This is a genomic window from Bacillus thermozeamaize, from assembly GCA_002159075.1.
GTDB classification, from domain to species: domain Bacteria; phylum Bacillota; class Bacilli; order ZCTH02-B2; family ZCTH02-B2; genus Bacillus_BB; species Bacillus_BB thermozeamaize.
Genome location: LZRT01000019.1, coordinates 1 through 57,671, shown reverse-complemented (window position 1 = coordinate 57,671; position 57,671 = coordinate 1). Strand labels below are relative to the sequence as shown.

Annotated in this window: 47 protein-coding genes, 3 tRNA genes, 3 pseudogenes and 3 other annotated features (1 of these 56 running past the window's edge); of the genes and pseudogenes, 40 read left to right on the top strand and 13 right to left on the bottom strand. The window is 54.7% G+C overall.

The annotated features are described in order from the left end of the window. The 18 genes from BAA01_15985 to BAA01_15900 all read left to right on the top strand — a co-directional run. Window positions 1-652 carry the 3' portion of a hypothetical protein gene (locus BAA01_15985; GenBank protein OUM90345.1) on the top strand. The gene continues 677 nt to the left of window position 1, outside the view, so the window shows 652 of its 1,329 coding nt (coding positions 678-1,329); its start codon lies beyond the left edge, outside the window; the stop codon is at window positions 650-652. A gap of 243 nt (window positions 653-895) precedes the next feature. Continuing rightward, entirely contained in the window at window positions 896-3,613 is a 2,718-nt protein-coding gene (locus BAA01_15980) for an aconitate hydratase 1 (protein OUM90344.1), read from the top strand. A gap of 105 nt (window positions 3,614-3,718) precedes the next feature. After that, window positions 3,719-4,351 (top strand): hypothetical protein, encoded by a 633-nt coding sequence (locus tag BAA01_15975; GenBank protein ID OUM90343.1) that lies wholly within the window; start codon window positions 3,719-3,721, stop codon window positions 4,349-4,351. Between the two features lie 81 nt (window positions 4,352-4,432). After that, window positions 4,433-5,812, top strand: coding sequence for an aspartate ammonia-lyase (aspA, locus tag BAA01_15970; protein ID OUM90342.1), 1,380 nt, complete (start codon window positions 4,433-4,435; stop codon window positions 5,810-5,812). 199 nt (window positions 5,813-6,011) lie between these two features. Then, a complete protein-coding gene (locus tag BAA01_15965; GenBank protein OUM90341.1) occupies window positions 6,012-6,971 on the top strand; it encodes a thioredoxin-disulfide reductase in 960 nt (319 codons plus the stop codon). Between the two features lie 221 nt (window positions 6,972-7,192). After that, window positions 7,193-8,002, top strand: coding sequence for an MBL fold metallo-hydrolase (locus BAA01_15960; GenBank protein ID OUM90340.1), 810 nt, complete (start codon window positions 7,193-7,195; stop codon window positions 8,000-8,002). A 329-nt stretch (window positions 8,003-8,331) separates the two neighbouring features. Continuing rightward, window positions 8,332-8,982 (top strand): hypothetical protein, encoded by a 651-nt coding sequence (locus BAA01_15955; protein OUM90339.1) that lies wholly within the window; start codon window positions 8,332-8,334, stop codon window positions 8,980-8,982. 177 nt (window positions 8,983-9,159) lie between these two features. After that, a complete protein-coding gene (locus BAA01_15950; GenBank protein OUM90338.1) occupies window positions 9,160-9,999 on the top strand; it encodes a hypothetical protein in 840 nt (279 codons plus the stop codon). Further along, window positions 9,996-10,232 carry a hypothetical protein gene (locus BAA01_15945; protein ID OUM90337.1) on the top strand — a complete coding sequence of 79 codons (237 nt, stop codon included), beginning with the start codon at window positions 9,996-9,998 and terminating at the stop codon, window positions 10,230-10,232. The genes BAA01_15950 and BAA01_15945 overlap by 4 nt, the downstream gene beginning before the upstream one ends. Continuing rightward, on the top strand, window positions 10,225-11,598 hold the full coding sequence (locus BAA01_15940) for an arsenic transporter (protein OUM90336.1): 1,374 nt from the start codon (window positions 10,225-10,227) through the stop codon (window positions 11,596-11,598). Before BAA01_15945 ends, BAA01_15940 begins: the two co-directional genes overlap by 8 nt. Before the next feature lie 25 nt (window positions 11,599-11,623). Further along, window positions 11,624-12,295: a DUF2642 domain-containing protein gene (locus tag BAA01_15935; protein ID OUM90335.1), complete on the top strand. Its 672-nt coding sequence runs from the start codon at window positions 11,624-11,626 to the stop codon at window positions 12,293-12,295. A 133-nt stretch (window positions 12,296-12,428) separates the two neighbouring features. Beyond that, entirely contained in the window at window positions 12,429-12,875 is a 447-nt protein-coding gene (locus BAA01_15930; GenBank protein OUM90334.1) for a holo-[acyl-carrier-protein] synthase, read from the top strand. A gap of 79 nt (window positions 12,876-12,954) precedes the next feature. After that, window positions 12,955-14,523, top strand: a complete 1,569-nt coding sequence (locus BAA01_15925; GenBank protein OUM90333.1) for a hypothetical protein — start codon at window positions 12,955-12,957, stop codon at window positions 14,521-14,523. 98 nt (window positions 14,524-14,621) lie between these two features. Further along, entirely contained in the window at window positions 14,622-15,638 is a 1,017-nt protein-coding gene (locus tag BAA01_15920) for a hypothetical protein (GenBank protein ID OUM90332.1), read from the top strand. A gap of 155 nt (window positions 15,639-15,793) precedes the next feature. Then, a complete protein-coding gene (locus BAA01_15915) occupies window positions 15,794-16,951 on the top strand; it encodes an alanine racemase (GenBank protein ID OUM90331.1) in 1,158 nt (385 codons plus the stop codon). 132 nt (window positions 16,952-17,083) lie between these two features. Next, window positions 17,084-17,365, top strand: a complete 282-nt coding sequence (locus tag BAA01_15910; protein ID OUM90408.1) for an antitoxin — start codon at window positions 17,084-17,086, stop codon at window positions 17,363-17,365. A gap of 3 nt (window positions 17,366-17,368) precedes the next feature. Then, window positions 17,369-17,728 carry a PemK family transcriptional regulator gene (locus BAA01_15905; GenBank protein ID OUM90330.1) on the top strand — a complete coding sequence of 120 codons (360 nt, stop codon included), beginning with the start codon at window positions 17,369-17,371 and terminating at the stop codon, window positions 17,726-17,728. A 139-nt stretch (window positions 17,729-17,867) separates the two neighbouring features. Next, window positions 17,868-17,959 (top strand) — tRNA-Ser (locus tag BAA01_15900). An 86-nt stretch (window positions 17,960-18,045) separates the two neighbouring features. Here the strand turns inward: BAA01_15900 and BAA01_15895 are convergent. The 9 genes from BAA01_15895 to BAA01_15855 form a co-directional block, all read right to left on the bottom strand. Then, window positions 18,046-19,203, bottom strand: a complete 1,158-nt coding sequence (locus BAA01_15895; GenBank protein OUM90329.1) for a hypothetical protein — start codon at window positions 19,201-19,203, stop codon at window positions 18,046-18,048. After that, window positions 19,200-20,363: a hypothetical protein gene (locus BAA01_15890; GenBank protein OUM90328.1), complete on the bottom strand. Its 1,164-nt coding sequence runs from the start codon at window positions 20,361-20,363 to the stop codon at window positions 19,200-19,202. The genes BAA01_15895 and BAA01_15890 overlap by 4 nt, the downstream gene beginning before the upstream one ends. Continuing rightward, window positions 20,360-21,859 (bottom strand): hypothetical protein, encoded by a 1,500-nt coding sequence (locus tag BAA01_15885; protein OUM90407.1) that lies wholly within the window; start codon window positions 21,857-21,859, stop codon window positions 20,360-20,362. The genes BAA01_15890 and BAA01_15885 overlap by 4 nt, the downstream gene beginning before the upstream one ends. A 170-nt stretch (window positions 21,860-22,029) precedes the next feature. Next, complete coding sequence (locus BAA01_15880; protein OUM90327.1) at window positions 22,030-23,463, bottom strand: hypothetical protein; 1,434 nt, start codon at window positions 23,461-23,463, stop codon at window positions 22,030-22,032. 162 nt (window positions 23,464-23,625) lie between these two features. Continuing rightward, window positions 23,626-23,826: an iron-binding protein gene (locus BAA01_15875; GenBank protein ID OUM90326.1), complete on the bottom strand. Its 201-nt coding sequence runs from the start codon at window positions 23,824-23,826 to the stop codon at window positions 23,626-23,628. Window positions 23,827-23,938: 112 nt separating this feature from the next. Further along, entirely contained in the window at window positions 23,939-25,027 is a 1,089-nt protein-coding gene (locus tag BAA01_15870) for a hypothetical protein (protein ID OUM90406.1), read from the bottom strand. A gap of 97 nt (window positions 25,028-25,124) precedes the next feature. Next, window positions 25,125-26,282, bottom strand: a complete 1,158-nt coding sequence (locus BAA01_15865; protein ID OUM90405.1) for a hypothetical protein — start codon at window positions 26,280-26,282, stop codon at window positions 25,125-25,127. 65 nt (window positions 26,283-26,347) lie between these two features. Continuing rightward, entirely contained in the window at window positions 26,348-27,937 is a 1,590-nt protein-coding gene (locus BAA01_15860) for a spore gernimation protein (protein ID OUM90325.1), read from the bottom strand. A 95-nt stretch (window positions 27,938-28,032) separates the two neighbouring features. Beyond that, the gene (locus BAA01_15855; GenBank protein ID OUM90324.1) at window positions 28,033-28,770 is read right to left on the bottom strand and encodes a hypothetical protein; all 738 of its coding nucleotides are present in this window, start codon (window positions 28,768-28,770) and stop codon (window positions 28,033-28,035) included. Between the two features lie 362 nt (window positions 28,771-29,132). Between BAA01_15855 and BAA01_15850 the strand changes: the two genes are divergently transcribed. The 19 genes and pseudogenes from BAA01_15850 (at window position 29,133) to BAA01_15760 (ending at window position 50,415) form a co-directional block, all read left to right on the top strand. Next, on the top strand, window positions 29,133-31,802 hold the full coding sequence (locus BAA01_15850) for a hypothetical protein (protein ID OUM90323.1): 2,670 nt from the start codon (window positions 29,133-29,135) through the stop codon (window positions 31,800-31,802). A gap of 156 nt (window positions 31,803-31,958) precedes the next feature. Next, window positions 31,959-32,034 (top strand) — tRNA-Lys (locus tag BAA01_15845). A gap of 7 nt (window positions 32,035-32,041) precedes the next feature. Further along, window positions 32,042-32,129: transfer RNA gene (locus BAA01_15840), tRNA-Leu, on the top strand. Between the two features lie 268 nt (window positions 32,130-32,397). After that, window positions 32,398-33,491 (top strand): annotated as a pseudogene (locus BAA01_15835) (transposase). Between the two features lie 159 nt (window positions 33,492-33,650). After that, window positions 33,651-33,841, top strand: a binding site (cobalamin riboswitch). 213 nt (window positions 33,842-34,054) lie between these two features. Continuing rightward, window positions 34,055-34,249 (top strand) — a binding site (cobalamin riboswitch). A 236-nt stretch (window positions 34,250-34,485) separates the two neighbouring features. Then, entirely contained in the window at window positions 34,486-36,159 is a 1,674-nt protein-coding gene (locus BAA01_15830) for a precorrin-3B C(17)-methyltransferase (GenBank protein OUM90404.1), read from the top strand. Window positions 36,160-36,181: 22 nt separating this feature from the next. Beyond that, window positions 36,182-37,060: a sirohydrochlorin cobaltochelatase gene (locus BAA01_15825; protein OUM90322.1), complete on the top strand. Its 879-nt coding sequence runs from the start codon at window positions 36,182-36,184 to the stop codon at window positions 37,058-37,060. Between the two features lie 60 nt (window positions 37,061-37,120). Further along, window positions 37,121-37,900: a precorrin-6x reductase gene (locus tag BAA01_15820; protein OUM90321.1), complete on the top strand. Its 780-nt coding sequence runs from the start codon at window positions 37,121-37,123 to the stop codon at window positions 37,898-37,900. A 79-nt stretch (window positions 37,901-37,979) separates the two neighbouring features. After that, window positions 37,980-38,633, top strand: a complete 654-nt coding sequence (locus tag BAA01_15815; protein ID OUM90403.1) for a precorrin-8X methylmutase — start codon at window positions 37,980-37,982, stop codon at window positions 38,631-38,633. Further along, window positions 38,596-39,726 (top strand): cobalt-precorrin-5B (C(1))-methyltransferase, encoded by a 1,131-nt coding sequence (locus BAA01_15810; protein ID OUM90320.1) that lies wholly within the window; start codon window positions 38,596-38,598, stop codon window positions 39,724-39,726. Before BAA01_15815 ends, BAA01_15810 begins: the two co-directional genes overlap by 38 nt. Then, window positions 39,710-40,924, top strand: a complete 1,215-nt coding sequence (locus BAA01_15805; GenBank protein ID OUM90319.1) for a cobalamin biosynthesis protein CbiE — start codon at window positions 39,710-39,712, stop codon at window positions 40,922-40,924. The genes BAA01_15810 and BAA01_15805 overlap by 17 nt, the downstream gene beginning before the upstream one ends. Further along, complete coding sequence (locus BAA01_15800) at window positions 40,921-41,631, top strand: precorrin-2 C(20)-methyltransferase (protein OUM90318.1); 711 nt, start codon at window positions 40,921-40,923, stop codon at window positions 41,629-41,631. Before BAA01_15805 ends, BAA01_15800 begins: the two co-directional genes overlap by 4 nt. An 8-nt stretch (window positions 41,632-41,639) precedes the next feature. Beyond that, window positions 41,640-42,407: a precorrin-4 C(11)-methyltransferase gene (locus BAA01_15795; protein OUM90317.1), complete on the top strand. Its 768-nt coding sequence runs from the start codon at window positions 41,640-41,642 to the stop codon at window positions 42,405-42,407. Window positions 42,408-42,421: 14 nt separating this feature from the next. Further along, window positions 42,422-43,543, top strand: a complete 1,122-nt coding sequence (locus BAA01_15790) for a cobalamin biosynthesis protein CbiG (protein ID OUM90402.1) — start codon at window positions 42,422-42,424, stop codon at window positions 43,541-43,543. A 40-nt stretch (window positions 43,544-43,583) separates the two neighbouring features. Further along, on the top strand, window positions 43,584-44,957 hold the full coding sequence (locus BAA01_15785; protein ID OUM90316.1) for a cobyrinic acid a,c-diamide synthase: 1,374 nt from the start codon (window positions 43,584-43,586) through the stop codon (window positions 44,955-44,957). A 75-nt stretch (window positions 44,958-45,032) separates the two neighbouring features. After that, window positions 45,033-45,875, top strand: coding sequence for a uroporphyrinogen-III C-methyltransferase (locus BAA01_15780; protein OUM90315.1), 843 nt, complete (start codon window positions 45,033-45,035; stop codon window positions 45,873-45,875). 191 nt (window positions 45,876-46,066) lie between these two features. Further along, window positions 46,067-46,155: a binding site (cyclic di-GMP riboswitch class I), on the top strand. 89 nt (window positions 46,156-46,244) lie between these two features. Then, on the top strand, window positions 46,245-47,558 hold the full coding sequence (locus tag BAA01_15775; protein OUM90314.1) for a hypothetical protein: 1,314 nt from the start codon (window positions 46,245-46,247) through the stop codon (window positions 47,556-47,558). A gap of 704 nt (window positions 47,559-48,262) precedes the next feature. Next, window positions 48,263-49,147: pseudogene (locus BAA01_15770) on the top strand (ABC transporter substrate-binding protein). A gap of 4 nt (window positions 49,148-49,151) precedes the next feature. Next, entirely contained in the window at window positions 49,152-49,553 is a 402-nt protein-coding gene (locus BAA01_15765; GenBank protein ID OUM90313.1) for a hypothetical protein, read from the top strand. Further along, entirely contained in the window at window positions 49,534-50,415 is an 882-nt protein-coding gene (locus BAA01_15760) for a hypothetical protein (protein OUM90312.1), read from the top strand. The genes BAA01_15765 and BAA01_15760 overlap by 20 nt, the downstream gene beginning before the upstream one ends. 390 nt (window positions 50,416-50,805) lie before the next feature. Here BAA01_15760 and BAA01_15755 read toward each other — a convergent pair whose 3' ends face one another. The 3 genes from BAA01_15755 to BAA01_15745 form a co-directional block, all read right to left on the bottom strand. Beyond that, the gene (locus BAA01_15755) at window positions 50,806-51,870 is read right to left on the bottom strand and encodes an aliphatic sulfonate ABC transporter substrate-binding protein (GenBank protein ID OUM90311.1); all 1,065 of its coding nucleotides are present in this window, start codon (window positions 51,868-51,870) and stop codon (window positions 50,806-50,808) included. 4 nt (window positions 51,871-51,874) lie between these two features. Then, window positions 51,875-52,870, bottom strand: coding sequence for a hypothetical protein (locus BAA01_15750; protein ID OUM90310.1), 996 nt, complete (start codon window positions 52,868-52,870; stop codon window positions 51,875-51,877). 77 nt (window positions 52,871-52,947) lie between these two features. Beyond that, window positions 52,948-53,514 (bottom strand): osmotically inducible protein OsmC, encoded by a 567-nt coding sequence (locus tag BAA01_15745; protein OUM90309.1) that lies wholly within the window; start codon window positions 53,512-53,514, stop codon window positions 52,948-52,950. A 423-nt stretch (window positions 53,515-53,937) separates the two neighbouring features. Between BAA01_15745 and BAA01_15740 the strand changes: the two genes are divergently transcribed. The 3 genes and pseudogenes from BAA01_15740 (at window position 53,938) to BAA01_15730 (ending at window position 56,440) form a co-directional block, all read left to right on the top strand. Then, entirely contained in the window at window positions 53,938-54,216 is a 279-nt protein-coding gene (locus BAA01_15740; protein OUM90401.1) for a PadR family transcriptional regulator, read from the top strand. Beyond that, window positions 54,213-54,911 (top strand): hypothetical protein, encoded by a 699-nt coding sequence (locus BAA01_15735; protein ID OUM90308.1) that lies wholly within the window; start codon window positions 54,213-54,215, stop codon window positions 54,909-54,911. Before BAA01_15740 ends, BAA01_15735 begins: the two co-directional genes overlap by 4 nt. Window positions 54,912-55,105: 194 nt before the next feature. After that, window positions 55,106-56,440: pseudogene (locus BAA01_15730) on the top strand (transposase). A gap of 627 nt (window positions 56,441-57,067) precedes the next feature. Here the strand turns inward: BAA01_15730 and BAA01_15725 are convergent. Continuing rightward, the gene (locus tag BAA01_15725; GenBank protein OUM90307.1) at window positions 57,068-57,430 is read right to left on the bottom strand and encodes a hypothetical protein; all 363 of its coding nucleotides are present in this window, start codon (window positions 57,428-57,430) and stop codon (window positions 57,068-57,070) included. Window positions 57,431-57,671 lie beyond the last annotated feature (241 nt).

Here is a 57,671-nt window from a genome sequence, read left to right as displayed (position 1 = left end):
AGTTTCACCGGATACGCCTGTGCAACATGACGTTTCAGCTCCCTTGCCGCCGACGGAAGAGGCATACCCCGCCCAGTCGGTTCGGGTGTTGGATCAGCGTGAGGAGGATCAGGAGTTTTCTTCCTATTTTAAGACGCTGCAAAAAGCGGTCAAGGAACGGGACGTGTCTGCCCTGAAAAAGGCCATGTCACCAGAGATTTACCTCAGTTTTGGCGGGCAAAAGGGGTATCGCGATCTGGAAGAGATGTGGAAGCTGAAAACCAATCCGGAAGCCTCCCCGATTTGGAGTGAACTGGAAAAGGCGCTGAAATACGGGGCAAAAAAGGACGGCGAATATTTCCGGGCGCCTGCGATAGAACTGCCGGCCGGCACGGACGAATACCGCGCCAGGGCGATTGTCGGCAGCAACGTGAATGTGCGGAGTGCCCCGTCGATGGATGGAAAAGTGATCGAGCAGGTCAGCAATCTCTTGGTGCGGATGCCAAAGGACTTGACGAAATACGACAAGCCCGGCTGGAAAGCGGTCATCCTCCCCTCCGGGAAGCCGGGATTTGTCGCGGCGGAGTACGTGGTGGAACCGTTGGGGTATCGGGCCGTGTTTGGCAAGGTGGACGGAAAATGGACGATGATCACCTGGATTGCGGGTGATTAGCCCGGTGGCATATGGCAGGCATATGGAAAAGGATTCCTCGGTTGGGGGAGTCTTTTTTTTTTTTGGCGCTACCCGTCAGGTGTTCCGTACAATGAAACGCCGTTCTAAAAAACTTGACGCCAATTCAATTTGTGATAAACTTAGCTGTGGTAATCCATCTTAAAAGCAGTACGATCAATCCCAAGTACGATCAATCCAAAGACAGAAAAAGCAAGCGAATCGTCAATGAAGGAGGGCCGGACCATGGCAAAACAGGATCGGTTTGGCGCACGTGCCCGCCTCCAGACGCCGGGTGGTTCTGCAATCATCTACCGTTTGAACCGGTTGGCGGAGGAGAATATTGCGGACGTCAGCCGCCTGCCTTTTTCGATCAAGGTGTTGCTTGAAAGTTTGCTGCGCCAGGTAGACGGTTTTCAGATTACGGAAGATGATGTGGTCGCACTGGCCAAGTGGAATGCGGCCAATCCGGCAAACCGGGAGGTGCCGTTTAAGCCGGCACGCGTCATTTTACAGGATTTTACAGGTGTTCCGGCAGTGGTCGATCTGGCTGCGCTGCGGGACGCAATGGCCCGGATGGGCGGGGATCCAAAGCGGATCAATCCCTTGATTCCGGTGGATCTGGTCATCGACCACTCCGTCCAGGTCGATTTCTATGGCTCGGGCCGCTCGCTGGTGGACAACATGGAACTGGAATTCAAGCGCAACCGCGAGCGTTACGAGTTTCTGCGCTGGGCGCAGAGCGCCTTTGAAAACTTCCGTGTCGTTCCGCCCGCGACCGGGATTGTGCACCAGGTGAACCTGGAATTTTTGGCGAAAGTGGTTCAGGACCGCAAAGTGGACGGCGAGACGGTGCTGTTCCCTGATTCGCTGGTCGGGACCGACTCCCATACGACCATGATCAACGGTTTGGGTGTCCTGGGCTGGGGTGTTGGCGGCATCGAGGCGGAAGCCGGCATGCTGGGGCAACCGCTGTATATGCTTACGCCGCAAGTCATCGGATTCAAACTGACGGGAGAGCTGCCGGAAGGCGCTACGGCCACCGACTTGGCGCTGACCATCACGCAGATGCTGCGTGAGAAGGGTGTCGTCGGGAAGTTTGTCGAATTCTACGGAACGGGCCTCAGCAACATCAGCCTTGCGGACCGGGCGACGATTGCCAACATGGCGCCGGAGTATGGCGCGACGATGGGCTTCTTCCCGGTCGATGAAGAGACCCTGCGTTACCTGCGGGAGACGGGACGCAGCGAGGAACTGGTTCAGACCGTGGAGCGCTACACGAAGGAACAAGGGCTGTTCCGCACGGACGAAACGCCGGATCCGGTCTTTACCGACACACTGGAACTGGATCTCTCAACTGTAGAGCCCAGCCTGGCCGGACCAAAACGTCCTCAAGACCGAGTTCGCCTGTCGGAGATGAAGCAATCGTTCCGGGTGGCTTTGACCGCTCCCATCAATCAGCGCGGCTTTTCCCTGGAAGAAAAGGATCTCGCACGCACCTCTTCCCTGAAGGTCAAGGAGAAGACTGCCACGCTCAAGCACGGTTCGGTGGTGATTGCCGCGATTACCAGCTGCACCAACACGTCCAACCCCTCCGTGCTGATTGGTGCCGGTCTTTTGGCGAAAAAAGCGGTCGAGCGCGGGCTGGAGGTGGCTCCTTATGTGAAAACCAGCCTGGCGCCGGGGTCCCGGGTGGTCAGCGATTACCTGGACAAGGCTGGCCTGACGCCTTATCTGGAAAAGCTGGGCTTTTACACCGTAGGATATGGCTGCACCACATGTATTGGCAACAGCGGCCCGCTTGATCCGGAGGTGGAGCAGGCGATTGCCGAGGGGGATCTGGTGGTGGCTTCCGTGCTCAGCGGAAACCGCAACTTCGAAGGACGGATTCACCCGGCAGTCAAGGCCAATTACCTGGCTTCCCCGCCGCTGGTGGTGGCCTATGCGCTGGCCGGCACGGTGGATATCGATTTGCTGAACGAGCCGATCGGGCAAGGCAAGGATGGACAGCCGGTGTACCTGCGCGACATCTGGCCCAGCCAGAAAGAGGTCCAGGAGACGATTGCCAGCGTCCTGACGCCGGAGTTGTTCAAGGAACGCTATGGACGGGTCTTTGACGGCAACGAAGCCTGGAACGCCATTCCGGTAACCGGCGGCCAAATGTACGAGTGGAACGAAGCATCCACCTACATCCAGCGCGTGCCGTTCTTCGACAATCTGACGCCGGAGCCGGCGCCGCTGGCTGAAATTCGCGGCGCCCGTGCCCTGGCGGTGCTGGGTGACTCGGTGACGACGGACCATATCTCCCCGGCGGGCAGCATCCAGAAAGACAGCCCCGCAGGGAAATACCTGCAGTCCCGTGGCGTGGAGCCCCGTGACTTCAACTCGTACGGTTCGCGTCGCGGCAACCACGAAGTGATGATGCGGGGCACCTTTGCCAACATCCGGATCAAGAACCAGCTTGTGCCCGGCGTAGAGGGCGGCTATACCCGCTACCTGCCGACCGGCGAACAACTGCCGATCTACGATGCGGCGATGAAGTATATGGCCGACGGCACGCCGCTGGTGGTTCTGGCCGGTAAGGAGTACGGAACGGGCAGCTCCCGCGACTGGGCGGCCAAAGGCACCTACCTGTTGGGCGTCAAGGCGGTGATTGCGGAGAGCTTCGAACGGATTCATCGCAGCAACCTGGTCGGTATGGGTGTGTTGCCGCTGCAATTCGTGAACGGGGAGAGCTGGCAATCGCTCGGCCTGACAGGTGAAGAGCAGTTTGACATTCTGGGGATCGATGACAATCTGCAACCGCAGCAGAAGTTGACGGTGAAGGCCACCCGTCCGGACGGAAGCCAGATCACCTTTGAAGTGCTGGCCCGTCTTGACACGCCGGTCGAAGTGGAATATTACCGCAACGGCGGGATTTTGCAGACCGTCCTGCGCAACCTGGCCAATGAGAAAAGCGCATAAACAAATGGCATGGATTGGTGCACTGCCTGGTTTGCCAGGCAGTTTTTTTCTACGCCAGGCATTTTTTTCTGCGAAAGAAAGAGGTGATTTATCCTGGTTCAACGGTTGAAACAATACTTGCAGGAGCAGCGATTGGTTTTGGCGGCCGGATTCGGCGCCTTTGCGCTGGGCATGCTGCTGGGGGTCATCTATTTTGAGCAGCTGCATCAGTGGATGCACCAGTTTTTTGAACAGATTCAGCGGAAAGTGGGTCCGGTGGAGCATGGCCCGGAACTGTTTGTCCGGATTTTCGTCAACAATGCGCTGGCTTCGCTGGTGTTGATCCTCTCCGGATTGCTTTTTGGGGTGTACCCGGTGTACGGGTTGCTGCTCAATGGCATGGCGATCGGCTATTTGTTGCAATCGCTGGCCGTCGCCGGGCAATCGCCTTGGAAAATGTTCCTATTGGGCATCCTGCCGCATGGCATTTTTGAAATACCGGCCATTTTGCTGGCCGCCGCATTTGGCATGCGGTTGGGTCTTTTGGTCTGGCAGTCATTCTTGCGCCTCCTGCGCCCCGCTGCCCGGCGGAAACCGCAGCAGCTGACCTGGCGCGGGCTGTTTGCGCAGCTTCCTTTGACGATCAATCTGGTGCTCGGTTTGTTGCTCCTGGCGGCCGCCATTGAAAGCACCGTATCGCTTTACCTGGTGACGCAATATGTCCCGCTGGCGCCTGCCGGAGAGGATGGCGCGATGTAAAAACGATGAGAACGAGGAAGATGGCACATACTAGGCGTGAAAAACAACCCCTCAAGCTGAATTCTTTGCGGAGGTGCCAGTATGGGCTATCGGACGATGCGGGACACATTGGGAGAGGTGCGCGTGCCGGAGGGGGTTTATTACGGGCCGCAGACGCAGCGGGCGCGGGAGAATTTTCCCATCAGCGGCCTCAAGCTTCCGCGGGTGTTTATCCGTGCCCAAGGGATCATCAAAGCGGCTGCCGCTTATGCCAATCGGCAGGTGGGCATGCTGGACGAGAAGAGGGCAGTAGCGATTATCCGGGCCGCCGAAGAAGTGATCGAGGGCCGTTGGGATGAGCATTTTGTCGTGGATGTATATCAGGCGGGTGCGGGAACATCCCAGAACATGAACGCCAACGAAGTGATAGCGAACCGGGCCGCCGAACTGCTCGGCGGCCAGGTGGGGGACACCCGGCTGGTTCACCCCAATGATCACGTCAACATGGCCCAGTCCACCAACGACACGATACATGTGGCCATCAACATCGCGGCGGCAGAGCAGATGCTCCACCGGCTGCTGCCTTCCCTGAAGCGGTTGTATGAAGCGTTGGCGCAAAAAGCGGAGGCGTTTCAGCCGATTGTCAAGGCAGGCCGCACTCATTTGCAAGATGCGGTGCCCATTCGCCTCGGTCAGGAGTTCAGCGGCTATGCCGTTACGGTGAAACGCAATATCGCGCAACTGGAACAGGTCCTGAAAGAGTTGTACCCGATTGGGCTCGGCGGCAATGCCGTCGGAACCGGGGTGAACGCCCATCCCGATTATCCGAAGCTGGCCGTCCAGCAGGTGGCCGAACGGACGGGGCTTCCTTTTTGCCTGCCCGAGAACCGGTTTTATTTCATGCAGAACACGCATGGCGCGATTCGAGTGAGCGGTGCTTTAAAACATTTGGCGATTGACCTGATCAAGATTTCCAGCGATTTGCGCCTTCTTTCCTCCGGGCCGCGCACCGGCCTGGCGGAGATCCGCTTGCCCGCCGTTCAGCCCGGTTCCTCGATCATGCCCGGCAAAGTGAATCCGGTGATGGCGGAGATGTTGTACATGGTCTGCAGCCAGGTCATCGGATGCGATACGGTCGTTGCCGCGGCAGGAATGGGCAGCCAGCTGGAGATCAATGTCATGATGCCGGTGATCGCCTTTAACCTGTTGCACGCGTTGGAGATTCTGGCCAATGGCATCGATGCCTTTACGGAGCGTTGCGTCAAGGGGATTGAAGCGAACGCAGAGCAATGCCGCTATTGGCTGGAGCGTTCGGCGGCCATTGCCACGGTGCTGAACCCAGTGATTGGATATGAGCGGGCCGCCGCGTTGGCCAAGCGGGCTTTGGAAGAAAACCGGACGGTGAGAGAATTGGTCCGGGAGTCAGGTATTCTTCCGCCGGAAGAGCTGGAGGAGCTGTTTCGATACGAACGCCTGACCTAGCCGCAGCTGCCCAACCCTATGCATGGTGTTGACAAGTATCCTTAACATTTGTCATTTCATCCTCGGTTCGGATAGAATAGATGTATCGAAAAGGATAGGGATAGTGGTATTTGCGGAATAATGAGCATTCGCCGTAAAGTGGTGCAAAGTTGACGAAGGACAAGATCGTCTTGCATGAGGTTGATGAGGAGGATGCCTAATGGCAGAGCTCTATGATCTGATCATCTTGGGGGGCGGTCCGGCAGGCTTGTCTGCCGGGGTGTACGCAGGACGCGCCGGATTGAAGACGGTGATTGTAGAAAAAGGCCTCTATGGCGGTCAAATGCAGAATACGGAAGAGGTGGAGAACTACCCGGGTATCCGCCATACGACTGGCCCCGAGTTATCGGAGGTGATGGGTGCCCACCCGGATGACTTCGGGGTGGAAAAAAAGTACGGAGAGATTCGCTCCGTCCAGCTGGACGGACCCGTCAAAGTGGTTGATCTCGGAGAGGAGCAATTGCAGGCACGCGCCATCATCATTGCCACCGGCGCAGAGGCCAAAAAGCTGGGCGTCAAGGGGGAAGAGGAGTATGCGGGCCGTGGCGTCTCCTATTGCGCCATTTGTGACGGGGCCTTTTTCAGCGAGAAGCGTCCGGGAATGGACAAGGGGATTGTGGTCGTCGGCGGCGGTGATTCAGCGGTTGAAGAAGGGACCTTTTTGACCCGTTTTAACAAGGTGACGTTGATTCACCGCCGCGACAAGCTCCGGGCGCAGCCGATTCTGCAGAAACGCGCCTTTGAGAATGAACGGATGAACTTCATCTGGAACAGCGTTGTAGAAGAAATTGTCGGGGACGGGAAACTGGTGACAGGTGTGCGCATTCGCAACCGGGTAACGGGTGAGGAGACCTTTCTTCCGGCCAACGCGGTGTTTATCTACGTCGGCATGAAGCCGAACACCCAGTTCTTGCCAGAAGATGCGCCGTTCCTCACGGAGACCGGGTACATTCGGACCGATGAGCAGATGCGGACCGGGATACCGGGGGTATTCGCCGCCGGTGACGTGCGTGACAAGACGCTGCGCCAAATCATCACCGCCGCTTCGGATGGCGCCATTGCGGCGATGGAAGCCTATCATTACATCGAATCGTTGGCCGACCAGCCGCAGGAGGCTTGAGTTTCGGCCGCCTGGATGCTGCAGCAAGGAATAGTGATGGGTTCCTCATGATATATGAGGGACCCTTTTTTATTATTTGGTTGAAAGAGTTGGTTGAAAGAGGTTTTTTAATTATTCCAATATATGAAATATCATGGTAAAATTTTCATGAACCCGGCAGAGAATGCCCACGGGCTTCAGCCGTGTGAGGATATGCCAGATAAAGAAAAGGGGAATGTGATGTGATCGACGTCGCCACGCACAATGGTGTTGCATGTGTGCAAGGGACGCATGCTGCTTACGGGATGCCTTGGAGCGTCTACCTGTTTTTCTTCGATGGCATGGTGGTGGATGCCTCGGCAAAAGTATTTGAAAAAGCGTTGATTCCGTTTTATCAGTCGAATCCGATTGAAATGGTCGTGTTGACACATACCCATGACGATCATATCGGTACGGCCGGATGGCTGGAAAACAATAAGCGTGTTCCGATATATGTGCATCCCGGTGCGGTTGCTTTTTGTTCAGAGCCGTGTGATTATGCGGGAACCTTTCGGGAGGCCTTGTGGGGGAAGCGAGATCCGTTTACAGCGCTCCCGTTGGGTGAGGCCATTGATTCCCTTCACTACACATGGCGGGTCATTGAGACCCCGGGTCATGCGCCCGATCACGTCGTGTTGCTGAACGAGGAGTTGGGGATCCTGTTTTCAGGAGACTTGTTCATTACTCCCAAACCAAAGGTGATCATGAGCCATGAGTCTGTTCCTCAGATGATGCGTTCCCTTCGGAAAGTGCTTGCTTACGATTTTCAATCGGTTTATTGCTGCCATGCAGGCTACCTCTCCGAGGGAAAGAAGATGTTGCAAATGAAATTGGATTATTTGGAAGAGATGGTTGGGAAAGTATCATCCCTTTTTCAGCAAGGCTATGCCATCGCCGAAATTGACCAGCAACTTTTCCCGGACAAATTCCCAATTACTTCAATATCCGATGGCCGGTTCGACTCCGTCCATATGGTGCGATCCATTGTGGAAGAACTGGCCGGGATGAAGTAGAAGGCCGGTGCCCATCGGGTACCGGCTTTTTTGCCAGCGATTTTTCAAAGACATTGGTTCAAAGAATGCCAGGTGGTTCGGACTTTTTCACCGGATTTTTCGAAAGATGGTTATTTGTATCAAGATATGCGTTTATTCCATGGTTGAGCGGAAGACATACATTGGATCAAGAAATCAGGTTAGGGGGTGATGATTATGCCAGGAAAAGGAAAGGGTTATGGTTGAAAAGATGGACATGAAGCCGTGCAGCGCATCATCCTAACCACCAGGAAAAAGGTTGTGATGGAAAATAAGGCATGATGAATTCATAAAAGAAAGGAATGAACCATGTGGATCAGACCGGTTTAAATTTGGTGATAGGTCAGTCGGTTCGCGTCGACCGGGGCGGGCCTGAGGCCAGAATAGGGAAACTGGTGGCGGTAAAGAAGGACCATGTTGTGGTCTATCACGAAGAAGAAGGCATGCTCTATTACAAAAGCGATCATATTAAAAGTTTGAGTTTGGACTCCAGGGAAAATCCGGAAGATCTTCTTATGGAGAATCCGGATGAAACACCATTGGTATTACCAAAATATATCGATGCGGAAGATTTTTTATCGGTCATGAAAAATATGAAATACCGTTGGGTGCAGGTTAACCGCGGGGGACCGGAAAAAATCGAAGGTGTGCTTGTCGATGCCAATGACGCGGAAGTGACATTGGTTGTCGGAAATGAAGTGATACGGGTCATGACCTTCCATATACGAAATATCAGCTACGGAATCAAGAAAAAGGAACAAGAGAACAAGAACAGTGAAGAGAATGAGAACAATCAAGAAAAGGATAATCAAAATAAAGAAAAAGATAAGGATCATTCCAAGGAAAAGGATGATCGCAAAGAAAAGAGTGATCACAAAGAAAAGGATAACCACAAGGAAAAGGAACAGCATAAGGAAAAGGGTGAGCGCAAAGAAAAGGGGAATCATAGCAAGCACAAGTAAGAGTAAGTTGAACAGAGCAAACATGACCATTGTCCCTCTTAACCACCTACCAAAACCGGGGTGGATTTTTTTTGGGAGGGAATGCATGAAGGGGCGGTTTCATCAAGCAGCATCATGATTGGATGAATAGTTATGTAGTAAAAATATACTTCCATGATAAGTGGAGGGAGGGTATCCATGCATGGTCTTATCGCGGAAAAGCTCAGAGGGTTGAACAATCAAATGGTACGTGTCAATCGCGGCGGGTCTGATTCGCATTATGGAAGGCTAATTACCGTCAATGATGACCATCTGGTTCTGATGACCGACGATCAGGAAATATACTGCCAAACGCACCATGTGAAAAGTATTGCAACGGACAGCTTTTCGAGCGCCTGTTCACGGGATCGAGTTGAAAGCCAAGCTCCATCATCGCAACACGAAATGACGTTCAGGGATGTCCTGAACAAGATGATGTATCGGCGCGTCCAGATTAACGGAGGCGGACCGGAAAACATCGGCGGGGTTCTGGTTCATTTGCACGACCAAGATGTTGTCATCGTTGATGATCATGAAGTGATATTTGTACCCATATTTCACATCAAAACGATTCGTTGCGATCTGAACAAGGTGGCGGAAGCTCCGAACAACATCTCGGACAGCGAAAAAGGCAGCGAGGAAACAGGAGGCGCCATGACGGAATTGGCGGAAGGCGAAGCGATCACCTCCGCAGCAGGGTCCCCAGCGGGTGCGAAAGCAGAAACAGAGCAGACACGCTATCATTCAGAATATTACAATAAAATTTCAGAAAAAGTTAAAAAAATGAATCACTTCAGCAAACGAACCGTTGTCAGAATACAAAGCAAAAGGAAATATTTGGGTTATCGCTCGTCAAGAGGAAAAACGAAACAGAGAAGCATCGTTTGGCGTTCCAGAACCTATCAAACGGGACATTCAAAAACGGGTTATCCGATGGTATGGATTGCGCCAGGCATATACGGCAATGCAAAAGGCCCTGAAAGGAGGTGGGCCATGTGATGATGATGTTCATACTATTCATCGGCGGCATGCTGTTGTATGTACTTTTAAGGCCGCTGACAACGACCAACCCGAAAACCAGCGAGGCGTTGACAGCCGACCTGGAGCCTGTGCTTCCATCCCAGTTTCAATTCATGAATTATAAACCAAGATTTCAACAGACCAATCCGGTTATCATCCGATACCATTTTATGAACAAATCGGTAAGAAGTATGGAGAATGCACATGAATAATATAGAAACTTTGATGATGTTCAGCCTCTTTGCACTTACGGTGCTTTTTATCATGTGGAGGCCGTTTGGCATCAATGAAGCGGTTCCTTCGACCATTGCAGCTTGCGTCATCTTTCTGTTCGGCATTGTACCTCTGGCAGATATATTCAATATATTCACAATTGTAAGCGGAGCTTCCATCACCATCTTGTCCACCATTGTTATGTCCATCGTCCTGGAAAGCATCGGATTTTTTCGCTGGGCGGCAATGAACTTGGCGATAAAGGCAAAAGGATCTGGGATCTTGCTTTTTTGGTACATCAATTTGCTTTGCTTTTTGATGACCCTTTTTTTTAACAATGATGGCAGTATCCTCATTACAACGCCGATCATCATTCAGACGCTTACGTTGCTCAAGTTGAAGCCGCATCAGCAAATTCCTTATCTGTTATCGGGTGCATTGGTCGCGACAGCAGCCAGCGCACCCATTGGCGTAAGCAATTTGGCGAACCTGATCGCATTGAAAATAGTCGGGCTGGATTTAAATTCTTATGCAACGATGATGTTTGTCCCTTCGATGATTGGCATTGCATCGATTGCCATATTTCTATATGTCTTTTTCAAAGAGGATATGCCAGTCAAAATAAAAGACCATTTCAACATGTTCCATCTGAAGTCGCAAATGTCGGATTATCCTTCGAAAAAATATCCCCATCCATTGTCGCCTAAATCGCAGGAACATGGACCAGTTGACTGGAAAATGTTTCGAATTTGTATTGGCGTCGTGGTATTCACCCGCATCAGCTTTTTTGTTCTTGCTCCGTTCGGTGTTCCCACGGAGTGGCCGGCTGTCATCGGCGCGATGTTGCTGATTGCCATCAGATGGCACAGGAAAAAAGTCGGCGCGATGGATGTGTTGAAGAAAAGCCCCTGGCATATCCTGTTGTTCGCATTCAGCATGTACGTGATCATTTACGGGCTCCATAATGTGGGAATGACGGCGTTCATTGTTGACACCATTGGGGAAAAAGTGAGAGAAAACCATTTGTATGCCGTATTTATCATGGGGCTGCTGGTTTCCGTCATGTCCAATTTATTGAATAATCTGCCTACGATTATGATCGGAACCATGTCCATCACCGAAATGGGCTTGGACCACCAAACCTTACAAGTCGCCTATTTGGCGAATGTCATCGGCGCGGATATCGGCTCACTGATGTTGCCCATGGGAACCCTGGCTACGTTGCTGTGGTTTCATACATTAAGGCAATACAAAATCCCAATGACCTGGGGAAAATATTTGCAAGTGACCATCTACGTGATTCCGATCGGCTTGCTCCTGAGCTTGTTATCCCTTTATTTGTGGACAACGTACGTTATTTTTTAAAATCAATAGAAAGAGGTAACCTGTCATGAATTATTTGCGTTCAATGATTGGGAAAACGGTTGAGTTAGAAATTTCGGGAAACATTGAGCGTGTCGGGATCTTGATTGACTACGGCCTGGATATCGTCGTCGTTTACGACGGGGTTAATTATGTGTACATTCCATTTGGACATATTCAAAACGTCAGGCTTGTCGCAAATAAGTCCCAACAAATATCCGAACCCGATTATAACCGCTTGGAAGATGAAAACGACTTGTCTTACCGGAAAGTTTTGCAGGCATCAAAAGGGATGTTCGTCGAGATTTTTGTCGCCGGCAACCAGTCCATTCACGGTTATGTCACAAGTGTGCAAACCGATTATTTTGTCTTCTTTTCCCCCGTTCATAACACGTTGTTTATTCCGATGTTTCATCTCAAATGGCTCATTCCTTATCCCGAAAACCAATCGCCGTATACAATGGATAAAAAGGATTTGCCGGTTCATCCGACACAGGTCAAATTGTACAGAACATTTGAAGAGCAGTTGAAAAGTATGGAAGGGAAAATTGCCGTTTTCGATCTGGGAAGCAATCCTGATAAAATCGGACTGCTGAAAAGCACGAATCACCATTTAGCCGAACTGGTCGTTGCTGATCAAACGGCCATTTATTGGAACATTCATCATATCAAGATGGTGAATTTTCCGCATCTAAATTGAAGTGTCGGAAAGAAGCGGACGTTACCCGAAGAAAGGGTGACGTTGTTTTTTTTGTGGCAGGAAATGTATGATGGGGATAAGAAACGGGACGCGGATGGATGAAGTTGGCTGGTTGATGAAAGAGGTGTGAGGCATGATACTCGGCACTGGCATCGATCTGGTGGACATCCGTCGGATCGAAGCGGTTCTGTCCCGTCAAGGGGAACGCTTTGTCCGGCGGATTCTCACCCCCGCAGAAAGGGATACGTATCAAACTTACACGGGGCAGCGGCAGTTGCAGTACCTCGCCGGGCGGTTTGCCATCAAGGAGGCGGTGGCCAAGGCGATTGGCACCGGAATTGGCGCTTGGCTCGGCTGGCAGGATCTTGAGACTTCCCAGGAAGGGGGACGGCCGACTGTTTTCCTGTCGGAAGCGGCGAAAAGGCGATTGAATGGTTTTTTGTCCGCGCAAAAAGGGACGGGGGGAATCGGAGATGATGCGCCTGGAATGTGGGAGAGGCTCAGCATCCACGTCTCCCTTTCGCATGAACGGAATTACCTGGTTGCGCAAGCGGTGGCGGAGGCTTGTTCGGATGTCTGAGATTGCGCACATGCCGGGGCTTGTTCGCATATCTCAGGGGGCATGGACATATAGATGATAACGGCAAGGAGGGAAGATTGTGTATCTGGTGAGTGCGCAGGAGATGCGTCAGATGGATCGCCTGACGATGGAGGAACTGGGAATCCCTCCCGCCGTCTTGATGGAAAATGCGGGTGCTGCGCTGGCGCGTGAGATCCGGAGGCACTACCCGGATGTCCGCCGTGTGCTGGTGCTGGCCGGCGCGGGGAACAATGGCGGGGATGGCTTTGTGGCGGCCCGCTGGCTCGCCAACCAGGGTGTCAGTGTGACGCTTTGTTTTCTGGGCAGGGAGGAACGTCTGTCCGCAGAAAGCGCCTTGCATCTGAAGGTGTTGCAGCGGATGGGGGAGCATGTGCAGCGAGTCAGGGTAGTTTCCGAATCCGCCATGGACCTGGCCGCGTTGCGCCGCCATCTCGATGATGCCGAACTGGTGGTGGATGCCCTGTTTGGCGTCGGGCTGAACCGCCCCATCCAGGGAGACATGGCAGAGGTTATCCGATGGCTCAACGCTTCCCCTGCCATTGTTGTGGCGGCCGACATCCCCAGTGGCGTCAATGCGGATACCGGTGCGGTGGAAGGCATCGCCGTGCAAGCTGATTTGACGGTGACCTTTGCCTGTCCGAAGCGGGGGCACTACCTCTTTCCCGGCGCTGGATATCGCGGCCGGCTGGTGGTGGCTGACATCTCCATCCCGTCTTGGTTGGCGGAGCGTGCCGGTGTGCAGGGGAGGTTGTTGACCGAGGATCAGGTGGCCGGCTGGTTGCCTGTACGCAAAGCCCATTCCCATAAAGGGACGTACGGCCATGTCCTGGTCATCGGAGGTTCCCGGGAGATGGTCGGGGCGCCGGTTTTTGCCGCCTCCGCCGCCCTGGCCAGCGGCTCGGGGTATGTCACGCTGGCTGTGCCGGAGACGATTCTGGATCGGGTATCTGTCCTGGAGCCGGCTGCCCTCTTCTGGCCCTGGCCGGAAGAAGGGGGAAAGTTTGCTGCCGGACGGTGGCCATCGGATCTCGAGGTTCAGCTGGTGAATCGCCGTGTGACGGCGGTGGCGTTGGGACCGGGGACGGGGCGCCTGCACAGCGCCCGGGAGTGGCTGCGGGCCGTCTTGTCCTTGCCTGTTCCCTTGGTCGTGGACGCCGACGGACTGAACATGCTGGCCGCGCATCCGGATCTTCTCCGGCTGCGGCGAGCGTTGCCCACGGTCCTTACTCCCCATCCAGGTGAGATGGCACGCCTGTGCCAGACCACCGTGGCCGAGGTCGAGCGCCGGCGCTGGGAGGTTGCCTCCCGTTTTGCGGCAGAGCACGGCCTGTGTGTGGTCCTCAAGGGAACCTACACCGTCATTGCGCTGCCGGATGGAGCGGTGTATCTGAACCAGACAGGCTCGCCATCCCTGGCAAAAGCGGGTTCGGGCGATGTGCTGACAGGGATGATTGCCTCGTTCCTCGGCCAGGGACTGCCATTGGCGCCAGCTGTTTGTTCAGCCGTGTACCTGCATGGTCTGGCCGGTGAAAGGGCGGCCGTTCCCTCTCCCCACAGCAGCAAGCCGCAGTCCATCATCTCACAGATCGGTTCCGCCTTTGCCCAATTGCAAGGGCGCCCATCGTGACCGTCATCTGACCGCCTCCTGCTGTCCACAACATCCGACACATTTCCCGAATCAACGGGCGGGAATACCTGCCCAAAGCGGGGAAAGGGGATGATTGCATGCGACAGACAGTGAGGATAATCGCCATCGTTGTGGGTGCATTCCTGTTGTTGGCCGGGTGTGGCGGCAAATCGGCCGACGGCGTGGTTTCCGACTTGACCAAACGTACGGAGAAGCTGAAAAGCTACCATGCGACCGGGGTGCTTACCTTGCACACCTCGGAACAACCGCGGGTGTATCACGTGGAGGTTTCTTACAAGGAGCCACATTATTACCGGGTTTCCTTGAGCAACAAGGAGCAGGACATCAGTCAGATCATTTTGCGCAATGATGAAGGGGTTTTTGTGCTGACCCCCTCCGTCAACCGCAGCTTCCGTTTTCGCAGTGACTGGCCGAATTCCAATCCGCAACCCTATTTGTATGAGACGTTGGTGCAGGATATCATCAAGGACAAGGAACGCCGCTTTGAGAAAAAAGAGCACGCCTACGTGTTTGAGACCAAGACCAATTACCAGAACCGGACACTGGCCAGCCAACGGATTTGGCTGAACCCCAAGGATTACACGCCGTTGAAGGTGGAGGCGCTGGATTCCAGCGGCAATCTCCTGGTCGTGATGGAATTTGAGAAGTTCACGGCCAATGCGGAAGTGGACGCGAACGAGTTTCAATTGGAGAAAAACATGAGCCTGGGCACCGATAAGGAAGCGGTGCCGACAGCCTCAAAGGCGTCCGATAAAACGCGCAGTTTTGGCATCATTCTGCCCAAATATCTGCCGGAAGGTGTCAAGCTCAAGGAAGAGGCGGAAGTGATGAAGGGTGACAGCCGCGTCGTCATCCTGAAATATGACGGCGCCTACAAGTTTACCCTGCTGGAGCAGCGTCCGGAAGCGGCCACGGTTCATCTGCCATTTGGCGAGCCGGTGGACCTGGGACACTCCATTGGTGTGTTCATGAGCGGAGAGCAACAAACGCTGCAATGGATGACAGACGGGGTGGAGTATCAGCTGTCCGGGAACCTGCCGCTGGAGGAAATGATTCGTGTGGCCCAATCGGTTGCGGGCAGCGTTGGAAAATAATCGTCGGCATCACCGTCTCAAGAAGATGTCCCAACTTCGGTTTGCAAGCCAGGGGTGACCCTGGCTTTTCTGTTTGAGAGCCGTTTCCGGTTTTGTGGTAGACATTTGCCGCCTTTTTCGTTAGTCTCAAATCATAGGGGAGTGACCAGTGCCTCATGGAATCCAACGTAGTGTCTTCAAAAAAGCTTCGCTTTTTCCGGCCCGTGTGGGCTGAGGTAAGCCTGGAGGCAATCGTTCATAATATGCGGCAATTCCGCCGCCTCTATCCGGATAAACTGCTGATGGCTGTCGTCAAAGCCGATGCGTATGGACATGGCGCTGTTCCGGTGGCCAAAGCCGCCCTGGAGGCAGGAGCCGACTGGCTGGGGGTGGCCTTTGTGGAGGAGGCGCTGGAACTGCGCCAGGCCGGCGTGAAGGCGCCCATTTTGGTGTTGGGGACAACGCGCGAGGAGGAGGCCATTGAGGCAGCAGTGCGCCACGAACTGGCCTTGACCGTCTACGAGGAGGCCAACCTGTTGCAAATGGCGTCTTGCGCCGGCAAGATGGGCAAGCGGCTTACGGTTCATGTGAAGGCGGATACCGGGATGAACCGGATTGGCATCAAGGGAACGGAGAACGTCGTACGGCTGATTCAGTTGGCCGCTTCACGGCCCTGGATCGACGTGCAGGGGCTGTATACCCATTTTGCCACGGCGGATGAGGCAGAGAAGCGCTTTACCCGGCAGCAATACGAAACCTTTATGGCCATGGTGCGCGAGCTGGAGCGGCGCCGTTTAAAGCCGTCCATTCTTCATTGCGCCAACAGCGCAGCGGCGATCGATCTGCCGGATCTCGCGTCTGATATGCTGCGCATCGGAATCAGTTTGTATGGCATCTTCCCGTCACCGGAAGTTTCCCGCTCACGTCTGGTGTTAAAGCCTGCCATGCAATGGAAGACGCGGGTGGCGATGGTCAAAAGGGTACCTCAGGGCGAGACGATCAGTTACGGGGCCACTTATCAGGTTCAGGACACGGCGGAGTGGATTGCGACTCTGCCGGTCGGGTATGCCGATGGCTATTCCCGCCGGCTGTCCAATATCGGGGAGGTCCTGATCCGTGGGCGGCGCTGTCCGGTTGTCGGCCGGATATGTATGGATCAGCTGATGGTCCGGCTGCCGGAGGATTCCGGGATTGAGGAGGGGGACGAAGCGGTTTTGTTTGGCGAACAGGACGGAGAGGTTCTGCCTGTGGAGCAACTGGCTGACTGGCTGGATACGATCCCGTACGAGGTCCTGTGCATGGTGGGCAAGCGGGTGCCACGGGTGTATCGTTAGGGCCACCCGCCGTATCATTGCACCGGGCGGGGGTTGTGTGATAGAATCGACCTGGTGACAAAATGTTGACAGCGCAAGTGCAATGAAGCTGAGTTTTTCATGACAGGGTTGAAGGTGTTGGGGGTGCTTATGGTGTCCAATTCCAATCACACAAAACGGATCATGATCAGCTTGCCACAGAACCTCTTGAAAGAGGTGGATGGCCTGGTGAAACAAGAAAAGGTCAACCGCAGCGAACTGATTCGCCAGGCGATGCGGTTTTACCTCCAGGAGCGCAAAAAGCGGAACATCCGGGAAACGATGCAGAGGGGCTATATGGAAATGGCGCATATCAACCTCAACATGGCGGCTGAAGCATTTCCGGCGGAAGAGGAGGCCGACCACACTCTGGATCGTCTTGTAAGTGGGGTGTAAAACTTGGCCCCGACGCATGTCAAACGCGGAGATGTCTATTTTGCCGATTTATCTCCTGTGGTCGGATCGGAACAGGGGGGCGTCCGGCCGGTACTGGTGATTCAGAACGATATTGGAAACCGCTTTTCACCGACGGTGATCGTGGCGGCGATCACTGCCCAGATCCAAAAGGCCAAGCTGCCCACCCATGTGGAAATTGAAGCCAAGACGCATGGCTTTGATCGGGATTCGGTGATCCTGTTGGAACAAATCCGGACCATTGACAAGCAGCGGTTGACCGACAAGATCACCCACCTGGATCATGAAACGATGAGCAAGGTGGACGAGGCCCTGATGATCAGCCTGGGGCTTATTGACTTTTAAACGCTTTGCCGTTGAACGGCAGTTGAAATCGAGCGTTGAAATTGAACGGTGGCCATGTTATAATCAAATGGCCGGAGCAAGGTGAAAGGGATAGAAAGACACCGGTTTCATCGGCCTTTTAAGTGTATCGTAACTTCGTGGAGAGATACCCAAGAGGCTGAAGGGGACGGTTTGCTAAACCGTTAGTGGGCTCAAAGCCCAGCGAGGGTTCGAATCCCTCTCTCTCCGCCATATATAAGTACAACAAAGATGCCCGTGAGAGGCATCTTTTTTGTTTGCCTGCGGTATTCATCAATCAATATCCATTTACGTGTCCTTTACAGCGTGCGGCTTTTACGCGTTGGTTTTGTTCTTCCGGACGCCGGTTTTTTGCGGATTTGCCTGATCAGGGCCAGCAGGCTGATGGTGACAAGCAATGCGAGCTGAAACCCCAAATTGATGTAATACAAGTAATTTATCGCCAGCCAGTTGATGATGGAAAAACCGTCCGGTCGGGTGGCGACACCGAGGATGGTCAGGGTGATGAGCAGACCGGAGCTCACGAGGTGTGCGGGAACCCATTTCCTGCTTCGGAACGCGATGAGCAGCGCAAACGTTCCCAGGAGGAGAAACGCTAGTATCTTTGCCCAGCTGCCATAGGCCCAGAGCCAGATCAGGGGCAGCTCCACGCGATCGACGGTTTCGGTGAGACGAATCAGACGGACGGTGTTGTAGTCAGGCGCGTTATAGTAGGGAGCCAGATACGGGTTGAGAACCGTGATCACCTGTATCCGCGAGAAAGCCGCAAGCAGGATGCTGAGGCCCAACCCGGAAAGCAGCGCGCGAAGGGCTTTCGGCCGCTCTTCGACCAAGTGGAAGAGCAGGCACAGAGGAGCGGCCTGGAGAAAAAAGCTCAGGGCGATGGTACAACCCGTGAAAAATTGGGCCTCCTGGCCGATGGGCAGGAGCCACTCCAGATGGACCTGGCGTAACAGCATAATGGTGTAGACCGGTGGCAACAAAAAGACCAGAAGGGCGCAGATGGCGATGGCGCGTCCGCCCGCTTCGATGCCATACATCCCGCCCCAGGCTGTGAGGCAGAGCAGACCAACCAGAAAAACGCTCAGCGGGGTCATTGGCATCATATTGTTGTGCACAAATTCGCTGAAGCGAAGGAGGCTCCAGGCAGCGATCCCCCATGCCCAGAGACCGGCGAGAAGGTGAACACCCCGCCAAACGGTTATTCCCGGGAGGTGGGATAAGGTGTCCAAGGAGGATGCAGGCTTCGGAAGATAGCGGATCACCCGTGTTCCAAGCCAGCCAATGAGCAAGACGGCAGCCATTCCCCCGAGCAGCGTCGCCAGCCAGCTGTCCCGTCCGGCCACCGCCATCAAAGGATAGGGGTAATGGGAGTCGGCATAAAAGATGCCGCTGCCGATGAAAAAGAACAGCCTCGGAGAGATCCGCATCGTCTGAAGGTCCGGGGATTGGTTCACACTTTTCCTCCTCTCAATTCAGACAGGGGTTTTTGGCTTTGCCCTTTCTCCCGCAAATGGACGATCACCTGGATGTCGATCGGCAGTTGCGGATAGATCTGATCCCACTTGGCGATGTGCTTTCGGTAGTAATCCGGGGCGAACCGGTAGACCGCTTCGCCGGTGTCCAGGATGTCTGCCTTGAGCCGCTTCGACTTCTCCAATGTCTGGCGGATGATGCGCCTGATCTCTTGTTCCTGCGCTTTTTGCAGGTCGCGAATGATATGTGGCGTCGAATGAATCTTATTGCTGCCGGCCGTTGTGTTGGCAAAGCGGGTTTTCATATTCACTTCCAGCTTGATGCGCAACTGGCCGTTTTTAAAGTAGGGGCGGATGCGGCTTTTGTTCTGGGTGGTTTCAAAAACCACCTTTTCCCCCTTGTAGTCGATGGGGAAAGTGGCGTTGTTGGGCAATCCGCGGGCCAAATAATAGCCGATGGTCTCTTCCGGTTCCAGCCAGCCGAGAAACCTGTAATCCCGTACCACGCCACTGCCGTACAGCACGGGGACCGGTTTGTCGTGTAAATCGTGAACAATCTCCCCTCGTGCCGCGACACAGGTATAGGACGGGGAGGCTGCGCTGATGAACAGATCATGCAGGGTGGCCTGGGCGGCCATCCCGGTGCGGGGCTGCTCGGCGATGATGCCATAGATCTCCTCGCCCAAGACATCTTCCAGCTCGGGCTGGCTTTCGATGAAGGTTTTGGCGCGAGTCGGTGCAAAAATGACGTAGGCGGAAGCGCGGATTTCCGTCATCGAGAACAGCCAGTCACCGATGGCACGAAAGGCCTCTTCTTCCAGCCCCGAACCGAAGACAAAGGTTTGGCAGTGTTTCCAGGTCAGCTGGTTGGAAGAACGCGTCCGGAGCGTCTCAATGGCATTGAAGACGGTGGTGCTCTTGGCAGAAGCCTTCCATTCTTTCATCTGCGTGGAGCCTCCCTGCCCTTTGACCGGTTCGATGGCGCTGAGTGTCACTTCGTACATGTTTTCGTCGCGATGGTAGTCAAATCCGGTGGAGATCACGATCCCGATCCGGTTCAATTCGATGCCATCCCAGCAGCCGCTCAAGAAAATCGCAGGCAACCATACGCCACCGATCAATAGAATTTTTTTCCAATTCATTCTTCCCGTCTCCTCGGATCGCTCCAGGTTGGTCCCGGCTTGCCGTATCGCTTTTGATTCCTTTCGACAATCGTCGGATTCCGCTTCGGTATGCTGAACATCGGGAACCGCCAGAACAAGTCTTTCCACTTGGACAAAATGGTCGGGGTCAAGGGCGCCAGATAAGGGATGCCAAAGGAACGCAGATGGGACAGATGAATGAGCAGTGCCAAGGTGCCGAACAACACGCCATACATTCCCAGTGTGGCGCTGAGGAACATCATCGGAAAGCGCAGCAGCCGGATGCTGATGCCGGACTCAAAGACAGGAATGGTAAATCCGGCAATCCCCGTAATGGCCACCACCACCACCATCGCCTGGGAGACCAGCCCGGCCTGCACGGCCGCCTCGCCGATGATCAGGGCGCCGACGATCGAGATGGCTTGGCCGACTTGGCGCGGCAGACGGATCCCCGCTTCCCGCAATGATTCGATGGCCACTTCCATCAGCAGGGCCTCTACCAGGGCAGGAAAGGGGACTCCTTCACGGGTAGAAGCCAGGTTGATCAGCAGAGGTGTAGGCAGCGCCTCGATGTGGTAGGTGGTCAGGGCGATGTAGACCGACGGACCGAGGAGGGCGATCGCCACGTTGAAGAAGCGCAAGATGCGCAACGCGGTGACGAAGGTGAAGTGATGGTAGTAATCTTCCACCGTGACATAACCATCGATGAGCAGGTTTGGCACAATCAGGACATAGGGAGAGCCGCTAATGGCGATTACCACTTTTCCATGGTTGAGCTCAAAAGCGGCGCGATCCGGCCGTTCGGTGGACAGCATCTGCGGAAACGGGGAATAGGGGTGGTCGGAAATGAATTCCTGGATTTTGTTTCCTTCGCTGATAAAATCAATATCCAGTTTATCCAGGCGCCGAATCACTTCTTGGAGCACATCCTCGTTGACGATGTTTTCCAGATAAAGCAGGCAGACGCGTGTCTGGCTGATCTGACCGATGATGTATTGCTTGACTTTCAGCTCCGGGACAGGCAGTCGGCGCCGAACTTGTGACAAGATGGTCTCCAGGTTCTCCGTGAACGCCTCGTCGGGACCGCGGACGACGATCTCCCTTTCCGGCGGGGAGATGGTCCGGGTTTCAAATCCTTGCGCCTCGGCCAGGATGGCTTGATCCTCGCCGTCAATCAGGAGGAGGACATGGCCGACCGGGAGCTTCAGGACAATTTCCTGCCAGCTTGAGACGCAAAAGGTGTTGGCCACCTGAATGCACTGGAGAACCGCATGGGTGGTCAGGCGGGACGAATGGCCGGTATCAGGGCTTTGGATCAATTGAAGCAGCGGACCTAGAATGTCCCGATCGATGGTGGTTCGGTCGGCCATCCCTTTAAAGAAGGCAATGGAACTTTTTGGGGTCTGGGAAAGCGGACGCACCACCAGATCGTCGCAACCTTTGAAGATTTCCTTTAACTGCCGCAGATTCTCCTCCAATGAGGAAGTGATGTTCAGGGACTGGAAATCAGAAGCGGGTGGATTTGGCGATGGGGGTTGGGATGGCGCTGACGGCGGAACGCCGGTGCGGTAGCCGGCAGGGTGTTGGCGCGAGGACGCCTTTTTTTTGTTTCTGCCGAAGATTCGCATGCGTGCATCCACTCCTTTGCGGAACGCTCCTGCAACATTCAAAGTCTCTTCAATCTGCGGCGGACGGGGGAGGCGGGCGGTGCCGGATCGGCGATGTAGGGAAGGGAGGTGATTTCGGCCACTTCTTTTTGCCAGGCCACCAGATCCTTTCGATTGACTTCGGCCAGGGAGGTTTTTCCCAGCGCGCGGATGCCGATTTCGATTTCTTCGGCGCAACTGGAGAGGAAGTTGGCGATGCTGCTTGCTCCCCGCTCCGCGTCAAACAGATGGGTCAGGCTGCCGTCGGCAAAGCTCAGCTCGGTCGGCGGTTCGAAGGGGATCGCGCCGACAATCTGATCGTGCACCGCCGCAAAGAGGAGCGGCGTGCCCAGATAGACCGCGCTGGCTCCGAGGGCCATGGCTTTGAGCATGTCTCCCGGTGTGCGCAAGCCCCCGGAGATGATGATGTCGATATCTGTTCGCTTTTGTTCCTCCAGAAAACGGACAGCCCTGACCAGTGCGGCCAGCGTGGGCAAGCCGAAGTCATCCACCAGAATGGCAGGCGAGTCATGCGTGCCTCCTTGCGCGCCGTCCAGCACGATCACGTCCACGCCTGCTTCGATGGCCAGCATCATTTCCCGCTCCAGATGATGGGTGGCGGCCAGCTTTAGGGCGATGGGGGCGCCGCCGCTGATGCTGCGCAGGTGCTTGACCAGCTGTTTCAAACCGCGGACGTTGTGGATACCCGGGATGCCAGCGGGGATGTACAGCTGCGAAGCATGCATGTTAGAAGCTCCCAAATCGGCCAGGATCTCCGGCGTAAGGTGGCTATGTTCCAGGACGGTACCCAGACCGCCAGTCGCCCCTTGTCCGTAACGGATCTCAATCATGTCCGCCTGCGCCAGTTGTTCCTCGCTGGGTTTCCAGGGCGCGCCGTGAAGCTGGACGATCAGCTTGTGAGCCAGTGAGCGTACCTCGGGCACGTACGGCCCCTGACCGGTGTTGCAGGCGGTTCCGGCCATGGCCGTTCCCTTGGCGATGGCCAACAGGACCTCCTTGCTCAGTGCCACGCCGTATCCCATGGCACTGGAGAGCATGGGCATCTTGAGATGTAACGGCCGTTTACAGTTGCGGCCCAGGGTGATACTGATGTCTACCTTCTCCTGCTCTTGCCTTGTTTGCCGCTCCAGTTGCGCAGGTGTGAAGAGCAGCCCGTCGAAGTGCGGGTAGTGGCGATGGGTTCCGATGGGTTTCAGCAAAGCCCGCCCTTCGGCGCAGCGCAATTCGTTTTCAATCGTGTGCTGAACGCCGTGACGGCGCATCGCATTAAAACCTTCCAGCAAGTTTTCCACATATTGATCGGTGAAAAGGCGTCTGACAAACCGGTCAAAGTACCAATTGAAGAGGGGACGCCAGAGCACGAGAAACAAGAGAAAAAAAACGGTTGCTGTCAGCAGGGAGCTGCCCAGTACGAGGAAGAGTTGTGTCCACATGATGCCAACACCTGCAGTTCACCTTTTTTTCTTAATGTGAACACTTTTTCCCAGAGTATGTAGGAAAGAGCTGTAGGAAGGAGAAGTCGGAGGGGAAACGAAAAAACGGGCTGTCCCGTCAGCGGGAGATGCGGATTGGGACAGCCCGTGCAAGTCTTCCGTTTACTTGGCGCGTGTGACGGCGTCGAAGCCGATTTTGGCGTGCGTGCCGTCACAAAAGGGCTTGTTGTTGGACGCGCCGCAGCGGCACAGGTACGTGGTCTCCTTGGTTTCAAATGCGTTGCCTTCCACGTCGACCAGCTTGATCGGACCCTTCACCAGCAATGGCCCGTTGTCTCTCGGGGTAATGCTCACCTCAGACATGTATTGTACCTCCTTTCGAATTCCTTCTTTTCATTTTATTGCCTTTCTTTGGTGTTGTGGTTACATTATCCCATGTCCCCCACTTGCTGTAAAGAAAGGAAGCGGCTGACGGTTACCGTTTTTCCAGTCCGGTTTGGCGGATGCGGACATCATAGGTGACCTGAATCTCTGCATTAGAAAACAGGGTTTCCCAGCTGTCAATCTTCTTCCAGGCTTCTGGGTAGCGGCCGCGAACCAATGTTCCCAGCCTGAGAATGTCTGCATGATATTCCTTCTGCAGTTTCTGCAGGGTCTTTTTGGCTAGTTTCTCGTAATATGCGGCGGTGGCTTGTTCCACCTCGTTCATCCAGCGGACGGGGTCGATGATTTTTTTATAGGTGGATTCGGTGATGCTGCCGTCCATCCGGATGCAAATCTGAAAGCGGGGTTTTCCGCCTTCAAACCGGGCATCGATCCGTGTTTTCGTTTTTTTCGGATGAAACGTGACGAACACATTCTTTTCCGGATCGATGGGAACGGTGACGTCCGGGCCGTTCCGTTGATTGCGGATATGGATCAGAGGAATGATTTCATGTGTGTCCAGATGGCCGACCATCCGGTTGCCACGGAAGACGGCCAACCGATCCAGCTGAATGTCCTCTTTGCTGACACGGGCGTAATAAGCAATGGGTTCCTCGGTGGTTTTGCTCATGGCGATGTACATGTCCCCGAGGGATAATTTGGGCAGAATGCCCAACTGGCTGGAGGTTTTCAATTGATCCATGACAAACACGGTCGGCAGTTGCTCCAGTTTTGGACTAAAGGTCAGGAGGTTGCGGGCCTCTCCATGTACCACAATCGGCCAGAGCAGGCGGCGGAAAGAAGATTTGCGGCGGAGCCCATCAATAATGGAGGTTATGTTCTCCCGGGCCACCTCTTCGCTGATGGCAATCACCCGCGTATGTCCGACAAAGATCATCTGGTTGGTACGCTTTTGCAGGTTGTTTAACCCTTCCATCAAGGTATCGCCTGTGCTTGTGATGACGCGGTAGGCTTCGCCACCGCCACCTCCACCCGTACCCGTGCTGCCGGCAATCTGATTGGGAATGGGCACCTGAATCGAGATCAGGTAGTCTCCAGCGGTTCCCTTGTCAATGCCAATCGCGCTCACGAGTGATCTCTGCTCGATATCCCGACGGTCCCAGCATCCCGTAAGGAACATGCCGGCAAACAGGAGAACGAGGAAGAGGGCAACATGCGGACGATGGCAGAAAGTGGATGGTTTCAATCTCATGTCCTCCTTTCCGGAGACTCCATATCTACTGGCCTGGATGGTCCGTCCGGCGGTTCCCGTTTTTTTCCCGAAGCCGGATCTGGGCCAAGAGCCACAAAATGAGCGGGATTCCAAGCCAGAGCAGGACACTCAAGTAACCCAGGATTTCTATCCAATGAAACACCTGGTAGACGTGAGCCGGCAGGTTGCTTAACCACAGGAGCAAAGGAAACAGTCCCAGAACGATCCACTGGTGATGCCGGATCCGGAAGGATTCCTGCAAGATCTTGGCCGTGGCAAAGTAGAAATTGCTGATGGCCGTAAAAATGGCGGCCACCCACACGGCCAGGTAGGCTGCCTCCACGCGCTCAAAGATCAATCCGGGGATTTCCGTGCTGGTGGCCAGCTCCAGGGTGGGCCACATCAGCCGCTCCAGTTCCTCATAACTGAAGACGGCAATCGCGGCCAGCGTGATCAGGGTGTTCAGCAGGGCGGGAATGCCGATGCCGATAAACTGGGCCCGCCTGGCTGCCGGGATGGGTTGGGTGAAGGCGGAGAGAACCAGCATCATTTCAAAACCCTTATAGAAAACGGAAGTGGCCAGAAGGCTGATGAAGAAGGCTCGCCAGTCAACGGGAAACAATGGCAACAGATTGTTCCAGCGGGCGTTTTGAAAGGAAATGAGGGTCAGCAAGAGCACGGGAATGACAATGAGCGGAAAGAGCAATTCGTTGACCCGCGCGATCACTTCGGCTTCATGCATCGCCAGGTACATGGCCGTGGCCAGCATCAGGAAAAGGATCACGTTCATGGGCGTGTTCTCCAAGACGGCGGCCATGATCACCTCGCTGAAGGCGCGTGTGATCATACTGGTGTCTGCCAGCCATATCCCTGCCAGGCTGATGAGAATGGGGAAACTCAGGACGACTCCCAATCGCGGCCGCGTTTTTCCGCCGAGGAGCTGCCTGCTGTAGGAGACCACGGTTTGGCCGACAAACCGCTGGCCGAGGCTGGAGATCAGACCCATGCCGAGCATGGCCATGAACATCCCTAGAAATATGGACAGCCATCCTGCTTCATGCGCCCAATAGCTGGCGATCCGCGGAAGGGTGAGGACGCCCATCCCGATCAACGTACAGGTCAGGATGGCGGTCACTTGTCGTGGAGCGATCACATAGGGGGTTTCCTCTTTCGCGATGTTCACGCGTTGCGCAATGTTGGATTGACTTCCTGGTTCAGCCATCTCAGATTCTCCTTTTCTGCCTCAGATTACCCCAGCCGCTTGTCGTCGCGAGGCTTCATGATTTTTGGGCGGCTCCGCATCCAGAAGAGCGGCGCGCGAACCAGCGCATCTTTCAAATCGGAGGTACGGCTTGGTGAAATCGGCGCCATGTAGGGAACGCCGAACGACTTGAGACTGGAGAGGTGGATGATAATCACGATCAAAAACAGCATGATGCCCAGAAGGCCTAAGGTGCCGGCGGCCAACATCATTGGAAAGCGCAACATGCGCAGGGCGATGGCCGCGCTGTAGCTGGGGGTGGCGAAGGAACCGAGCGTCGTCAGACCGACGATGATGACCAGGATGGGGCTGATGATCCCGGCGGAAACAGCCGACTCGCCGATGATCAAGGCACCGACAATGCCGATCGTCGGACCGATCGGACCGGGCAGGCGGACACTGGCCTCCCGCAGGATTTCCACGGCGATTTCCATCAGCATCGCTTCCACCACTGCAGGAAAAGGCACGGTGGCGCGGCCGGCCATCATCGCGATGGCCAGTTTGGACGGGATCATTTCCGGGTGAAACGAGGTAAAGGCGATGTACAGGGAAGGCAACAGCAACGACATTCCCATGCTGATCAGGCGGATGAAGCGGATGAAGGTGCCGATTCCAAACCGTTCATAATAATCTTCCGGGCTGTGGTAAAACTGCGAAAAGACAGCCGGTGCGATCAGCACGAAAGGTGTGCCGTCGGTGACGATGATCACTTTTCCCTCCAGGAGGTTGGCCACCGCTTTGTCCGGGCGTTCGGTATTCTGGATTTGGGGAAAGGGGGACCAGTGGTTGTCCTCAATCAACTGTTCCAGGTAACCGCTTTCCAGGGCGCCGTCGATGTCGATGGACTGCAGCCTCTTGACCACCTCTTCGAGAACCTTCTGGTCAACGATGCCGTCGATGTAGATGACGGCGACGTCGGTGTTGGTCCGCTTTCCGATGGTCATGTTTTTGACGCGCAAGTCGGGGTCTTTCAGTCGCAGACGGATCAGCGCCGTGTTCACGCGCATGGTCTCGGTAAACCCGTCGCGCGGGCCCCGAACGACCGATTCGGTGTTCGGTTCCTGCACCGCGCGTCGTTCCCACCCCTTGGTGTTCATGAACAGCGCCATCTCTTCCCCGTCCACCAAGAGGACGGTATCGCCGGAAAGGAGGCTGCGGGTGATCTGCCGGAAGTCGTTGGCCTGTCCCACCTCGTTGATGGTGAGCCCGCTTCTGATCAGCTGGTCGATCAGGGGGGGAGGAGCGGATTCATCCGGTTTTTCGTCCGTGGGCTGGCGCGTATGGAACATCAGGCTCTTGAGGATGTAGTCGTCTATGATCGTGGCGTTGACCAGTCCGTCGATGAACACAATGGCCGCCTTTTTTTCCGGTTTGCCCGCCAGAATGATGTTCCGCATCACCAGATCATCGCTTTCGCCAAAGATATGGCGGATCGTGTCGATGTTGTCAGCCAGTTTTCGGGACAATTTCCTCTCTTTGAGGGCTTCCGTTTTCTTTTCCGCCTGTTTGGCCTGTTCCTCTTTTTTCTTTTTTTTGAGCTCTGAGACTTTCACGGGATGACGTACTTTGCGCACCATTTTCTCCCCCTTACAGGGATTAGTTTGATTTTCCATCCCGTTTTTATGCTTTCAGGAAAAAAGAAAGAAGGAGGGGCAAAAACCCCTCCCTTCTTTCATTGGATGCTTTCCGGCGCAAAGTCCCGCATCACATCCAGCAACTCTTTGCGCGTGCCGATGATGAACGGCGTATCCAGCTTGGTGTAGCGCCTTGCTTCTGTCTCCCGGAGATGGCGGACGAGATCGACAAACTTTTCGTACTCATCGGACTCAAAGGCCAGGATCCATTCGTAGTCGCCGATGCCAAACCCTTGGACGTTGTTGGTTATCACCTCGGGGAAATCCCTGCCCTTCATCCCGTGCTCACGCAGCATCTTTCCCCGTTCTTCCCGCGGCAGCAGATACCATTCGGGCGTGCGGACGAAGGGATAGAGACAGAGGTACTTTCGTGGCGGCAAGCCTTTTTGGAAGGATGTGATGTGATCGCCGACAAATTCCGGGGGACGCGTCAGCCCCGGAAAAGCCCACTGCAAGACGGTGCCTTGTCCGAATGCGGTACCGCGCACATCGACGGCGAAATCCTGCAGGACATCCACTTCTTCCGAGAGGATCCAGAAGACCACGTCAGAATCGTTCCGGAACCCTACCGTGCTGTAGATGCCGCGGACGGTGATGCGATCGCGGTACTTGTCCAGGACAGCTTGCAGTTCTTCGGCGGCCTGCTGCCGTTGTTGTTCAGGGAGACGAAACCAGTGTTCATTCCTCCGGTAGACGAGATGATTGGTATAGATGGTTTTGCGATTTTTGCCGGTATCCTGTGGCGCATGGTGTTGATGGTCCTGATGGGTTGCCATGTCGTCGACACTCCTTTCGTCTTCGTCCGTATTATACCACGAGTGGAGAGGCGGCACGGGACAATCTGTTGACAATTTGGCAAATTGATGTTCCAGGCAATGACATTGCACCGGGATCCGCTTTTCGTTATAATGATTGTGCGATTTAGATAATGCGCATGCGATATACAGTGTTGCCATTATTTTCTGCGTGCATGACCCTTTCTTTTCGGCGATGGCAAATCTTTTCGGCGATGACAAATAAAATAATTGAAGAAGGATAGATTCACAGTTGGTTGTGAATCTTTTTTTACACCCTTAACGGAAGTCATTTCTGCGAAGTCATGTATCGTCGTTGACGGATACAAGAGGAGGGGGAAAGGTTGTCCCAAACAAAACCGCGACGAAAAAAAGGAAGGGTGATACGGATTGCCCTCTTGTTAGCTGTGTTGCTGGCTGTTTTCAGCATCGCCGGAGTCGTGATCGCCGGCGAGATGATGATTGACGAAACCAAATTGACACAGATGAGCCAGACTTCAACCGTCTATGATGCGGATGGTCAGGAGATAGCTTCGCTTTATGTGGAAAACCGCAAATTGATCGAGGACTTTGATAAGGTGCCGGACTATGTGCGGGATGCCTTTATCGCGACGGAAGACAGACGGTTTTATAAGCATTTCGGGGTGGACCCGATCGGCATCCTCCGCGCCCTGGTCGTCAACTTGCAGGCAGGGCGGACGGTGGAGGGCGGCAGCACCATCACGCAACAGCTTGCCAAACTGACCTATTTGACTCATGATCGCACCCTGAGCCGGAAAATCAAGGAGGCCATTATCGCCGTCAACCTGGAACGGAAGTTTTCGAAGGATGAAATTCTGGAGATGTACCTGAACCAAGTCTATTTTGGTCACGGCGCTTACGGCATTGAAACGGCCTCACAACTGTATTTCGGCAAATCGGTGACCGAACTGACACTGGGCGAGGCGGCCCTGCTGGCCGGTCTGCCGAAGGCGCCCAACGATTACTCTCCCTTCAACGACCTGCAAAAGGCGATGGAACGCCGCAAGGTGATTCTCAAGCTGATGGAGGAACAGCAGTACATCACGGCTGAGGAACGGCAGATGGCAGAGCGGGAGGAAATTCGCCTGGCCGAGCGGCCGAAGCGGAAAACCTTTGCCCAGGCCTATCTGGATTATCTGGTCAAGGAGGCGGAGAAGAAGTACGGTTTTACAGAAGCGGAACTGTACCGCGGCGGTTACAAGATTTACACCAACCTGAACCGTCAGGCCCAGGAGGCGATCGAGGCCGTTTTCGCGGATGACCAGTATTTCCCGAAATCGGCCGATGATCAAAAAATTGAAAGCGGGATGGTGATTCTGGATCACCAGACCGGCGGGATCCTGGCGATGGCCGGGGGCAGGGATTATGTGCCCAAGGGTCTAAACTGGGCGACACAACGGGACCGGCAGCCCGGCTCCTCGTTCAAGCCGATTGCCGTGTATGGACCGGCGCTGGAAGAGGGCTGGAGCCCTTACGACCTTTTGGTCGACAAGAAGATCACCTACAAGGAGTACGGAAACTGGACTCCGACCAACCCGGGCGGCCGCTATCGCGGGCAAGTGACGATGATGACCGCGGTGACGGATTCGATCAACGCTTCTGCAGCCTGGCTGCTGAACGAGATCGGAGTGGAAAAGGGTTACGAATTTGCCACCCGGTTGGGCGTGCCGATGGCTGAGCAGGACCGTCATAACCTGGCCATTTCCCTCGGCGGCCTCACGCATGGCGTGTCGCCTCTGGACATGGCCCAGGCCTATACCGCGTTTGGCAATAACGGCAAGATGATGCGGGCTTATGCGATTCAGAAGATCACCACGCAGGATGATCGTTTGATCGTCCAGGCCGAACCCAATGGCGAAACCGTCATGAGCCCGCAAAGCGCCTATTACATGACGCGGATGCTGGAAAATGTGGTGAAGGAGGGAACGGGTAAAAATGCCCGGATGGATCGGGCAGTGGCGGGGAAAACGGGAACCGTCGCGCTCGATCCGAAGGTGTTCAAGGTGAACGGGAACAAGGATGCCTGGTTTGTCGGCTACACGCCGGAATGGACGGCTGCGGTCTGGATGGGGTATCCCAAGACGGATGAGAAGCATTACCTGAAATTCAGCGGCGGAAGTTATCCGGCCAAGCTCTTCAAAGAAGTGATGCGGCGGGCCTTGAAAGGCCACCCGGTGACACAGTTTGAGCGTCCGGAAGGTGTGGCTGAACTTATCCCGCCTGTTCAGTTGACGCAGATTACGGACCTGAAGGGACAATACAACCCCGCGCAGCAGGCGATCGAGCTGAGCTGGACCCCTCTGGAACCGGAAGGTGCTGTGGGTTACCGGGTATACCGCAGGGCCGAACCGGCAAATTGGCTTGGACAGTGGTTGAATGGACGAAAAGGAGAGCAGAAGAACGAGGAGAACCCGCAAGAACAGGGACCGGCAGAGGGTCAACCCTCGGAGGCGCCGCCTGAATTGGGCGTGGCACCCCAGGGGGACACGTTGATCGGTGAAAGCAGGGAGGGGTATTTCCGCGATGAAGGCGTGGATTCCCGGTACACCTACACTTACTATGTGATTCCTTATAATCTGAAGACCGGCGAGGAAGGGCCCAAATCCAACGAGGCTGTGGTCGAGGTGACGGGCTCCGGGAATCTGAAAGATTACCTGAAAGAATGGGAGAAGCGATGGAAGAATGAACGTCCTGAGGAAGAAAATCCTCAGGAAGAGCAGCCTGATCCTACCCAGCCTCCCGATGGGAACAATCCGCAGCAACCTCCCTCGGAGGGAGATGATTCGGAGGGAAATGATTCCGGAGAGGGAATATGGCCACCGGTGAATGGGCTGTTGCCGAAGCCGCCGCAGGAAGAAAAAGGGAAAGGGAAGCCGGAACAGCCTGCCAATCGGCAATCTACCCATCCGGATGCGCTCCCCTCCGAACCGCCGGACGGCTGGCCGCCAGAGCAAAGCCAGGTCCCTACCCCGGTTCAGCGAGGGACGTACTAAGAGAGATATTTTCATGCTGAAAAGCGCTTGAAAAGTTTTGTCAGGGCCCCGAACAAGTGATTCGGGGCCTTAAATTTTTCCTGATTTGCTCTTGCACAACTCGATGTTTCGTGTTATGATATAACTTGTCTGTGATGAGATGATGTTAACGTACGAGAGCCATTAGCTCAGTTGGTAGAGCACCTGACTTTTAATCAGGGTGTCGGTGGTTCGAGTCCACCATGGCTCACCAGCAAGATGCGGGTGTGGCGGAATTGGCAGACGCGCTAGATTCAGGTTCTAGTGGCCCACAAGGCCATGGAGGTTCAAGTCCTCTCACCCGCACCATACATACAGACCATGAAAGCCTTGATTTTCAAGGCTTTTTTCTATTTCTGCGTGTCTTAATCAATGATGGTGGAATAAAGAGCATGTGTTCTGTTTTAGGTGGTTGGTGCCAAATTGGTGCCAAAAATTTATAAAAACCGGCGAGGGTCTGGAGGGGGCAATAAAACCCACTCCTTCAGGGGTGGGATACATGGACCCCTCCTGGCAAACATTTGTTCCATCTTCCTTTCCCATGGTATCATAAGGACAAGGAAAGAAGGTGGAACAAATGCACAAGGCGTACCGGTTTCGCATCTACCCAAACAGGACGCAACGTGATCTCATCCATAAGACGTTCGGATGTTGCAGATACGTCTTCAATCACTTCCTCGCCAGACGGAAGGAAGTATACGAGGCGGAAGGAAAGACGCTTGGGTATAATGCCTGCTCCGCCTTGCTCACCCGTCTCAAGAGAGAGCTGGATTGGCTCAAGGAACCGGATGCCACGGCGTTGCAGACGGAACTGCGGCATCTGGATGACGCATTCAAACGTTTCTTTCGGGAGAAAAAGGGCTACCCACGTTTTAAGAGCCGGAAGAACCCGGTGCAATCCTATACATCCAAAAACAACAAGGGAACCATCGCCATCCAAGGAAACCGGATTCGTCTCCCGAAACTGGGGTGGGTCAGGTTTGCCAGGTCCCGCGAGGTCAAGGGCCGGATCATCTCCGCCACCATCCGGCGGAACCCGACGGGTAAGTACTTTGTCTCGGTGTTGGTGGAAACGGAGATTCAACCGTTACCCGCTTGTGATAGTAAAGTGGGCATTGACCTTGGGGTGAAAGACTTTGCCGTCCTTTCCACCGGTGAATCCATTGCCAATCCGAAACATCTGTACAAACACGAAAGGCGGTTGATTCGCTGGCAACGCATCCTTTCCCGTCGAACCCAAGGCGGCAGGCGATGGGAGAAGGCCCGGTTGAAAGTAGCCTGTCTGCATGAGAAAGTGTCCAACTGCCGAAGGGACTTTCTGCACAAGCTGTCGACCAGGCTGATTCGCGAGAACCAAGTGATCTGCCTGGAGGACCTGCAGGTGCAGCATATGCAAAAGAACCACCGGCTGGCCAAGCCTATTTCTGATGCATCCTGGGCAACGTTCCGTTCCATGTTGAAATACTAGGTGAATTGGTACGGACGAAGCCTCGTGCTTGTGGCCAGGACATTTCCATCAAGCCAGCTTTGCTCTTGTTGCGGATTTCGCAACAAAGAAGTGAAAAACCTTGGCTTGAGAGCATGGACATGCCCAGAGTGTGGTGCTCACCACGACAGGGATGTCAATGCTGCAGGAACATCCTGCAAGAAGGATTGCGTCTGTTGGCATAGCCAACTGAACCGTGGGACACACGGGGATCGCTCGGTCAAGAAGCGACCGTTGGGTCGCTGTTCCCGAGAATCCCACGGCTTAAAGCCGTGTGGAGTGTCAATTAAATAAAAGCTTGTCAGACAAAGGCGCTTTTTGTTAAAAATGAATTAAAGAAAATTCCATACGCCTGCTCTAAAAGTGCCCGGGTAAACGTGCTCGGGATAATAGGGAAATCGGTGAAAATCCGATGCAGCCCCCGCTACTGTGAGCGTGGATGAAATTGCAGCAAACCACCGGCCAGACAACCGGGAAGGTGCAAGAGTAAGATGAAGCGCGAGCCAGGAGACCTGCTTTTAGAGCTTGTGTCGCTTTGTCTTTCGGTGGGAAGGATAAAGGGAAAGTATCCGAAGCGCTCATGCTGTTCACCGCTTTAAACTTCCGGTTTTGAGAAGCGGCCCTAAAGTTGGGGTCGCGCCGGGTGAACAGATCGTTGGCTTTGACAGGATGTACAGTCCCTGGCCCTCCGGCCGGGGCTTTTTTGCTTGTTTGTTGAAAATTGGCTGTCATATGGTTTCCTGCAACTGAATAGAGGATCGGCAGAGGTGCCCGCAGGCAGTTCGATGGGCTTAAAAGGGAAGACCGGTGAGAATCCGGCACGGTCCCGCCACTGTGATTGGGGAGAGAACCATCATGAAGCCACTGGGTTTTTCACCTGGGAAGGAAGATGGGGATCGATGAACCATGAGTCAGGAGACCTGCCTTTGCCGCGTTGGTCAACTTCCTACGAGGATAGGAGAGTTGATGGGGAATAAGGCCTTGGCGCTTCGGCAGGCGTTGTGGGGTCCCAGATGGATGGGGACTTCGATGCGCGTGTGATGGACATGCTCAGGCCAAGTGAGGGAAAACGTACTCAATCGTTCCTTTTCAACGGCACCCTTTCCGCGTGGGAAGGGTGTCTTTATTTGTTTTCTTAACCATTCATGGGAGGGGTTTTTTGGCATGAAGGGACGTGCGATGTCGGGCAAAATCATGGTTGTGGGATTCGGCCCGGGAGATGTCAAGCACATGACGTACAGGGCCAAGGAAGCTTTGGAAGAAAGCGACGTGATCGTCGGGTATAAAACGTATGTGGAATTGATCCGTCCGTTTCTCAAGGGTCAGGAAATTATCCGAACCGGCATGACCGAGGAAGTGTCCCGGGCCCAATCCGCCGTTAAAAGAGCGGAAGAAGGGAAAAAGGTGGCGGTCATCTCCAGCGGTGACGCCGGTTTGTACGGCATGGCCGGACTGGTGTATGAAGTGCTGATGGCCAAAGGATGGCGGGAAGAGACGGGGGTCCAGGTGGAGATCATTCCGGGCATATCGGCCATTCATTCTTGTGCTTCCCTGTTGGGGGCCCCGGTGATGCACGATGCCTGCACCATCAGCCTCAGTGACCATTTGACCCCGTGGGAATTGATCAAAAAGCGGATTGAAGCGGCGGCCATGGCTGATTTTGTCATTGCTTTGTACAATCCCAAAAGCGGACGACGGACCCGCCAAATCGTGGAAGCCCAGCGGATTTTGCTGGCCCATCGGTCGCCGGACACGCCGGTGGGCTTGGTCAAAAGCGCCTATCGTAAGCGGCAACAGGTGGTGCTGACCACATTGAAGGAGATGCTGGAGCACGAGATTGGCATGCTGACGACGGTGATAATCGGCAATTCCACCACCTTTGTCTACGACGGCAAAATGATCACACCGCGGGGCTATCAGCGCAAATACACGCTGGACCGGGAAAAACAGCCGCTGGCTCCTCGGGAGCGGCTGCGTCCGGAAGCGGAGCCGTGGGCCTTGCAGGCCGAGGAAAAACATCCACCAGCTGCCGTTCCCGAAACAAAGGGGACAGAAAAGCAAGCAACGGAAGCAGCACCGGAGAAGACGCCTTACCAGTGGGCCATGGAAGCTTGGCAAAGACTGGATGCCCGGCGGGAAGCGGCCGCCGCTTCACCGCGAGGGACCGTCGCTTTTTCCCTAGGTCCCTTTAACGGTCAGGTAGAGGAGATTTTGGAGGCAGCGGTCAGCCCTGGCCTGGCCAATAAGCAATTCAAGCCTGAACAATTGCAAAAGTTGGCTGAGCTGGTTGGCGACAAAGGATCGATCCGTTACAGCCGCCACCACCAGCTGCTGGTGGAAATTCCCACCAGCGATCCGGAGCAGGTGGTCAACCAATTAAAAAATGTCGGTTTGTTGGTGGAACCGGTGGGGAATGTGGTGCAGATCAAAGCCTGCGACTTTTGCGACGGAGAAAAATTTGACGCCATTCCCTATGCGGAAGAGCTGCACAAATGTCTGGGAGGCTTGTCGGTCCCCAAAACCTTAAAAATCGGGTTCAACGGATGCGGCATGGCCTGCTACGGCGCGGTGAACGATGACATCGGCATTGTTTACCGCAAAGGGCGTTTCGACCTGTTTTTAGGCGGAAAGAACATCGGCCGCACAGCCCATCCGGGACAGCCTGTGGCGGAGGGCATCCCCCCTGAAGAGCTGGTTGGCCTGATTGAGCGCATCGTCCGTTTCTATGCTGAAGAAGGACATCCCAATGAGCGCTTCCATAAGTTTTTCAAGCGGGTCAAAGAAATTGAGGGCTTTCAATATCAAGATGTGTGGCCGCCAATCACGGTTGATACGGTGGCTTGCGGCGATTAAAAAACTTAAGGAGGGGAACCGGATGAACCGGTTGGAAGAAAGACGCAAAGCGGTCCTGTTGGTCGGACATGGCAGCAAAGATCCCGAAGGCAACCGGGAAGTGGCCGTGTTTGCGGACAAGCTTAAGCCCGCTTTAGGGGAATATCTCGTTCGCCACTGTTATTTGGAGTTTGCCTCCCCGACCATGACGGAGGGCATCGCGCAATGTGTGGCGGACGGCGCGCAAGAAATCGCGTTGATCCCCGTCCTGTTGCTGCCGGCCGGCCATGCGAAGCTGCAGATTCCCCATGAACTGGATGAAGCCCGCCGCAAGTATCCTGAGGTCACCTTTCATTATGGGCGGCCGCTGGGCCAGCATCCGCACATCGTGGATGTCTTGCTGTCCAGACTGGCGGAAAGCGGTTTTGGGCTGACGGAAGAAGCAGACAGCGGCATGGCCCAAAAGACCGTCGTCCTTGTCGTGGGCCGGGGAAGTTCCGATCCGGATGCCAACAGTGAACTGTACAAGCTGGCCCGTCTGCTGTGGGAAAAGGTGAATGTGAAGTGGGTAGAGACGGCATTTATGGGCGTGACGGAGCCCTTGTTGGAGGAGGGCCTTGAGCGCTGCGTGCAGCTTGGCGCCGAACGGGTAGCGGTGCTTCCCTATTTTCTCTTTACCGGCGTGCTCATGAAGCGCATGGCCCGGGCGGTTGAGCGTTTTCGCGAACGGCATCCTGATTGCCAGATTCGTTTGGTTCCCTCCTTTGGGGATCATGAACAATTGCGGTCCATTGTACTGGACCGGGTGCAGGAGGCATTCGCAGGTCAGGCGCGAATGAACTGCGATCATTGTCAGTATCGTCTTTATGCCTTGGAACATTTGGGTCATCATCACCACCACCATCAACACGCGCAAAGTTGAAGCGGTGGCAGGCGACATCTGCCACGGGCAGGCACTTGTTTGGGAAAGGAGCGATGGCGCTTGATTTTCATGCTTGCCGGCACGAGCGACGCACGGGAATTGGCCTTGGCCATCCAGGCGGCAGGGTACCGGGTCCTGACTTCGGTGGTGACCGAACATGCTGCCAAAAGGCTGCATGAAGCGGGGCTTGAGGTGCATGTCGGTCGCCTGACGGCGGAAGAGATGGTCAACGTGATGAAAGCCCACGGCTGCCGGGTGGTTGTGGACGGCAGTCATCCCTATGCCGATCAAGCCTCGCAAAATGCGGTCCAGGCGGCGAAAATGGCCGGCGTTCCCTATATTCGTTATGAGCGGGAGCAACAACGCTTTGAGCATTCCCGCATTGTCTGGGTGGATGATTACGAACAAGCCGCGGAAATTGCCGCGCAAAAAAAGGGCGTCATCATGCTCACCACCGGGAGCAAAACCGTGGATATTTTTGCCCGCCGGCTGTTGGGGATCCCGGAGGTGACGCTGGTGGTCCGATTGCTTCCCCGCAAGGAAAATATGGAAAAATGTGAACAGCTGGGCATCGACCAGCGTCACATCGTGGCCATGCAGGGGCCCTTTTCCAAAGAGTTGAACAAAGCCTTGTATGACCATTACGGTGTGAATGTGATGGTCACGAAAGAAAGCGGCAAGGAGGGAGCGGTGGATGAAAAGGTGGAGGCGGCCCTTGAAAAGGGGATCGAGGTGATCATGATCAGACGCCCCAAGGTGGACTACGGGGTGTGTTATCACACATACGGGGAAGTGTTGCGTCACCTGAATCGGTTCGCTGTCCGGCCGGTTGAGGCGTGAACGCTGATCAGGCGGCGCCTGAGGAATGTTCGCGCGCTGCGCATGGAAAGCAGTCAATCATTTGGGAGGTTGGCGGAACGTGGAATTTTCAAGCGGTTTTCAACCGATCACTTTGCAACCGCAGGAAATCGAAAGGAAAAGTTTTGCGATCATCCGGGAAGAGTTTGGGGAGCATGCCTATTCGGAAGCCGAATTTGCCGTTGTACAGCGCATTGTCCATGCCTCGGCCGATTTTGAGCTGGGCAAAAGCATCGTCTTTCATCCCCGGGCTGTGGAAGCCGGGGTGCGGGCCATCCGCCAGGGCCGGCCGGTGGTGGCCGATGTGCAGATGGTCCAGGTGGGGATTCATAAGCCCCGTTTGGAGAAATTCGGCAGCAGCGTCCGTGTCTACATTTCCGATCTCGATGTGGCTGAGGAAGCCAAGCGGCACAATGTCACCCGGGCCATCATGGCCATGCGCAAAGCGGTGAAAGAGGCAGAAGGCGGCATCTTTGCCATCGGCAATGCGCCCACGGCGCTGTTGGAATTGATCCGGCTGGTCAAAGCGGGAGAGGCCAAACCGGGACTGATTATCGGCCTGCCTGTCGGGTTTGTGTCGGCGGCGGAGTCGAAAGCCGAGCTGGCCCGACTGGACATTCCCTACATCACCAACATCGGCCGCAAGGGGGGCAGCACGGTCACGGTGGCGGCTGTGAATGCCTTGTCCCTCTTGGCCGAACAGGTGGTTGAGTAACTTGGAAAAAAAGTTGCGCCACGGCTATACCACCGGAGCGTGTGCCACGGCGGCGGCCAAGGCCGCTTTGACCGCTTTGTTGACCCAACAATGTCCACAGGAAGTGACGATTCGGCTGCCCATCGGCCAAGAGGCCACGTTTCAGCTAGCCCACTGCCGCTTTTCTCCGCAGCAGGCGACGGCCGGAACGATTAAAGATGCCGGGGATGATCCGGATGTGACGCATGGGGCCTTGATTGAGGCGACGATCAGTTGGATGGCTGAGCCGGGGATTGTGCTGGATGGCGGTCCAGGTGTGGGCAGGGCAACCAAACCCGGTTTGCCTGTTCCGGTGGGGGAGGCGGCCATTAATCCGGTCCCCCGCAAAATGATCCTGGACACGGTGCGGGAGGTGTTGGAGCAACACGGCGTCTCCCGGGGGGTCAAAGTGGTGGTTTCGGTTCCTGAAGGGGAAAAAATCGCCGAAAAAACCTTGAATCCCCGCCTGGGGATCATCGGCGGCATTTCCATTTTAGGGACGCGGGGCATTGTGGTTCCCTTTTCCACAGCCGCATACAGGGCCAGCGTGGCCCAGGCCATTCGAGTGGCCCGCGCCAACGGATGTGATCATTTGGTGTTATCCACGGGAGGGCGCAGTGAAAAGCACGCCATGGGGTTATATCCGGATCTGCCTGAAGAGGCGTTTATCGAAATGGGGGACTTTGTCGGTTTTGCCCTGAAGCAATGCAAAGGGCAAGGGATTGGGCGTGTCTCCTTGGTGGGAATGATGGGGAAATTTTCCAAAATCGCCCAGGGCGTGATGATGGTCCACTCCAAAAGCGCCCCGGTTGACTTCAATTTTTTGGCCGGACTGGCGGAAGAAAGTGGAGCCCCGCCCGAGGTGGTGGAAACGGTGAGACAGGCGAATACGGCAGCGGAAGTGGGCGACCTGATGCATGAACAGGGGTATTCCCGCTTTTTTGAAAAGCTGTGCCAGGCTTGCTGCCGTGCCGGATTGAAAGAGGTTGACGGAGGGATTGCGTTGGAAACGGTCATTTTTTCCTTTAAAGGGGTTTTGCTGGGAAGGGCGGTTATCGATGACAGACGCCATTAAGGTGATCGGCATCGGGGATGACGGGCGGCGAAGTTTGCTTCCCCAATATGAACGCTGGATTGAAGAGAGCCAGGTCCTGGTGGGGGGAAAGCGGCATTTGGCGTTTTTTCCAGACTACCAAGGGGAAAAAGTGGAGATGGCCGGCAGTTTGAAAGACGTGGTCCAGCGTTTGAAAGAAGAAACCCGTCCCACGGTGGTATTGGCCTCCGGAGATCCTTTGTTTTACGGCATCGGGGGCTATCTGGCCAAACACATGCCCGTTGAAGTGTATCCCAACCTCAGCTCGTTGCAACTGGCTTTTGCCCGCATGGGCGAAAGCTGGCACGATGCTTACATTCACAGTGTGCACGGCCGTCCGTTGACCGGCCTGGCCCAGCGGATTGACGGACGCCACAAAGTGGTGTTGCTGACCGATGAGACCAACAGTCCGCAGGCGATTGCCGCCTATCTCAAAAAGTTCGGCATGACCGAGTACAAAGCGTTTGTCGCGGAAAACTTGGGTGGCGAACAGGAACGCACAGGCTGGTACACCTTGGACGAGATGATGGCGCAAACGTTTTCTCCCCTCAATATTGTGGTTTTAAAACGCGTCGGTCCTTCCCCCCAATGGCCTCTGGGCATCGATGATGAGGCGTTCGCCCAGCGCAAACCGGATAAAGGCCTGATCACAAAGAAGGAAGTGCGTGTGCTCAGCTTGGCCCAATTGGCTTTAAGGCCGGACAGTGTGGTATGGGACATTGGCACCTGTACGGGATCGGTGGCCATTGAGGCGGCACGGCTGGCCCGTGAAGGTACCGTCTATGCCATTGAAAAAAATGAAGGCGATCTGGAATTGTGCCGGCGCAACATGTTGACCTTCCGGACCGATTTTGTGTTGAAACACGGCAAGGCACCCGAAGGGTTGGAGGATTTTCCCGATCCCGACGCCATTTTTATCGGGGGGACGGGTGGTCGTTTGGACGCTTTACTGCACGCCTGTGCCGGCCGCCTCAAACCCGGCGGCACAATCGTGCTGAATGCCGCCACCGTTGAAACCTTGTCCCAAGCCTTGTCCGTCTTTCAGGCACTGGGTTTTGCCACCCAAGTGACACAGGTGCAAGTGTCCAGGAGTAAACCCATCCTGAACATGAACCGATTTGAAGCCCTGAATCCAGTGTTTATTCTCCGGGCTTTCAGGGAAGGGAGCGACAAGCCATGAACAAGGCGGGGACGTTGTATGGCGTCGGGGTGGGGCCGGGCGACCCGGAGCTGATTACCGTCAAAGCTTTTCGCATTTTGCAGCAGGTGCCCGTGATCGCCTATCCGCAAAAAAGAAGAGGAAGCAAAAGCTACGCCCACCGGATTGCGGAAGCCTTTATTCCGGCCGGCGAAAAGGAGCTGGTGGGCCTGGTCTTTCCCATGACCAAAGACCCGAACATCCTGGAACGGGAGTGGAACAACACGACAGCCACTCTGTGGGAATATCTCGAGCGGGGGCAAGACGTGGCTTTTGTCACCGAAGGGGATCCCCTGCTGTACAGCACGTTCATTCATATGAAACGGCTGATGCAAGAACGGCACCCTGAGGTGAAAATCGAAGTGGTGCCTGGCGTCTCCTCCATCCATGGCGCCGCCGCACGGTTGGGGATCGATTTGGCCGATGGGGATGAGCGGGTGGCCATCGTCCCTGCCACACATGACCGGGAAGCGATGCGCAAAGTGCTGGAGGAGAACGATTGCGTGGTTTTCTTGAAAGTAGCCAAAGTGCTGGACCTGCTCCTTTCTGTGCTGGATGAACTTGGCCTGCGCCGCCATGCTTCCGTGGTGACCAAAGTGACCTCAGACGAAGAGGTCATTTGGGATGTGGACCGATTGGACGGATTGGAACTGGAGTATTTGACGCTCATGGTGGTGAGAAAAAGGTGAAAGTGTACATGATTGGCGCCGGGCCCGGCGACCCGGAACTGATTACGGTGAAAGGCTTAAACATATTACGCCGCGCTGATGTGGTCATGTATACCGACTCCCTCGTGAATGAGCGCTTGATCGCCGAGGCCAAACCGGAAGCGGAAGTGATCAAAAGCGCCGGTTTAACCTTGGAAGAAATGACGGCCATGATGATTGGCGCTGTCCGGCAGGGGAAAGTCGTGGCCCGCGTCCACACCGGGGATCCTGCCGTGTTCGGGGCGGTCATGGAACAGATCATCCGCTTGAAACAAGCCGGCATTCCCTACGAAATCATTCCCGGGGTCAGCTCGGTATTTGCGGCGGCCGCCGCATTAGGAGCGGAACTGACCATCCCTGAGCTGACCCAAACGGTCATTTTGACCCGGACCGAAGGCCGGACACCCATGCCCGAACGGGAGAAATTGAAAGATTTGGCCCGCCATCACTGCACGCTGGCGCTCTTTCTCAGTGCCACATTAGCAAAAAAGGTGGTTCTGGAGTTAAAGGAGGCGGGTTGGCGTGATGAGACACCGGTCGCTGTGGTGTACAAAGCGAGTTGGCCCGACCAAAAAGTGATCCGCACCGTCTTGCGCGATTTGCCGGAAGAAATGCGCCTAGCTGGGATTCGTTCCCAGGCGATGATTTTAGCAGGCTGGGCTTTGGAACCGGACCACGAGAAACTGGCTGCATACCGGTCCAAGCTGTACGATCCCGCCTTTACACACCGATACCGTCAAGGGGTGAAACCACAATGAGCAGGCCGGCGGTGATGCGGCTGGAAGAAGGCAGAGAGCCCAAGATCACGGCCCAGGGCGTTTTTGCTGCCGTGGCCATTACCAAGCACGGCGTTTCCATGGCCCGAGAACTGGGCAAGCTCATCCCCCAAACCGATGTGTATTACATGTCCAAATTTGCACAGGGGGACGAAGGGGAAAAAGGAATCCGGCTGTTTGACGGCAGCGTGCGCCTGCTCTTGCCCGCTTTGTTCCAAACGTACCGAGGCCTCGTGTTATTCATATCCCTGGGCGCCGTGGTGCGGATGATAGCCCCGGTATTGCAGGACAAAAAAAGCGACCCGGCGGTGGTGGTGGTCGATGACAAAGGCCAGTTTGCCATCAGTGTGCTCTCCGGGCATCTGGGAGGAGCCAACGACCTGACCCGGGAGGTGGCGGCCTGTCTGGGGGCGACCCCGGTGGTGACCACCGCTTCCGATGTGCAACAAACCATTGCCGTGGATTTGTTTGGGCGCCAGTTTGGCTGGGAATGGGAATCGCCGGAGAAGCTGACACCGGTCAGCGCATCGGTGGTGAATGAGGAACAGGTGGCGGTGGTGCAGGAATCGGGGGAGCGGAACTGGTGGCCGTATGATCGTCCTTTGCCGCCCAACATTCACGTGTTTGATTCCATCCGCGAAGCTTTGCGCATGAACCCGCAAGCGGCCCTGGTGGTGACACACCGCCTGCTCAGTCAGGACGAAGAGGCCATTTTGGCGAACGGGGTGTTGTACCGGCCCAAAGTGATCGTCTTAGGCGTGGGGTGTAACAGAGGGACCAGCGCGGAAGAAATCGAATCCGTCATTCAAGAGACGCTGGCGGAATTGAAGTTTTCCATCAAAAGCGTGAAAGCCTTGTGCACCATCGATTTAAAAAGAGATGAGCCGGGGCTTTTGGCGGTCGTGAAAAAATACGGCTGGAAGTTTGTCACTTACAGTCCGGAACAATTGAACTCGGTGCCCATTGAACAACCTTCAGAGGCGGTGTACAAGTACACCGGAGCATATGGCGTCTGTGAACCGGCGGTCAAACTGTACACCGGTGTCGACCGGTTGGATCTGGTGAAGAAAAAATCGGGCAATGTGACCATTGCCGTCGGCCGTCTCCGCCATTCCTGAATGGAAAATCAGAACCGGGCGGAAGAAAGGAGCATGAGCGGTGACAGAAAAGCGCATCGTCATTGCCGGAACAGGCAGCGGGGTGGGCAAAACCACGTTGACCCTGGGCTTGATGGCCGCGTTGAAAAAAAGAGGATATACCGTCCAAGGGTTTAAATGTGGCCCGGACTATATTGACCCCACTTACCACACCGCCGTGACGGGACGTCCCTCCCGCAACCTGGACAGCTGGATGTTTGACGCGGCGGTCGTCCGGGCCATTTTGCACAGGGGAAGCGAAGGAGCCGACATCTCGATCATTGAAGGTGTCATGGGCTTTTATGACGGCAAAAGCCCGTTGGATAACCGGGGCAGTACGGCGGAGATCAGTTTGCTGACGGAAAGTCCGGTGCTTTTGGTGGTCAATTGTCACAGCATGGCCCGCAGCGCGGCAGCCGTCGTAAAAGGTTTTCAAACGTTGGAACCGGCGGTCAAGATTGCGGGGGTTGTGGCGAACCAAGTGGGCAGCAAAGGCCATTTCCGTCTGGTGCAGCAAGCCATTGAGCAGGAATGCGGGATCCCGGTGATCGGCTATCTGGAGCGGAACGGCGACTTGCACATGCCGGAAAGGCACTTAGGTCTAGTGCCGGCCATTGAGCGGGGGGAGCTGGACGCCTTTTTTGACCGGCTGGCCGGGTGGGTGTCCCGGACCGTCGATCTGGAGCAAGTGCTGGCCTTGGCGGATGCCGCACCCCTGGGCGGAGCGGACACGACCTTGTTTCAACCGAGGCGGGAGGCGCAGGTGCAGATCGCGGTGGCCCGGGATGCGGCGTTTCACTTTTATTATCCGGAAAATCTGGAATTGCTGGAAGCTTACGGGGCAAAGCTTGTTTATTTCTCGCCGTTGGCGGGAGAGCCGGTACCCGCCGGCAGCGCCGGCTTGTATATCGGCGGAGGATTTCCGGAGGAGTTTGTCGCGGAGCTGGCCGGGCAAACGCAGGCCAAAGCATCCGTCAAGGAGGCGATTGAAAGGGGCATGCCCGCCCTGGCCGAATGCGGCGGGTTTATGTACTTGACGGAAGCGATTGAAACCACCGATGGAGACGTCCATCACATGGTGGGCATCATCCCGGGCAAGGTGAAAATGCAGGACAAGCTGGCCGCGTTAGGATACCGGGAGGTTGAGGGAGAGGAAGGAAACTACCTGCTTCCGGATGGCGCCACAGCCAAAGGGCACGAGTTTCATTACTCCGTTTATGAACCGCAAGGAGATTTTCCGGCGGCTTATCGCACAACCGGGTTGCGGGGGACGAAGGCAGAAGGGATTCAGTACAAGCGGTTGATTGCCGGGTATACCCATTTGCACTTTGCTTCCGCGCCAGAGTTGGTGGAGCGCTGGATCCAGGCTTGCCTGGAGTGGCAAAACCGTGGCTAGCCGTTCGAAAGGCTTTGCAACCTACCGGCAGCCAAGCGAGGATGAGATTGGACGGAATCCGGAAGGAGTGCACAGATGGGAACGGGTAAAGTATACCTTGTCGGGGCAGGACCAGGTCATCCGAAGCTCATTACGGTGCGGGGCTTGGAATGCATTCAAGAGGCCGACGTGATCATTTACGACCGCTTGGCCAGCCCGGAGCTCCTGGCTTATGCCTCTCCCGAAGCAGAGTTGATTTATTGCGGCAAGTCTCCCCGGTCGCACGCGTTGCGGCAGGAACGGATCAATCAATTGCTGGTGGAGAAAGCGCGGGAAGGAAAAGTGGTCACCCGCTTAAAGGGAGGCGATCCGTCGGTTTTTGGACGGGTCGGGGAAGAGGCGGAATGGCTCGCGGCCCACGCTGTTCCTTTCGAAATTGTCCCGGGAGTGACTGCAGCCGCCGGGGCCGCGGCAGCGGCGGGCATCCCGCTCACGCACCGGGCCTATGCGTCTTCGTTGGCTGTGGTGACCGGGCATGCCGGGGAAAAAGGTGAATTCTGTCCAGAAACGGGTGCGCCAACAGCCGGGCGGCATGGGATCGAATGCGAACAAACCTGGGCCGCGCTGGCCGGCGGCGTCGATACCCTGGTGTTTTATATGGGCATGAACCGCTTAGGGGATATTTGCCGTTCCTTAATCCGCCATGGCCGGACACCGGCCACCCCGGTGGCGGTGATCCAGTGGGCCACGACACCAAAGCAAAAGCTCGTCACCGGCACGCTGGAGACGATTGAACAACGGGTGCAAGAAAGCGGGATCGGCGCCCCGGCCGTCATCGTGGTGGGGGAAGTGGTCCGCATCAGGGACCGACTGCAGCAGAGCATGGCGTTTCATGCCGCAGGCTTGGCTCCTTTTTCCGGTAGCGGCCAGCAAGGCTGAAGCATTGAAAAACACAAAACAAAACGAGCAGTGACCGTCAACAGCCGCCGGGAAGGAAAAAGCTCTAAGTATCCGGTTCCAATGGATATCCTAAGGGTTTTCACAAAATTCCTGCCACTACCAAAGTATGGCCGGTTGAGATACAATTGGCTTAAAGTACCATTTCTTTAATGAATGAACAAAAAACAGAATCACGTTCAGGGCAAACCAAACGAAAGTTTGGGACGCAAAGCTACGGGTCTAAGGTGCAGAAAAGCGCTATGATCGCCGGGTTGCCGTGGGTTTTGGTGACAGCCTGCCTCCATCGCTTTGCGGGGCAGGTTTTATTTTCGTTTCGAGAAAAGTGTACTGAAAGGAGAGGAGCATGCCATGAAGAAACGATGGATGCAGATCGTTCTTAGCTTTTTGGCCGTCGGGCTGATTTTTGGTACGGGTGCAAGCCAGGCGTTGGCCAACACGTCTCCAGATGAGCCAATCCAAGACAATGAAACGATGGATTCCGGGCAGACAGGCGACGAAGCAGGTGGTGACGGGACAGGTTCCGTCAATCATGGTACATCCGGCGAGGAAACAGACGGGATGGAAACACCCGGGACGGAAACACCCGAGGCGGATGTGCCCGCAGCGCAAACGCCTGAAGAGGATGATGGGCAGAAGCCCAAGCTTTTACCGGGGGATTTCCTCTACTTTTTCAAAGTGATGTTCGAGCGGATCAAATTGGCGCTGACTTTCGATGAGGTGGAAAAAGCCAAACTGCTGGTGCAGTATGCCAATGAGCGGATTGCTGAAGCCCGGGCCTTGCTTGCGGAAGGGGATGAAGAGCGGGCGCTGCAGGTGTTGCAGAAGGCCATTGAGAATCAGAATCAGGCGTTGGAATCCGTCGGTGAAGCGGAAACCCAAGCTGCAGACGGGACCAAGCCAGCGGCCAATCAGGGTGAAGTAGCTTCAAGTCAGCCGGATACCAGTGAACCGGCGGATGAGCCGGCAGATGAACAGACGGATCCGGAACAGGATGAAATCCAAAAGATCAAGATGCGGATTTCCAACAACATTGCCGCTTTGTTGAAAGTGGTTGAAAAAGTGGAAAATCCGAAGGCGCAAGCGGCGATCCTCAAAAATATCGAAAAGAGCTTTTTGAAATTGGAAAAAAAGCTGGTGAAGGTGGAGAACAAGCTGCGGCGGCAGGAACCTGGCGGTACGGAAGGAAAGGATGAAGAAGCTGGCGACACGGAAGGCGAGGATGACAATCCAGGAGAGCAAACCCTCAAAACGCCAAAGACCGATGCATCCCCGGACTCCGGTTCAGATCCGAAAGCCGAGGGGGACGAACGAACCGGAGACGAGAAAGGGCATGTGAAGCAGGAACAGTCCGCGACACCGGCGCAGGACACGAAAAACGTGAATGCAAAAAAGGATGAAAAAGCCAAGCAAGGAACACCGTCCCAGAGTGAAAAACGGTTGCCGCAGCAGGCGAAAAGAAAAGATCAAGGAAAGACCAACCATGACCACAGCCCAGCAAAGCCGGATCATCCATCTGCCGAGACAGAAGCGGAGAAAGGGTCAGCGGTGGATGAGGCATTGCCAGCTGATGAGGCTTCGAATAAGGAAAAAGGAAAAGGACATGGGAAAAGTCAAGAAAACGGAAAACGGCATGAAGAACACGGCCAAAAAAATAAAAGTTAGTGCAGCAAATTAGTGTCGAGATAAATTTCGTTATATCCTGCATGCGGACGCGAATTACAATGGTGGACTCGTTCTCGGCAATTTTTCGGGCAGTTTGAGCAAGGTTTCCCTGTCGATGGCAGCTATGGTATAATAAACACAAGCAAAACAAAAAATGAAAATGACCGCAGGTGCTGCTACACCTACGGTCGATGTACAATAGCCGCTTGAAGAGCGGTAGGCTTTATGGGACACGGAATAGACCGCATCCCCTTCCACAAGGGCGGTCTATTTCCGTTTCGTGGACATGATCAGCACGACGAGTGTCGCAAATGCGATCATCAACGACAGTGCTTGATATGTGTCCATAGGCATCTTTTGAAGGAGTTGGAACCGGGGCCGCTGCATGATGTCGTCGTAAGTAAGCACTGCCGGCCGAACCTTGACGCGCACATCTGCAAATCTTGGTATTGACATGCGCGGTAGAAGGGAATATAGTATAAATCATAGTATAATGATATGATTTATTTAAATTAAATCATGAATCTGCCACATCTGCGGCTTTGGTTGACCAGACCACTGGAAACGGAAGCGATCCTCCTGTGCCGGTGGTCTGGTCTTTTTTTGGAGTTATTGATCCCGGAACACGGGCCGGCATGGAGAGGACCTGTGCATCGAAGCGGCATGAGCAACTACATGAAACTACATGAAAGGAAGGCGGGCCAATGTCCAGACGCCTTCGTTTCATTCCGAGACACCGGTTGGCGATTCTTGTATCGGTTGTCCTTGTGTTGTTGGCCGCTTGCGGCACCGTCAACGACGGGGCGGCTCCGGCAGGTTCCTCCGCACAGAACGCGCAGCCGCAGGAACCCATCGTCATCGGCGTCACGCCCGTTGACAGGAGACAATGCGGAGTACGGCAAGCAGTGGCGCAAAGGCATGGATCTCGCCCTCGAGGAAATCAACGGCGCGGGCGGGGTGAAGGGACGGTCCCTGCAGTATGTTTTCGAGGACACCCAAAGCGATCCCAAGCAAACTTCGGCCGTGGCCCAGAAATTTGCGGCCGACTCCAGGATTGTGGCCGTCATCGGCAATTTCAGTTCTCCGGCGTCGATGGCGGCGTCCCCCATCTATCAGCGGGAGGGGCTGGTTCAGCTGGGCATCACCAATTCGCATCCGGATTTCACCAAAACAGGCGAATACATCTGGAGCAATTCGTCCAACCAGAAGGATGACGCCCCTTACCTTGCCACGTTGGGCAGGAACTGAAAAAACGGCGGTTGGCGGTGCTGTACCTGAATACGGACTTGGGAAAAACGACCACCGAACTGTTTGTCGGCAAGGCCAAGGAACTGGGAGCGGAAGTGGTGGTCCAGGAACCTTATCTCCCCACCGAAAAAGACTTTCGGCCGATATTGAGCAAGGCGCGGGATGCCAATCCGGATGCCCTGATCCTGATTTCGTACTACAATGACGGGGCGCTGATCACCCAGCAGCGGAAAGCCGTCAGCTTGGATACCGCTGTGGTGGACATAGGTTCTGTCTATTCGCCGCAGTTCATCAAATTAGGTGGCGAGGCGGTGGAGGGCGTATACACCGCCACTCGGTTTTAGGTTGCTGATGGAAAGGGTAGCGGTGCGGCCTTTTGCCCAGGCCGGCAGCACCATCCTGCTGCTCACCACAATTGCGGTGGGGCTGATTTTGGACAATGCCGCGCAGCTCATTTGGGGGCCCCAGACCCAGGCCCTTCCCAATCCCCTGCCGCTGTGGCACATCCGGTTGGGGGACGGAACCGTCACGGTTTTGGACCTTTTCATTCTGGCGACAGGGGTCGGCACGGCTTTGCTGCTGCATCCTCGCGTCCCTTGCCGAAGCAGCCCTGAGGGAAGCCGCGGGGAGAAGGGCGGAGTTCCCCTTCCAGGAAAGCGTGCCTGGTCTTCAACGATGAAACTGGGATTTGAAACTTGGATTTTTCAGATGAAGGAGGTCATTGTGGATGGCGATTACCCATGTTGATCATGTACTCATTGTCGTTCAGGATTTGGATGAGGCGGCGGAACAGTACCGCAAATTAGGTTTTCATGTCACTGAAGGAGGTGCCCATCCGGGAAGGGGAACCGCCAACCGGCTGGTCGTGCTGGAAAACGCGTATTTGGAGCTGATTGCCGTGCAAGACCGGGCGGCGGCATGGCAAGAACTGGTCAGGCATCTGGAACAGCATGGACCCGGCCTCTTCACGTTCGCTTTTGCCACCGACGATCTGGATGCGGACGTGGCGCAATTGAAGTCCCGCGCCGCATCCGGAGTCACGACGCTCCAAGCCGAAGAGCCGCAAGAGGGGTCGCTGGTGGACGCGCACGGCAATATCAGGGGCTGGCGAAGCAGCCATGTTTCCGGCGGGAGAGCAAACCCCTTCCTGATCCAGCATGACAGCACCGGAGAAGAAAAGCGGCGCCGGCTGTTCGGCGGCCAAGAGCCAAAGCCGCATCCTCTGGGTTACAAAGATATCAGGCACCTTGAGGTGGTATTCGCTTCGCTTGCGGAAGGCGAAACCTATTTCCGCGACGGCTATGGGCTCGCCCGCGACGGTGAGCAGTCTGTCTGCCCCAGCCGCCAGGGTGACCGGATATTCTTCCCGCTTCAACATGGCCAACTGGAGGTTATTGCTCCCAATTCCCCGGACAGCCCGCTGAACGAGTTTGTAGCGCAGAAGGGATACGGGCTGCGGGGAGTGGTGCTCACCGTCCCGGATGTGGAAGCGGCGGTCTCTTATTTGACGGATCAGGGAATACGGTTCACCCGTTCTCCCGTTTCCGGCGCCGTGCAGATTGATCCGGCCGATGCTGCCGGCGCAAGACTGGTGTTGACAAAAGGGTAATCGATGGTTTCATCGAAACAGAAACCGCCATCGATCGTTGCCGTATCCATTGTCGAATCCATGATTGTCATGAAAAAAAACACATCGGCCCTTCGAGCCACCTGGCCTCCATGGTCAGGTGGCCGATTTTTTTCAGACGCCTGGCAGCAAAAGGAAGCATCCTTGCCTGGCCCTTTTTCTAGCCAGCTGGGTCGGCCGTCGCGTTTGGTCAATGCCGTCACAGCCTTTATCTTTAAATCAAATCATCAAATCGTTGATGAGGCGAAATGGCCAACGGGTGTTTTCCGCAAAAAAAGCCTGCAGATCTCTCCGCGAGAGAGTTGTCTGCAGGCTGAGGGGTGGCATGAAGCCACCCCATTTCACGCGGTTCGGCCGATGATGCAAATGGTGTTACTGGCCAAGAACCGATTTTGCAATCTCTGGCACGATGACAGTGTCCCAGTCCGGTTCTTTCTTCGTTACTCCCACCTGTACGAAAAATTTTCCTTGTTCAATGGAATTGTTGACGAATTCTTCGTCGTCGGGCGACTTGAGAAGATAGGTGCGACGGCTCATGGTCAATTCCGCGATTTCCTGGCTGACTTGGTTTGCTTCCGCAAAAATTTGCACCGCATCGGCAGGGTGGTCTTGGACCCAAGTGAGCGCTTGCTGGTAGGCTTGAATGAATTGCGCGATGACTTCCGGATAAGCCTCGACGAACTCGGCGTTGCCCATCAAGACAACGTAATTGGGATGATATTTCTCGCCGTCTACCAATGGCACGGCCTCTTTGGTGATTTCAGCGCTGGCATAGAAGGGGTCCCATGTCACCCAAGCGTCGATGGAGCCGCTGAGTAACGCGGAGCGGCCGACATCGTTTTCGATTTTCACCCAATTGACCTCAGAGTCTTTGATGTTGGCGCTTTGGAGCACTTTTTGAGGAAAAAAGTAGGCATTGCCGGAAGGGGTGCCGATCTTCTTTCCTTTTAAATCATTGATGCTTTTTGTTTTCGAGTCGGGCCGTACCAAGATGGCATGGGTTTTGGGGCTGCGTTCGGTTAGCGCCAAAATGCGTATGGGCTGATCCGTAGCCACGGCGGTCACCGGCGTTCCCCCGATCGCCAAATCGATGGCGCCGCTGGACAGCGCTTCGGTAATGGGTGCGAGCGACAGAAATCTTTTGAATTCGATATTGGGGACTTGATCGCCAAACGTTTTCTCGAACAGCTTTTGATCTTTCAAGACGTAAATGGGAACGTAAGGCGGTTGGAAACCGATCCGAATCGTCTTCGGAAGCTTCTTGGATTCCGGCGTCTTGGATTCTGACGTCTTGGATTCCGGTGCCGATGAAACGGCCGTATCTTGTGAAGAACTGCCGCTGCCGCATGCCGTCAGCAATCCTGCCAGGACAAACATACCTATTGCAAAGATGAGCAGCCGGATCAACGAAGTGCTTGGATGCGGTTTTTTCTTCATACATTTAAGCCTCCTTTGTCTGTAAGCGTGGCATAACCTCGCGTGCGAGCAGTTCAATGGCTTGCAACGATGCGCCGTGATCGCTGCCTGCTGCATGCACTTGGCAAATGATCTCGTCGAAACCGAACTCGTCTTGCCATTCCAGCAATTGTTCGATTACGTTTTCCGGCGAGCCGATGATCATGTTCATTTGCTTCATCAGTTCCCTGTATTCGCGCGTGCCGGTTCGGCCGTCCCAGTTGACGCCGCATTCGTATTGCGCGTACCGGGCGAAGGTCTGCCGGGTTCGTTTTTCTGCCTCTTGCGTGGTTTCCGCAACAAAGACAAAGCGCAATTGAGCCACCCGGCCAGGCCCGTTGCGGGAGGCTTCGCGATAGCGTTGGATCCATTCGAGATGGCGTTCAGGATTGCCTACCCGCGGGATGAGCAAACCGAAGCCATGATGGCCCGCCAGCTCAGCCGTTGAGTCGCTGGCCGCCAACCAGATGAGGTCAGTGGCATGCTGGATCGGGGAAGGAGAGATCTCGACCTCTGTGAACTCGTAATAATCCCCGCTGAAATGAACCACGCCTTCATCAAACGCTTGTCTCAGGATTTCCACCGTTTCCAGCGTGCGCCTGGACTTCTCTTCCATGGAGATTCTGAATTTGGCGAATTCGGCTGCTTTCGTTCTGGTGCCGGAGCCGACGCCCAGTCTCAACCGGCCGCCCGACAGGACGTCCAGCAGCGCCGCGTCTTCGGCCAGTCGCAACGGCTGATAGAAAGGCGCTTCGACCACAGCCGTGCCAAGGCCGATGTGTTGGGTCAGTCCGCTGAGCCGGGCTAAGCTGAGCAATGGTGCCGGTTGACGGCCGTACACCTTGAAATGATGCTCTGCCAGATAAATGGCATCAAACCCAAGCCGATCCGCCAAAATCGCCTGGGTTTCAATTTCCTGGTACAGATCATTCACGGATGTGTCAGGGGTTATATCGCAGTTGTAAAACAGCGAGAATCGCATGTTGTTCCATCCTCCATTCGCGGAAATAAACATTGAATTTTTTTACAGAAACGGGTTCTACCGGCCCGCGGGCCTCCCTATCTGCCGTCGGAAGGCGGGTTTGACACGGCCTCCTTGCCGTCGGAGATGTGCACCAGGGTGCCGCTGATCTGCTGCGGCTTGGCCAGCAGATTCAAGATAGGGCAGGTGCGTTCGACGGCCGCGTGCAACTCCCGTAACGCCGCGTCGTCGGCGGGCGATGCGATCCGGACGGTGTAATGGATGTTGTGCGGATAAACGGGAACATGTTCATAACCGGGATGGTTCGCCCGCGGGTCAAGCTGGCCGGTCACTTCAACTTCCAAGCTGTCCAGCGGTATGCCGCGGTCGGATGCCTGGATGAGAAAGATGTGGGTCAGGCAGCTTCCCAGAACCCCAAGTTGAATCTCTGGAGACGAAGGGCCGAGGTTGTATCCGGCAAAATCAGTGTCACTGTCGCTGATGATTTGGAAATCGCGAATGCGGATTCGCCGGACACCGCACCTTCCTTCCGCCTTGACGTGGGCGCTGATGGTGAAAGGTTCCGCGCCATTGGCGATGATTTTTTCCCGTCGTGCTTGCAAGGCTTGCTTTTTCTCGGACAGATACTCTTGTAATCCGCTCATGTTGCATCCGTACCTCCTTTTATGATTCATAGAATTATAATTCGCATAATTATAAAAAAAACGCCGGAAGTCCTTGAGGACCTCCGGCGTTCCGGTCGGAATCCTTGCTTTCGTAAGTTAAAAACAATATATCTTTATTCCCTAGTATTTTCAAGTATTATAATTGGATTATTAGGATATTGCGCAAATGGCGGCGTTCCGGAAGGAAACATGGACCGTTTTAAGGGTTGCCGCTTCCCAACGGCGCGAGATTGATGTATAATAAAACTGCTACCTTACATAACAAGGTAGCAAATTCTTGACCCATCTATCTTGCAATGCAATATACTGGGGAAGAAGGGGATTGCGTGGTGAACGAACGTGGCGTCGAAAAGCAAAAGCCAGTTGTTGAAGGGTGTGTTGGAAGGGTGCATTTTGGCGGTGATGCGGCAGGAAGAAATATACGGGTATGAATTGAGCGTCCGGTTGTCCGAATATGGGCTGACCTTTGTTAGCGAAGGCAGTATTTATCCGGTGCTTTTGCGGTTGCAAAAAGAAAATTTGATCGTCGGAAAGCTGAAAGAATCGCCCAGCGGCCCGCCGAGGAAGTATTACCGTTTGACGGAAGAAGGACATCAAGCGCTGGACGTGTTTCGCCGTGAGTGGATGGAGTTGAAGGCGGCCGTCGATCGCATTTTGCAGCAAGGAGAGGATGGACGATGAACCAAGGAACCCGCCGCATGACAGTGGAAGAAATGGTGGAACTGAACAATGAACGGCGCCTGCAGTTGAACGAGGAAAACCGCAAGTACTATGAAGAGATGCTGGTGTACTTGCGGATGAGTCCCGTCGAACAGCGGAAAGTGGAGGAGCTTTTGCTGGAGATGCTGGATCATTTGTTGATCGCCCAGCGGGAGGGGCGCACGGCACAAGATGTGTTTGGCGACGACCCGGAAAGTTACTGCAAAGAAGTAATCCAGACGTTGGACAGGCAACCGCTCTTTCATTTTCCCCGTTTTGCGTTTATTTTCAGCACCGTGCTGTATGTAGGCTTTCTCTTGGACGCTTTGTTTCGTTTGATAGTGTATCCGTTGTTGAACCGTTTTTACGGCGTGCCTGTTCCGGAAGGATTTAAGGCGGATTGGTTCGTCATTGCCGCCTTGGGGCCGTTGTTGATTGAAGGCATGATGTTTTTCATGCGGAAAACCACGTTCAAAGGGATCGGGGCGAAAGTTGGGTGGATATTGCTGTTGCAGGTGATCAGCGTGGGCGGTTTCCTGCTTTGGCACTTGATCCTCAAAGATGCGGTGCCCATGCTTCCCATTCCGGCTTGGATGAGTTTGGGGATTGGGGCGGCCCTTTGGTTGGTTCACCGCCTGGTGTTCAACGGCGTGTTTAAACATGTCGAGATATTTTAGCGGTGGCGCACGGAAGCTTGTCCTTTGTGACGTTTGCGCGATACAAAAGAGGTTGCGGTAAAAAGTCCTTGAACGACGGAAATCCTTGAACGTCTGTTCAAGGATTCAGCCTGTAGACAAAGCTCCAAGATGGAGCAGGTCTACAGGCTTTTTTTGTCGAATTTTAACAGGAGAAATCCATCGAGGTGAGGTTTATGCTGAGAAAAAATCACCATGAAGGACGTTATCAAGTTTCCTTCTTCTCATTAGATCAATTAGTCCCCAAAGACCACTTGCTTCGGAAAATCGACCAAGCCATTGACTTTAGCTTCATCTACGACCTTGTTCAAGATAAATACAGCAAAGATACAGGACGACCCAGCATTGACCCAGTCGTCTTAATCAAAATCGTCTTGATCCAGTACCTCTTTGGCATTCGTTCCATGCGCCAAACCATCAAAGAAATCGAGACCAACGTCGCCTATCGTTGGTTTATCGGCTATGACTTCACCCAGCCCATCCCTCATTTTTCGACCTTCGGGAAAAACTATGTTCGCCGATTCCGCGGCACCAATTTGTTTGAAACCATCTTCCAACGCATCCTGGAAGAAGCCGTTCATCATGGATTTGTAGACCCAGAAGTGTTATTTATCGACTCCACCCATGTCAAGGCCAGTGCAAATAAACATAAGTACACCAAAACCTTCATCCAGGAAGAAAGCAAAAAGTACCAGGAACAACTGGAGGAAGAAATCAACCAGGACCGGATGGCACACGGGAAAAAACCCTTGCCAAAAAAGTATCAGTCCGCGGTCAAGGAGGTGAAAATCAGCACCACCGACCCTGAAAGCGGGCTCTTTGTCAAAAGCGAAAAAGAAAGGGTTTTTGCCTATTCGTTTCATACGGCGTGTGACCGGCACGGCTTTGTGTTGGGAGCGCTGGTGACACCGGCACATGTGCATGACAGCCAGGTGTTTGATGAGGTATTCACCAAAGTCACTCAGAGATTCGGTCCTCCAAGGGCGATCGCTGTGGATGCCGGGTATAAAACCCCGTATATCGCTAAATTGTGTCTCGATGCTAACATTCGTCCGGTGATGCCTTACACCAGACCCCATACGAAAGACGGTTTTTTGCGCAAACATGAGTATGTCTATGATGAATACTACGACTGTTACATTTGTCCGCAAAACGAAGTGCTGGAGTATGAAACCACCACACGGGAAGGGTACCGGATGTATCGGTCCAACCCCGACAAGTGCAAGCACTGTCCGTTGCTTTCCCGGTGTACCCAGAGCAAGGATTTTACCAAACGCATCAGCCGGCATATTTGGGCGAAGTATGTGGAAGAAGCGGATCACTTAAGGCATACAGAAGAAAACAAACGACTGTATGCGATGCGGAAGGAAACGATCGAACGGGTATTTGCAGACGCAAAGGAGAAGCATGGCATGCGATGGACAACCTTACGTGGCTTAGAGAAGGTGTCCATGCAGGCGATGCTTACTTTTGCTGCCATGAATCTGAAAAAATTGGCCACCTGGCTATGGAGGTCAGGTGGCACAAAGGGTCAATGTTTATTTTTTCACTTCAAATTGAACAGATTTCCCCTTTCTGGTGGATGGAGCAATGGTGTTTGTCATCAATCTGAATCCTTGAACGTCTGTTCAAGGATTTTCGCATGTTTGCTGTTGAACCCTTACGCCCACCCTGTCCGGATGGGCGTAACGATCATGAGAGAACGGCTGACGCAGCGTGTATTTTAACAAGATCCGCGATCGCGTCTGCGGACACGCACGAAGACGAGGACATTACCCCGCACACGGACGAGACGGAATCCGTTTCTCAGCAAACAGCGGGATGCTGGCCCAACACGCTCTCCGACGACCAAGAAGCGCTGGCAAGGCCGGGCGCTGCCAATCACGCGAACGGCCGTGATTCTTCTCCGCCCCTGCCTTCTCTCGAAACGAATGACGACGACATCGAATCGTCTTCGTCGATCACGTTGAGACATTCACATCACCTCTTTCGATGGTTTGCTGCAGTATATGAATTTCTTCTTAATGCTGGCAGGGCAGTTTGGCAGGGCGATGCATTCATGTTTGCCAAACCAAAAATAAAAAAGCCGCAGGAAGCTTCCTGCCGGCTTGCGTATCTTTGCTGATGGATGCGGTCAGCTATTCGCGAGCGCGCTGCAACCGCTGCATATATAAAAAGACGGGGAATGGAATGAGGATCCAACCGAGGCTTTTGATCAAACTGTTGATCGCGGACTGCCGGATGCGGGCTTGTTCGGCGGCGATCATCTCCTCATACTCTTTTTTCAATTCTTCTTCGCTGAGCTGGGCCGGTTTCCCTGTTGTATCCTTGCTTTCCGCTTCATGTTGCCGCATCTGTTTATAATCCTGGAAGCTTTGGTAGTAAGCTGGGGGAGACACCAGATCGGCCATGGCCATAAAGGCTCCCACCCCGCCCCCCACGGTCATCATCAGCGTGGCAAACATGACTGCGTAGATGAAGATGGTACGGATGAACGGCATCCATTCACACCCTTTCGTGAAATCCACAAGCGTATCTTTAATAAACCACATTCTCTGGCGAAAGGCCATGGTTTTTGGCCTGCCGCATCGTGAATGAATGGAACCAAGTCGGTCCGTGTCAACCCATATAAAAATCTTACCGAAGACGGAATAGATCACTCATTTGAAAATCTAACCCAACATTCACCTCAAAGAGGTATACTTGGGTGGCTTGCCCTTACTGACCATGACCTTCCTCTTC

What these genes read in the sequence shown, in the direction of transcription:
- BAA01_15980 (OUM90344.1), top strand. Translation starts at nt 896, where the DNA reads ATGGCAAAACAGGATCGGTTTGGCGCACGTGCCCGCCTCCAGACGCCG.
- aspA (OUM90342.1), top strand. Translation starts at nt 4,433, where the DNA reads ATGGGCTATCGGACGATGCGGGACACATTGGGAGAGGTGCGCGTGCCG.
- BAA01_15965 (OUM90341.1), top strand. Translation starts at nt 6,012, where the DNA reads ATGGCAGAGCTCTATGATCTGATCATCTTGGGGGGCGGTCCGGCAGGC.
- BAA01_15950 (OUM90338.1), top strand. Translation starts at nt 9,160, where the DNA reads ATGCATGGTCTTATCGCGGAAAAGCTCAGAGGGTTGAACAATCAAATG.
- BAA01_15940 (OUM90336.1), top strand. Translation starts at nt 10,225, where the DNA reads ATGAATAATATAGAAACTTTGATGATGTTCAGCCTCTTTGCACTTACG.
- BAA01_15935 (OUM90335.1), top strand. Translation starts at nt 11,624, where the DNA reads ATGAATTATTTGCGTTCAATGATTGGGAAAACGGTTGAGTTAGAAATT.
- BAA01_15930 (OUM90334.1), top strand. Translation starts at nt 12,429, where the DNA reads ATGATACTCGGCACTGGCATCGATCTGGTGGACATCCGTCGGATCGAA.
- BAA01_15920 (OUM90332.1), top strand. Translation starts at nt 14,622, where the DNA reads ATGCGACAGACAGTGAGGATAATCGCCATCGTTGTGGGTGCATTCCTG.
- BAA01_15915 (OUM90331.1), top strand. Translation starts at nt 15,794, where the DNA reads ATGGAATCCAACGTAGTGTCTTCAAAAAAGCTTCGCTTTTTCCGGCCC.
- BAA01_15890 (OUM90328.1), bottom strand. Translation starts at nt 20,363, where the DNA reads ATGAATTGGAAAAAAATTCTATTGATCGGTGGCGTATGGTTGCCTGCG.
- BAA01_15880 (OUM90327.1), bottom strand. Translation starts at nt 23,463, where the DNA reads ATGTGGACACAACTCTTCCTCGTACTGGGCAGCTCCCTGCTGACAGCA.
- BAA01_15875 (OUM90326.1), bottom strand. Translation starts at nt 23,826, where the DNA reads ATGTCTGAGGTGAGCATTACCCCGAGAGACAACGGGCCATTGCTGGTG.
- BAA01_15870 (OUM90406.1), bottom strand. Translation starts at nt 25,027, where the DNA reads ATGTTCCTTACGGGATGCTGGGACCGTCGGGATATCGAGCAGAGATCA.
- BAA01_15860 (OUM90325.1), bottom strand. Translation starts at nt 27,937, where the DNA reads ATGGTGCGCAAAGTACGTCATCCCGTGAAAGTCTCAGAGCTCAAAAAA.
- BAA01_15855 (OUM90324.1), bottom strand. Translation starts at nt 28,770, where the DNA reads ATGGCAACCCATCAGGACCATCAACACCATGCGCCACAGGATACCGGC.
- BAA01_15830 (OUM90404.1), top strand. Translation starts at nt 34,486, where the DNA reads ATGTCGGGCAAAATCATGGTTGTGGGATTCGGCCCGGGAGATGTCAAG.
- BAA01_15825 (OUM90322.1), top strand. Translation starts at nt 36,182, where the DNA reads ATGAACCGGTTGGAAGAAAGACGCAAAGCGGTCCTGTTGGTCGGACAT.
- BAA01_15810 (OUM90320.1), top strand. Translation starts at nt 38,596, where the DNA reads ATGCCTTGTCCCTCTTGGCCGAACAGGTGGTTGAGTAACTTGGAAAAA.
- BAA01_15805 (OUM90319.1), top strand. Translation starts at nt 39,710, where the DNA reads ATGACAGACGCCATTAAGGTGATCGGCATCGGGGATGACGGGCGGCGA.
- BAA01_15800 (OUM90318.1), top strand. Translation starts at nt 40,921, where the DNA reads ATGAACAAGGCGGGGACGTTGTATGGCGTCGGGGTGGGGCCGGGCGAC.
- BAA01_15795 (OUM90317.1), top strand. Translation starts at nt 41,640, where the DNA reads ATGATTGGCGCCGGGCCCGGCGACCCGGAACTGATTACGGTGAAAGGC.
- BAA01_15790 (OUM90402.1), top strand. Translation starts at nt 42,422, where the DNA reads ATGCGGCTGGAAGAAGGCAGAGAGCCCAAGATCACGGCCCAGGGCGTT.
- BAA01_15780 (OUM90315.1), top strand. Translation starts at nt 45,033, where the DNA reads ATGGGAACGGGTAAAGTATACCTTGTCGGGGCAGGACCAGGTCATCCG.
- BAA01_15775 (OUM90314.1), top strand. Translation starts at nt 46,245, where the DNA reads ATGAAGAAACGATGGATGCAGATCGTTCTTAGCTTTTTGGCCGTCGGG.
- BAA01_15760 (OUM90312.1), top strand. Translation starts at nt 49,534, where the DNA reads ATGGCGATTACCCATGTTGATCATGTACTCATTGTCGTTCAGGATTTG.
- BAA01_15755 (OUM90311.1), bottom strand. Translation starts at nt 51,870, where the DNA reads ATGAAGAAAAAACCGCATCCAAGCACTTCGTTGATCCGGCTGCTCATC.
- BAA01_15750 (OUM90310.1), bottom strand. Translation starts at nt 52,870, where the DNA reads ATGCGATTCTCGCTGTTTTACAACTGCGATATAACCCCTGACACATCC.
- BAA01_15745 (OUM90309.1), bottom strand. Translation starts at nt 53,514, where the DNA reads ATGAGCGGATTACAAGAGTATCTGTCCGAGAAAAAGCAAGCCTTGCAA.
- BAA01_15740 (OUM90401.1), top strand. Translation starts at nt 53,938, where the DNA reads ATGCGGCAGGAAGAAATATACGGGTATGAATTGAGCGTCCGGTTGTCC.
- BAA01_15735 (OUM90308.1), top strand. Translation starts at nt 54,213, where the DNA reads ATGAACCAAGGAACCCGCCGCATGACAGTGGAAGAAATGGTGGAACTG.
- BAA01_15725 (OUM90307.1), bottom strand. Translation starts at nt 57,430, where the DNA reads ATGCCGTTCATCCGTACCATCTTCATCTACGCAGTCATGTTTGCCACG.